Annotated in this window: 59 protein-coding genes and 1 tRNA gene (2 of these 60 only partly in view); 43 read left to right on the top strand and 17 right to left on the bottom strand. The window is 48.5% G+C overall.

Translation table 11 applies throughout. The features are described 5' to 3' along the window. Both ACBZ72_11860 and guaA read right to left on the bottom strand, forming a co-directional pair. On the bottom strand, positions 1-340 hold the 5' end (the start) of the coding sequence (locus ACBZ72_11860) for a sugar phosphate nucleotidyltransferase (GenBank protein XES76854.1). 719 nt of this gene lie to the left of the window's left edge; only the first 340 of its 1,059 coding nucleotides appear in the window; the start codon lies at positions 338-340; its stop codon lies off the left edge, out of view. Positions 341-409: 69 nt separating this feature from the next. Further along, positions 410-1,960 (bottom strand): glutamine-hydrolyzing GMP synthase, encoded by a 1,551-nt coding sequence (gene guaA / locus ACBZ72_11865; GenBank protein XES76855.1) that lies wholly within the window; start codon positions 1,958-1,960, stop codon positions 410-412. 208 nt (positions 1,961-2,168) lie between these two features. Between guaA and ACBZ72_11870 the strand changes: the two genes are divergently transcribed. Beyond that, positions 2,169-2,612 carry an Lrp/AsnC family transcriptional regulator gene (locus ACBZ72_11870; protein ID XES76856.1) on the top strand — a complete coding sequence of 148 codons (444 nt, stop codon included), beginning with the start codon at positions 2,169-2,171 and terminating at the stop codon, positions 2,610-2,612. Between the two features lie 8 nt (positions 2,613-2,620). On the opposite strand, the gene epsC is transcribed toward ACBZ72_11870, so the two are convergent. Continuing rightward, positions 2,621-3,676, bottom strand: coding sequence for a serine O-acetyltransferase EpsC (epsC, locus tag ACBZ72_11875; protein XES76857.1), 1,056 nt, complete (start codon positions 3,674-3,676; stop codon positions 2,621-2,623). A gap of 213 nt (positions 3,677-3,889) precedes the next feature. Here epsC and ACBZ72_11880 point away from each other — a divergent pair. Next, a tRNA-Leu gene (locus tag ACBZ72_11880) sits at positions 3,890-3,977 on the top strand. Positions 3,978-4,005: 28 nt separating this feature from the next. Here the strand turns inward: ACBZ72_11880 and ACBZ72_11885 are convergent. Continuing rightward, positions 4,006-4,848, bottom strand: coding sequence for a class I SAM-dependent methyltransferase (locus ACBZ72_11885; GenBank protein XES76858.1), 843 nt, complete (start codon positions 4,846-4,848; stop codon positions 4,006-4,008). A 155-nt stretch (positions 4,849-5,003) separates the two neighbouring features. On the opposite strand from ACBZ72_11885, the gene ACBZ72_11890 reads away from it, so the two are divergent. The 17 genes from ACBZ72_11890 to ACBZ72_11970 all read left to right on the top strand — a co-directional run bounded on the left by ACBZ72_11890 (position 5,004) and on the right by ACBZ72_11970 (position 19,103). Then, positions 5,004-6,740 carry an ABC transporter substrate-binding protein gene (locus ACBZ72_11890; protein XES76859.1) on the top strand — a complete coding sequence of 579 codons (1,737 nt, stop codon included), beginning with the start codon at positions 5,004-5,006 and terminating at the stop codon, positions 6,738-6,740. 34 nt (positions 6,741-6,774) lie between these two features. Further along, positions 6,775-7,812 carry a FecCD family ABC transporter permease gene (locus ACBZ72_11895; protein ID XES76860.1) on the top strand — a complete coding sequence of 346 codons (1,038 nt, stop codon included), beginning with the start codon at positions 6,775-6,777 and terminating at the stop codon, positions 7,810-7,812. Continuing rightward, positions 7,803-8,639 (top strand): ABC transporter ATP-binding protein, encoded by an 837-nt coding sequence (locus tag ACBZ72_11900; GenBank protein XES76861.1) that lies wholly within the window; start codon positions 7,803-7,805, stop codon positions 8,637-8,639. The genes ACBZ72_11895 and ACBZ72_11900 overlap by 10 nt, the downstream gene beginning before the upstream one ends. A 293-nt stretch (positions 8,640-8,932) precedes the next feature. Next, the gene (locus ACBZ72_11905; GenBank protein ID XES76862.1) at positions 8,933-10,057 is read left to right on the top strand and encodes a putative sulfate/molybdate transporter; all 1,125 of its coding nucleotides are present in this window, start codon (positions 8,933-8,935) and stop codon (positions 10,055-10,057) included. A 140-nt stretch (positions 10,058-10,197) separates the two neighbouring features. Beyond that, entirely contained in the window at positions 10,198-10,431 is a 234-nt protein-coding gene (locus ACBZ72_11910; GenBank protein XES76863.1) for a ferrous iron transport protein A, read from the top strand. Position 10,432: 1 nt separating this feature from the next. Further along, positions 10,433-10,660 (top strand): ferrous iron transport protein A, encoded by a 228-nt coding sequence (locus ACBZ72_11915; GenBank protein ID XES76864.1) that lies wholly within the window; start codon positions 10,433-10,435, stop codon positions 10,658-10,660. A gap of 1 nt (position 10,661) precedes the next feature. Beyond that, positions 10,662-11,366: a FeoB small GTPase domain-containing protein gene (locus ACBZ72_11920; GenBank protein ID XES76865.1), complete on the top strand. Its 705-nt coding sequence runs from the start codon at positions 10,662-10,664 to the stop codon at positions 11,364-11,366. Continuing rightward, positions 11,363-12,652, top strand: coding sequence for a ferrous iron transport protein B (feoB, locus tag ACBZ72_11925; GenBank protein ID XES76866.1), 1,290 nt, complete (start codon positions 11,363-11,365; stop codon positions 12,650-12,652). Before ACBZ72_11920 ends, feoB begins: the two co-directional genes overlap by 4 nt. 10 nt (positions 12,653-12,662) lie before the next feature. Then, positions 12,663-13,154 (top strand): hypothetical protein, encoded by a 492-nt coding sequence (locus tag ACBZ72_11930; GenBank protein ID XES76867.1) that lies wholly within the window; start codon positions 12,663-12,665, stop codon positions 13,152-13,154. Position 13,155: 1 nt separating this feature from the next. Then, positions 13,156-13,452 (top strand): FeoC-like transcriptional regulator, encoded by a 297-nt coding sequence (locus ACBZ72_11935; GenBank protein XES76868.1) that lies wholly within the window; start codon positions 13,156-13,158, stop codon positions 13,450-13,452. A 121-nt stretch (positions 13,453-13,573) separates the two neighbouring features. Beyond that, a complete protein-coding gene (locus tag ACBZ72_11940) occupies positions 13,574-14,317 on the top strand; it encodes a ZIP family metal transporter (protein XES76869.1) in 744 nt (247 codons plus the stop codon). A gap of 116 nt (positions 14,318-14,433) precedes the next feature. Then, on the top strand, positions 14,434-14,940 hold the full coding sequence (locus ACBZ72_11945; GenBank protein ID XES76870.1) for a metal-dependent transcriptional regulator: 507 nt from the start codon (positions 14,434-14,436) through the stop codon (positions 14,938-14,940). Between the two features lie 78 nt (positions 14,941-15,018). Next, a complete protein-coding gene (locus tag ACBZ72_11950; protein ID XES76871.1) occupies positions 15,019-15,219 on the top strand; it encodes a hypothetical protein in 201 nt (66 codons plus the stop codon). A gap of 213 nt (positions 15,220-15,432) precedes the next feature. Then, entirely contained in the window at positions 15,433-16,455 is a 1,023-nt protein-coding gene (locus ACBZ72_11955) for an ABC transporter substrate-binding protein (protein XES76872.1), read from the top strand. A 52-nt stretch (positions 16,456-16,507) separates the two neighbouring features. Further along, positions 16,508-17,299 (top strand): class I SAM-dependent methyltransferase, encoded by a 792-nt coding sequence (locus ACBZ72_11960; protein ID XES76873.1) that lies wholly within the window; start codon positions 16,508-16,510, stop codon positions 17,297-17,299. After that, positions 17,287-18,312, top strand: a complete 1,026-nt coding sequence (locus ACBZ72_11965) for a FecCD family ABC transporter permease (GenBank protein ID XES76874.1) — start codon at positions 17,287-17,289, stop codon at positions 18,310-18,312. Before ACBZ72_11960 ends, ACBZ72_11965 begins: the two co-directional genes overlap by 13 nt. Then, the gene (locus ACBZ72_11970) at positions 18,312-19,103 is read left to right on the top strand and encodes an ABC transporter ATP-binding protein (protein XES76875.1); all 792 of its coding nucleotides are present in this window, start codon (positions 18,312-18,314) and stop codon (positions 19,101-19,103) included. Before ACBZ72_11965 ends, ACBZ72_11970 begins: the two co-directional genes overlap by 1 nt. A gap of 157 nt (positions 19,104-19,260) precedes the next feature. Here the strand turns inward: ACBZ72_11970 and ACBZ72_11975 are convergent, their stop codons facing one another. Then, positions 19,261-20,580 carry a helix-turn-helix domain-containing protein gene (locus ACBZ72_11975; GenBank protein XES76876.1) on the bottom strand — a complete coding sequence of 440 codons (1,320 nt, stop codon included), beginning with the start codon at positions 20,578-20,580 and terminating at the stop codon, positions 19,261-19,263. Positions 20,581-20,762: 182 nt separating this feature from the next. Between ACBZ72_11975 and ACBZ72_11980 the strand changes: the two genes are divergently transcribed. From ACBZ72_11980 to ACBZ72_12025, 10 genes are all read left to right on the top strand, one after another. Next, positions 20,763-21,134 (top strand): hypothetical protein, encoded by a 372-nt coding sequence (locus tag ACBZ72_11980; protein XES76877.1) that lies wholly within the window; start codon positions 20,763-20,765, stop codon positions 21,132-21,134. 92 nt (positions 21,135-21,226) lie between these two features. Beyond that, positions 21,227-22,279, top strand: a complete 1,053-nt coding sequence (locus ACBZ72_11985) for a radical SAM protein (GenBank protein ID XES76878.1) — start codon at positions 21,227-21,229, stop codon at positions 22,277-22,279. 212 nt (positions 22,280-22,491) lie between these two features. Beyond that, positions 22,492-23,361: an ABC transporter ATP-binding protein gene (locus tag ACBZ72_11990; GenBank protein ID XES76879.1), complete on the top strand. Its 870-nt coding sequence runs from the start codon at positions 22,492-22,494 to the stop codon at positions 23,359-23,361. A 26-nt stretch (positions 23,362-23,387) separates the two neighbouring features. Next, entirely contained in the window at positions 23,388-24,104 is a 717-nt protein-coding gene (locus ACBZ72_11995) for an ABC transporter permease (GenBank protein XES76880.1), read from the top strand. Between the two features lie 81 nt (positions 24,105-24,185). Continuing rightward, a complete protein-coding gene (locus tag ACBZ72_12000) occupies positions 24,186-24,587 on the top strand; it encodes a hypothetical protein (protein XES76881.1) in 402 nt (133 codons plus the stop codon). A 294-nt stretch (positions 24,588-24,881) separates the two neighbouring features. Next, the gene (locus ACBZ72_12005) at positions 24,882-25,370 is read left to right on the top strand and encodes an NAD(P)H-dependent oxidoreductase subunit E (GenBank protein ID XES76882.1); all 489 of its coding nucleotides are present in this window, start codon (positions 24,882-24,884) and stop codon (positions 25,368-25,370) included. Further along, the gene (locus ACBZ72_12010; protein XES76883.1) at positions 25,367-27,025 is read left to right on the top strand and encodes an NADH-ubiquinone oxidoreductase-F iron-sulfur binding region domain-containing protein; all 1,659 of its coding nucleotides are present in this window, start codon (positions 25,367-25,369) and stop codon (positions 27,023-27,025) included. The genes ACBZ72_12005 and ACBZ72_12010 overlap by 4 nt, the downstream gene beginning before the upstream one ends. Further along, positions 27,022-27,729: a 2Fe-2S iron-sulfur cluster-binding protein gene (locus tag ACBZ72_12015; protein ID XES76884.1), complete on the top strand. Its 708-nt coding sequence runs from the start codon at positions 27,022-27,024 to the stop codon at positions 27,727-27,729. Before ACBZ72_12010 ends, ACBZ72_12015 begins: the two co-directional genes overlap by 4 nt. Next, positions 27,726-28,268, top strand: coding sequence for an oxidoreductase (locus tag ACBZ72_12020; protein ID XES76885.1), 543 nt, complete (start codon positions 27,726-27,728; stop codon positions 28,266-28,268). The genes ACBZ72_12015 and ACBZ72_12020 overlap by 4 nt, the downstream gene beginning before the upstream one ends. Before the next feature lie 15 nt (positions 28,269-28,283). After that, a complete protein-coding gene (locus tag ACBZ72_12025) occupies positions 28,284-29,717 on the top strand; it encodes a Ni/Fe hydrogenase subunit alpha (GenBank protein XES76886.1) in 1,434 nt (477 codons plus the stop codon). 76 nt (positions 29,718-29,793) lie between these two features. On the opposite strand, the gene ACBZ72_12030 is transcribed toward ACBZ72_12025, so the two are convergent. Next, a complete protein-coding gene (locus ACBZ72_12030; GenBank protein ID XES76887.1) occupies positions 29,794-31,737 on the bottom strand; it encodes an arginine--tRNA ligase in 1,944 nt (647 codons plus the stop codon). A 92-nt stretch (positions 31,738-31,829) separates the two neighbouring features. On the opposite strand from ACBZ72_12030, the gene ACBZ72_12035 reads away from it, so the two are divergent. Beyond that, complete coding sequence (locus tag ACBZ72_12035) at positions 31,830-32,696, top strand: histone deacetylase (protein ID XES76888.1); 867 nt, start codon at positions 31,830-31,832, stop codon at positions 32,694-32,696. 64 nt (positions 32,697-32,760) lie between these two features. Here ACBZ72_12035 and ACBZ72_12040 read toward each other — a convergent pair whose 3' ends face one another. The 3 genes from ACBZ72_12040 to ACBZ72_12050 form a co-directional block, all read right to left on the bottom strand. Then, on the bottom strand, positions 32,761-33,369 hold the full coding sequence (locus tag ACBZ72_12040) for a 4Fe-4S dicluster domain-containing protein (GenBank protein XES76889.1): 609 nt from the start codon (positions 33,367-33,369) through the stop codon (positions 32,761-32,763). Between the two features lie 230 nt (positions 33,370-33,599). Beyond that, positions 33,600-34,649: a hypothetical protein gene (locus ACBZ72_12045; protein XES76890.1), complete on the bottom strand. Its 1,050-nt coding sequence runs from the start codon at positions 34,647-34,649 to the stop codon at positions 33,600-33,602. 78 nt (positions 34,650-34,727) lie between these two features. Further along, entirely contained in the window at positions 34,728-35,033 is a 306-nt protein-coding gene (locus tag ACBZ72_12050) for an Hsp20/alpha crystallin family protein (protein ID XES76891.1), read from the bottom strand. 243 nt (positions 35,034-35,276) lie between these two features. Here ACBZ72_12050 and ACBZ72_12055 point away from each other — a divergent pair, with 243 nt between their 5' ends. Together ACBZ72_12055 and ACBZ72_12060 are read left to right on the top strand one after the other, a co-directional pair. Continuing rightward, positions 35,277-35,813, top strand: a complete 537-nt coding sequence (locus ACBZ72_12055) for a hypothetical protein (GenBank protein XES76892.1) — start codon at positions 35,277-35,279, stop codon at positions 35,811-35,813. A gap of 96 nt (positions 35,814-35,909) precedes the next feature. Further along, positions 35,910-36,974 carry a deoxyhypusine synthase gene (locus tag ACBZ72_12060; GenBank protein ID XES76893.1) on the top strand — a complete coding sequence of 355 codons (1,065 nt, stop codon included), beginning with the start codon at positions 35,910-35,912 and terminating at the stop codon, positions 36,972-36,974. A gap of 14 nt (positions 36,975-36,988) precedes the next feature. Here the strand turns inward: ACBZ72_12060 and ACBZ72_12065 are convergent, their stop codons facing one another. The 4 genes from ACBZ72_12065 to ACBZ72_12080 all read right to left on the bottom strand — a co-directional run bounded on the left by ACBZ72_12065 (position 36,989) and on the right by ACBZ72_12080 (position 40,218). Continuing rightward, on the bottom strand, positions 36,989-37,549 hold the full coding sequence (locus tag ACBZ72_12065) for a winged helix-turn-helix domain-containing protein (protein ID XES76894.1): 561 nt from the start codon (positions 37,547-37,549) through the stop codon (positions 36,989-36,991). 76 nt (positions 37,550-37,625) lie between these two features. Next, positions 37,626-38,576, bottom strand: a complete 951-nt coding sequence (locus tag ACBZ72_12070) for a deoxyhypusine synthase (GenBank protein XES76895.1) — start codon at positions 38,574-38,576, stop codon at positions 37,626-37,628. A gap of 78 nt (positions 38,577-38,654) precedes the next feature. After that, a complete protein-coding gene (locus tag ACBZ72_12075) occupies positions 38,655-39,533 on the bottom strand; it encodes a RimK family alpha-L-glutamate ligase (protein XES76896.1) in 879 nt (292 codons plus the stop codon). Then, on the bottom strand, positions 39,526-40,218 hold the full coding sequence (locus tag ACBZ72_12080; GenBank protein ID XES76897.1) for a RimK-like ATPgrasp N-terminal domain-containing protein: 693 nt from the start codon (positions 40,216-40,218) through the stop codon (positions 39,526-39,528). The genes ACBZ72_12075 and ACBZ72_12080 overlap by 8 nt, the downstream gene beginning before the upstream one ends. Positions 40,219-40,447: 229 nt before the next feature. Here ACBZ72_12080 and ACBZ72_12085 point away from each other — a divergent pair, with 229 nt between their 5' ends. From ACBZ72_12085 to ACBZ72_12095, 3 genes are all read left to right on the top strand, one after another. Continuing rightward, positions 40,448-41,617, top strand: a complete 1,170-nt coding sequence (locus ACBZ72_12085) for a glutamate-cysteine ligase family protein (protein ID XES76898.1) — start codon at positions 40,448-40,450, stop codon at positions 41,615-41,617. A 17-nt stretch (positions 41,618-41,634) separates the two neighbouring features. Further along, positions 41,635-42,183 (top strand): YkgJ family cysteine cluster protein, encoded by a 549-nt coding sequence (locus tag ACBZ72_12090; protein XES76899.1) that lies wholly within the window; start codon positions 41,635-41,637, stop codon positions 42,181-42,183. A gap of 63 nt (positions 42,184-42,246) precedes the next feature. After that, positions 42,247-42,792, top strand: coding sequence for an Lrp/AsnC family transcriptional regulator (locus ACBZ72_12095; protein ID XES76900.1), 546 nt, complete (start codon positions 42,247-42,249; stop codon positions 42,790-42,792). 15 nt (positions 42,793-42,807) lie between these two features. Here ACBZ72_12095 and ACBZ72_12100 read toward each other — a convergent pair whose 3' ends face one another. The 4 genes from ACBZ72_12100 to ACBZ72_12115 all read right to left on the bottom strand — a co-directional run bounded on the left by ACBZ72_12100 (position 42,808) and on the right by ACBZ72_12115 (position 45,864). Beyond that, positions 42,808-43,137: an SCP2 sterol-binding domain-containing protein gene (locus ACBZ72_12100; protein ID XES76901.1), complete on the bottom strand. Its 330-nt coding sequence runs from the start codon at positions 43,135-43,137 to the stop codon at positions 42,808-42,810. A gap of 12 nt (positions 43,138-43,149) precedes the next feature. Further along, a complete protein-coding gene (cofE, locus tag ACBZ72_12105; GenBank protein ID XES76902.1) occupies positions 43,150-43,908 on the bottom strand; it encodes a coenzyme F420-0:L-glutamate ligase in 759 nt (252 codons plus the stop codon). A gap of 198 nt (positions 43,909-44,106) precedes the next feature. Next, complete coding sequence (locus tag ACBZ72_12110; protein XES76903.1) at positions 44,107-44,832, bottom strand: hypothetical protein; 726 nt, start codon at positions 44,830-44,832, stop codon at positions 44,107-44,109. Positions 44,833-45,003: 171 nt separating this feature from the next. Continuing rightward, entirely contained in the window at positions 45,004-45,864 is an 861-nt protein-coding gene (locus ACBZ72_12115; protein XES76904.1) for a Coenzyme F420 hydrogenase/dehydrogenase, beta subunit C-terminal domain, read from the bottom strand. Positions 45,865-46,095: 231 nt separating this feature from the next. On the opposite strand from ACBZ72_12115, the gene ACBZ72_12120 reads away from it, so the two are divergent. From ACBZ72_12120 to cdhD, 8 genes are all read left to right on the top strand, one after another. After that, positions 46,096-46,875, top strand: coding sequence for an AAA family ATPase (locus tag ACBZ72_12120; protein XES76905.1), 780 nt, complete (start codon positions 46,096-46,098; stop codon positions 46,873-46,875). Between the two features lie 16 nt (positions 46,876-46,891). Further along, the gene (locus tag ACBZ72_12125; protein ID XES76906.1) at positions 46,892-47,662 is read left to right on the top strand and encodes an AAA family ATPase; all 771 of its coding nucleotides are present in this window, start codon (positions 46,892-46,894) and stop codon (positions 47,660-47,662) included. Between the two features lie 159 nt (positions 47,663-47,821). Next, entirely contained in the window at positions 47,822-50,149 is a 2,328-nt protein-coding gene (gene cdhA, locus ACBZ72_12130) for a CO dehydrogenase/acetyl-CoA synthase complex subunit alpha (protein ID XES78688.1), read from the top strand. A gap of 10 nt (positions 50,150-50,159) precedes the next feature. Continuing rightward, complete coding sequence (locus ACBZ72_12135; GenBank protein ID XES76907.1) at positions 50,160-51,581, top strand: Coenzyme F420 hydrogenase/dehydrogenase, beta subunit C-terminal domain; 1,422 nt, start codon at positions 50,160-50,162, stop codon at positions 51,579-51,581. Next, on the top strand, positions 51,582-52,052 hold the full coding sequence (gene nuoE / locus ACBZ72_12140) for an NADH-quinone oxidoreductase subunit NuoE (GenBank protein ID XES76908.1): 471 nt from the start codon (positions 51,582-51,584) through the stop codon (positions 52,050-52,052). Positions 52,053-52,054: 2 nt separating this feature from the next. Further along, positions 52,055-54,502 carry a CO dehydrogenase/acetyl-CoA synthase complex subunit epsilon gene (gene cdhB, locus ACBZ72_12145; protein ID XES76909.1) on the top strand — a complete coding sequence of 816 codons (2,448 nt, stop codon included), beginning with the start codon at positions 52,055-52,057 and terminating at the stop codon, positions 54,500-54,502. A 10-nt stretch (positions 54,503-54,512) separates the two neighbouring features. Next, complete coding sequence (gene cdhC / locus ACBZ72_12150) at positions 54,513-55,907, top strand: CO dehydrogenase/CO-methylating acetyl-CoA synthase complex subunit beta (GenBank protein ID XES78689.1); 1,395 nt, start codon at positions 54,513-54,515, stop codon at positions 55,905-55,907. A 12-nt stretch (positions 55,908-55,919) separates the two neighbouring features. Then, a protein-coding gene (cdhD, locus tag ACBZ72_12155; GenBank protein XES76910.1) for a CO dehydrogenase/acetyl-CoA synthase subunit delta crosses the window boundary here: on the top strand, positions 55,920-56,765 show its 5' portion. The gene runs 390 nt beyond the window's last position; 846 of the gene's 1,236 nt are visible here — the first part of the coding sequence; its start codon is at positions 55,920-55,922; its stop codon lies beyond the right edge, outside the window.

Here is a 56,765-nt window from a genome sequence, read left to right on the forward strand (position 1 = left end):
TTTCCGTTATCAAGTCACCGTTTAAAACCAGAAAAGGGTCCTCATGTCCAATGAGTTTCTCGGCTTTTTTTATGGGCCCTGCGGTGCCCAGCGGCATCTTTGGGGGGTCATGAGAGTATTTGACTTTTAAGCCGCATTTGGAGAGGTGTTGTTGTTTTATGTGAAATTCCGTTAATCTGTTAACTGCCAGTATGGCTTCGTCAACGCCGTTTTCGGCAAGTTTTTCAAAAGTCCACTGCAGAAGTGGCTTGTTAACTATAGGAAAAAGGGCTTTTGGTCTTGTACATGTCAGGGGTCTAAGTCTAGTGCCAAACCCGCCAATTAGAATCAATGCTTTCACTCAAATCACTCCTAAAGAGTACCCTAACTCATCGCGGATTTGGATATAAACGATGCGAACAAAACCTCCTTATTCCCACTCTATTGTAGCTGGCGGCTTATGCGTTATATCGTACACTACATGAGTAACCTGAGGAATCTCGTTAGTTATCCTTGTTGAAATCTTTTCCAAAACCGCGTAAGGAATCCGCGCAAAATTTGCAGTCATGGCTTCGCGGCTCTCCATTGCCCTCACTGCAACTACGTATCCGTAAGCTCGAGAATCTCCTTTAACCCCCGTCGCCAAAGTGTCGGTCAAAACCGCAAAATACTGCCACAGGTTCTCCGCAGCGCAGCTTTTCTCGATTTCCTGACGCACAATAGCATCCGCCTTTTTGGTTATTTCGACTTTCTCCTCCGTCAATTCGCCGATGATTCTAACAGCTAATCCAGGTCCAGGAAATGGTTGCCTGTTCACGAGTTCTCTAGGCAGGTTAAGCATGACTGCGACCTTGCGTACTTCATCCTTATACAAGTCCCGCAGAGGCTCCACAATCTTTTTGAAATCAATCTTAGAAGGCAAGCCTGCGACGTTATGGTGGGACTTAATAACATCCGAATTTTTCCTAAAACCCGATTCGATTCGGTCTGGGTAAATGGTTCCCTGCAGCAAATATTGGGCACCTGACTCTTTAGCAATATCCTCAAATACTCGGATGAATTCTTCGCCGATGACTTTACGTTTCTTTTCTGGCTCAGAAACGCCCTCAAGTTTTTTCATGAACCGCTGCTGAGCTTTCACCATCACGAAGTTTATGTTAAAATTGTCAAAGGTTTCTTTGATGGCTTCTGGTTCACCTTCCCGCATGAAACCATGATCCACAAAAACCGCAGTTAACTTCTCTCCTAATGCTTCTGCAGCCAAAGCTGTGGCGACGCTGCTGTCGATTCCGCCGCTTAACCCAATTATGGCTTTAGACTCGCCAACATCAGCCTTTATTTCCTCAACCATTTTCTGGATTACGTCTTCTACTTTCCAGTTTGCTTCGCAGATACAAACTTTGAAGATGAAGTTACGCAGCATTAGCGCGCCTTTTTTTGTGTGGATAACCTCGGGGTGCCATTGCAAGCCGTAGATTTTTTTCTGCTGGTTGCCGTACGCGGCTACAGGGCAGCTTTCAGTGTGCGCCAAAATTTCAAAGTCTGGTGGCAAAGAGAGAACTGTGTCGCCGTGACTCATCCAAACCGTTTCTTTCGAGTTTAAACCATCTAAAACGCCTGTGGTTTTGTCGATGTCCACTTCGGCTATGCCGTATTCTCGGCAAGAGGCCCGAGAAACCTTGCCCTGCACTATCTGAGCAATCAGCTGATGCCCGTAGCATAGACCTAAAACTGGCAGGTTCAGTTCCAAAATTTGGGGGTCAATTTGAGGGGCGTTTTCTTCGTAGACGCTTGAGGGTCCACCTGAAAGAATTAGCCCTTTAATGTTGATTTTCTCGTTTAATGCTTGGATTTCTGTGGGGGTTATGTTGTGGGGAACGATTTCTGAATAGACGCCATTTTCTCTTATTCTTCTACCTATAAGGTGGCAGTATTGTCCACCAAAGTCCAAAACCAGAATGGTGTCATAGTGCGTTTGCATTTTTTCTGAACCAGCTATTAATGGGGCTTGCTCCATAATTTAAGATTGCCCTGCCCCTTCTTTTTTTATAGCGAAACCATTATGTCCTTGGCTCTCTTGTTTTCTTTTCAAGAGAAGCTAAACTTTTATAAATATAACTGTTTTTTTATTAAAAGAACGTTAAAAAATCATATCGTCCATTGGAAAAACGTGCAAGGAGTAACATGCCATGGAGTTAAATGAAATTGACACAAAAATCTTGAAGGCTCTTCTGGAAGACGCAAGATTTTCAAGCCGACAAATAGCCAAAAATGTGGGTGTATCCGTCGGTACTGTTCTTTCAAGAATTAAAAAGATGGAAGATGAAGCATTAATCAAAGGCTACTCCGTCATTTTGGACCATGAAAGACTCGGTTATCAGCTAACGGTCGTCACCGAAATTACTGTCGCAAAAGGCAGATTGGTTGAAACCGAAGCAGAAATCGCTAAAATTCCTAATGTTTGCAGCGTCTACGACGTAACAGGACTAACCGACGCAGTGATTGTGGCAAAATTCAAAAGTCGTGAAGATTTAGGTGAATTCACAAAGCACTTGCTTACGTTACCCTATGTGGAGCGAACCAACACCCATGTCGTTTTAACTACGGTGAAAGAAAACTTCCGCCTCATCTGAAGAGGCTCTCAAGGTTTACTTTCTTCTGTTTTTCCCCTTTTAATTTTCTGCTCGGGCGGCGCTATAGTTATCGTGGAGCCTGAAGGTACAGGTGACGTTATCCAGACATTCCCCCCAATAACAACATTGTCGCCTATAATGGCGTCTGGCCCCAGCAGCGTAGCACCAGAGTAAATAACTACATTGTTTCCTATGGTTGGGTGCCTTTTTCTGCCTTTGATTATCTGTCCCTTTTCATCTTTGGGAAAACTTAACGCGCCTAACGTGACCCCCTGATACATCTTGACATGGTCGCCAATTACCGTTGTTTCCCCGATGACGACGCCTGTGCCATGGTCAATGAAGAAGTTTCTGCCGATGCGCGCCCCTGGATGAATGTCTATGCCCGTCAGTGAATGCACATGTTCACTCATAATTCGAGGAATCAAAGGTACCCCCCGCGCATAGAGTTCATGGGCTATCCGGTAGGTGCTTATAGCTAAGACGCAGGGGTAGCTTATGATAACTTCCTCGTTGCTCACCGCTGCGGGGTCTCCAACGTAAGCCGCTTCAATGTCTCCACTTAAAAGCTGTCGTATTTCGGGAATTTTCTCCAAAAGCTCCTTGGCAATGATTTGTGCTTGTGCGTGGCAGACATCTTGAGGGCATTCTTTGACTTTTCTACAAATATGCTTTAGGCTTTTCTCTATCTCAACTGTTAGTCGAGTATAGAGGGAGGTTAACATGTTGCCGACTACGTATTTGACGTTGGATTTGGTTATTTCGGTTTTACCTAAATATCCTGGGAAGAAAACTGTAAGCAGGTCTTCGAGGATTTCGATGACGACTCTTTTTGAAGGCAGGTCTTTTCCTTCAAGGTGGTCCATGCCTCCAAAAACGTCATAATTCTTAATCAGGTCATCAACCAGTGCAGGTAACCCCTCATTTACCCAGTTGTCTTCAGCTTTAACGTTGCAGGCCATAAGTTTTTGAAGCATCTTTTCAGGGTCAATTGTGTAGGTTTCTTGCTTGTCGGTTGGGTTGGCAGGTTTTTTTGGGTTGGTTTGGTTGGGGTTTGAAGACATTAGGTTTACCTTCCTGTGTATTTGGAAAAGCAGAGATATAAGAGAAGCGTCAGCTTGAACCTTAACGAGCGCTTTCGAAGCAGACCTGCCCCTTTGTGCGGTCATAATATGCAGCTTTTTTGTTTATGCACGGCAAATGGTGCCACCTAGAGCCTTTGTTGGACGTAAAGTCTTTTAATACCTAGTTTGTTTCTATATTTGCCACCTAAATGTGCGGGGGTCGCCCAGCATGGCCAAAGGCGTAGGCCTGAGGCGCCTATCCTGCAGAGGTTCGTGGGTTCAAATCCCACCTCCCGCACCAATCCAAATTGTCTCACTTTTGTTTTTCTCTATTTTTCCCACCAAATTACTGCTTCGCGTGCTGGTTTTTTGTCAACGAATCTGACTGTTCCGTCGCTTGCTTTTTTGAGGTTTTCGGTGAGGAATTTTTTGAGTTTCTTTTCTTCTTCTTTGGTTAATTCCTCGTTGTTTCCTCTTCTTGCAAAGCGTTTCTGGAACGATGTGAAAGCGTCTTCTATGCTGTTGTGTGACATGTTTTTTGCTTTGTAGTCGAACATGTCAATGTTTGCGCGGATACCCATTTGGTAGAGCAGATTGTAGATTACTATGTACATTCGGGTTTCGCCGTATGGTCTGCCTATTGCGTTGTACATGGCTATGTCAAATGTTCTTTCTCTTGCTCCCCAGATTATGTATGCTCGCCGTTTTGCTGCTTCATCCATGTTCTTGAGGAATTTTTCGAGGTTGCGTTCCCACCCCATTGACCTAGAAGCAACAACAATGTCGTGTTGCTCTATGTCTTTGCCAATGACAACGGTTTCAAAAGCCTTATTTGTGGTGGTTATGTTGTGGACTTTTTCTTTTTTGGCGTTCTGTGCTAAAAACTTGAGCATTTCGCTGGAAATGTCTAATCCTGTGACTTGTTTGCATTTTTTTGCCAAAGGCACTGCCAGTAACCCCGCGCCGCAACCGACATCTAAAACCGTCCAGCTGGGTTTAATTTTGATTCTCTGTAGGACTTTTTTTCCATAGTCATCTTTGTGCTGAATTTGGTTCCAACGCGGGGCAATGCCATTCCAGCTTTCCTCTTTGTCTGCTTCCCCCGCGAAGAAAAGGATACCCTCACGCCAAATGGTGCTCCAGTCGATTTTGTTAAAGTCGTTAAAGTCCATAAACTCCTTTCTCCCCTGCACGCTTGATTCTGATTAAAAATCTGTTTTCATTACCTGCTAACCAGTTGGGTAATATGCTTTTCACGTTACAAGTTTGGGCAACGTATTTAAACAGGCTGCGATATGTTTGTTGAAACATAACGATGTGTTAATTAATGTCAAATAAAAGTGTTTATCTACTAATCGGCATAATTGTGGTCATTGCCGTCGGGGCATTTGCCTACCTTCAGTATTCCTCACCAGAAAACACAGCTGCTTCGGCTTCGCCCTCTCCGACGGTTTCTCCTACGCCAACGTTTACCCCAACTATGACGCCTTCTGCAACTTCTCCTTCTACTCCCTCAACAGTGCCAAGCCCAACCACAACTTCGCCATCGCCTACACAGTCAAGTTCCCCCTCATCTGCGCCTCCAAGTCCTTCCTCTTCTGAAACGGTTTCTGTAACAATCACCTCCACGTCAGCGAGTCCTGACAGCGTTAGAGTGGACGGAACAGTTGTTTCTTTACCAGCCGTTTTCCAGTGGCAGGTAGGTGCTACTCACTCTCTCCAAGCCATCTCTCCTGTCGCTGGAGCGGCTGGAAACCAATATATGTGGACAGGTTGGAGTGACAACGGGGCTCAAACACACACCTACACAGTTCCCAGCTCAGACACAACAGTAACAGCCAACTACAAAACACAATATCAAGTAACCTTCACTCAGTCAGGATTGGACAGTTCAGCTGACGAAACCGTGGTCACTACAAACATGGGAAGCGCCAGCTACGCTGACATGCCTTTCAAAGTTTGGGCTGATTCTGGGGCTCAAATAACCTACACTTTCGAAGCAAACGAATCAACAACTTGTCCCCGCGGATTCTTCATGCTTGCAGACTCCGCAAACTCACACACAATCACTGTGAACGAGCCAACAACGGTATCCGCAACGTACACGCGAGCAATCATCGACGCCAACGGCAAAGTCATACAAGTCCCTGACCCTTCTAAAATCAACCGAATTGCTGATTCTTGGCCAGCACACAACACAATCGTTGTGATGGTGGGTGCAAAAGAAAAACTCGTAGCCACCGCAACAACAAACACCGTAAACCCAATGTTCCAAAAAATTCTGCCCGCAATAGAAACAATGCTAACTCCCTTCAACTCGGACGGGACAGTGAACATTGAAGCCCTCATGGCAGAAGACCCCGACATCGTTTTCGTTTCTGCAAGTGGCGAAGCTGCAGCTGCTGCAATGGAAAACAGTGGATTGCTAGTTGTTCGGTTGCAGTTCTTTGACTTTGCCGACATGGTCAGCACAGTACACCTAACTGGTTGGATACTTGGGGAAGATGCCTTAGCTAAAGCAGTAACATACATTGATTACTTCAACGGTGTTCAAGATGAAATCACTTCAGTAACCTCACAGATACCAACTCAAGACCGACCTAAAGTTTTACACATCACTGGCACAGGGACATCACCCCTAAGCATTGACGCTGGCGAAGGACTCATAAACACATGGATTAACCTCTGCGGCGGAGATAATGCAGCAGCAGAAGTTCCTGGCAACATGCAAACCGTCTCCTTCGAACAAATCCTCTCCTGGAACCCTGAAATAATCCTGATCGGTTCAGCCAACGCGAATACAATGAAAACTCAGCTTCTTAACGATCCCCTGTGGAACGAAATCACTGCTGTCAAGAACGGCGACGTAATTGCTAACCCGATGGGTGTATTCGACTGGGCGCGATACAGTGTTGAAGAAGCCTTGAACATCCAATGGGTATCGCAGACGTTCCATCCTGACCTGTTCTCCGACATCGACATCAGAGCGGAAACTCAATGGTTCTATCACAACTTCTACGAATACGACCTTTCAGAAGCCGAAATCGATGCCATACTGCGATAGACCCACTGAATCAAAGATATGACAGGTGTTAGGGATGCAAAAAACGGCTAAAAGCAGCAGCAGATGGAATAACTCGAAAATAACCGTTTTGCTTCTGCTTTTAGCCCCCTTAACCATTTTTTTGTTTTCATTATGCGTTGGCAGATATTCTATTCCTGTAGATACAGTAATTAAAATCTTGGCTTCACCCGTTGTTCCAATGGAGCACACTTGGCCCTCCATCATGGGAACCGTCATCTTCAATGTGCGGCTCCCTCGCCTGATAATGGTGTCCTTAGTCGGTGCCAGCCTAGCTATTTCTGGCGCCTCCTTCCAAGGCATCTTGAAAAATCCTCTCGTTTCCTCTGACATACTTGGAGTAGCCTACGGTGCAGGTTTTGGTGCTGCCTTAGCCATCCTGTTTTTCCCTGACCCTGCGACCATTCAGCTTTTCGCTTTGGGTTTCGGTATGCTTGCAGTAGGTTTAGCGTATGGGATAAATAGTTTTTACAAACGATCCTCCACTCTTATCCTTGTTTTATCTGGAATTATTGTTGGTGCCTTTTTCTCCTCCTTGATTTCTTTAGCCAAATACACCGCTGACCCTGAAACCAAACTGCCCGAAATTGTGTTTTGGCTTTTAGGGAGCTTTGCTTCAGTTACCATTAGTGATGTGATTCAATATGCGTTCCCCATGGTGTTAGGCATAGTCGTCTTGCTGTTGTTGAGGTGGAGAATTAACGTTCTTTCGCTTGATGATATGCAGGCAAAATCATTAGGTCTGAACATTAAGAGATACCAAGGCATAATTGTTTTCTTTGCCACCCTAATCACAGCTGCCGCTGTATGTGTCAGCGGAATCATCAGTTGGGTCGGGCTTATCGTACCTCATATCGCCCGCATGATAGTTGGACCAAACAATAGCAAAGTTTTGCCCGCATCAATCGTGATAGGCATGTCTTATCTTCTGATAATCGATGATGTTGCTCGATGCGTTGTATCCAATGAAGTGCCCATCGGGGTCTTGACTGGGCTAATTGGCGCGCCTTTCTTTGGTTACTTATTACTAAGACAAAGGGTTGGATGGTCTTGAGACTCGACGTAGAAAAAGTATCTTTTTCGTACAAGCAAGGAACTCCAGTTTTTAGAGACATCTCTTTCTCTATCACGAAGGGGGATGTCTTCTGCATTTTAGGTCAAAACGGCGCGGGAAAATCAACTCTGTTAAGTTGCATAGGTAACCTGTTTAGTTTAGATGAAGGCACCATACGATTGGACGGGGAAGATATCTCAAAAATGTCCCGCATGGAGTTAGCTCGAAAAATAGGCTATATCCCCCAATTCCATAATCCCGTTTTTCCCTATTCTGTTTTCGATTTTGTGTTAATGGGGCGAACTCCGCATTTGGGCGCTTTTTCTGCCCCGAAAAAACGGGACATAAACATAGCTAAAAAAGCAATAGAGGCTGCTGGCATTTCTTACCTGATTGACAAACCTTACAGCGAAATCAGCGGAGGTGAGCGCCAGCTTGTGATGTTCGCTAAGGTTTTAACTCAGGAGCCCGAGATAATTCTTCTTGACGAGCCCACATCTCATTTGGATTTTGGAAATCAATTCAAGATTCTTAACTTAATCGACGCTTTGTCAAAAAGCGGGTTTTCCGTCATAATGACGTCTCACTTTCCAGACCATGCTTTTCTTGTTTCTACTAAAGTTGGCATAATGAAGGGGCATTCATTCATAGACTTGGGAGCCGCTAACGATGTGGTGACTGAAGAAAATATGCGGGAAGCTTACGGGTTGGATGTTAAGATTGCTTTTATTGATAAAGCTGAGCGGAAAGTTTGTGTGCCTCTTAAGATGCCTCAATCAAGCGCGATTTTTGGTTTTTCTGCCCTTAAAGGCGACCATGAACAATAGTTAATGGTAAACCGTCTTCTCTGTTTTTTTGCATTTTTTCTGTTAGTCCCTATTCGCAGTCGAGGCTTGTTTTTGCAAGATTACCTGCCTTTGTTATGATTGGGCACTATTGTGGTGCTTATTTGTTTTGTTTGAAATGTTTTCGTTGTTACAATTGTATAACGTCGCTGGTTTATATACGCGTATATATTAAGCAATGCAGTCAAAAACCGCACCCTCTGCTAAAAAACTGGGGCAAACTTCGGCAGAGCAGCCCTTCAGTCTAACCTCAACTAAAAGCAAGTGAAGAGCAAATGGTAAAAATCGGCGCTTACGAATTCAGCCTACGAGAGTTTGCAGGTGCACTAGGTGATTTTGGTCCCCTTAACCCGTTTATCCTCGGCTACATCGCCGTTTTGGGTTTGGACCCTGCAGGAATCTTTCTCGCAATGGGCATCACCAACATCATCATCGGCTTAGTCTACAAACTGCCCTTGCCTGTGGAGCCCCAAAAAGCCATCGGAGCCGCCGCCCTAACCCAACATTGGCTTCCCGGACAGATCTATATAAGTGGGCTGGCATCGGGGCTTATCTGGCTGCTTTTGAGTTTCTCAGGGCTGGTTAAAAAATTCGCTAAGGTAACTCCCACCGTAGTCATACGCGGCATCCAAGTCGGCTTAATGTTCATCCTGCTTTGGGAGGCAATCCAGCTTGTTCAGTCAAATCTCCTTTTAGCGCTTGCCTCCGTAGGCATAATCCTTGTTTTGATGAAGAATCGTTACTTGCCCGCCGCAATTGCACTTTTTGTCATAGGTTTAGTGATTGTTTTTGTGTCTAATCCGAACCTAAGTTTAGGGGTGAATTTTGCAGTTCCCGCTCTTTGGCTGCCTTCAATCGAAAGCCTAACTGTAGGTGTCCTAACGGTAATTCTTGCCCAGCTAGTGCTCACCTATTCAAACGCCATCCTTGCCACCACCTTGGCAGTGAAAGAACGTTTCCCAAAAACCAACCTAGAAGAAGCAAACCTTTCCGCAAACATGGGCTTCATGAACACCTTTCTCTCCTTCATACGAGGCGTACCAATGTGCCACGGCGCAGGGGGCTTTGCATCGCAATACTTTTTTGGAGCCCGAACAGGCGGCGCCATGATCATGGAGGGGGCAATTGAGGTGGTTTTGGCTTTCTTTTTTGCGGCATCAATCGCCAACATATTTGCCGTTTTCCCCGTCGCTATAATCGGAGGCATGTTGCTGTTTGCCAGTTTTGAGTTGGGTCGGGCGGCTTTTAAGCTGCGGGGAACTGATTTGGCTTTGGTGCTGTTGATGGGGGTTGTTTCTTTTGTTTCGAATCTGGCTGTGGGTTTTGTTGTTGGGTTGGTTCTGTTTTACGTTTTAAAATGGGTGAAGCGTTATCGTAAACGCCCGGGGGCTGTGAATTAGTAAGTGAAGAACTGCTATCTTTTATCATTTTTTTCTTGGGTTTGTTTTTTGTTTCTTGTTGGGCGAAATGTTTATAGCGAAGTTTTTTAGTATAAGCTACTGAATATAGGTGAACCTAACTTTAGTATGGTGAACTAACTTTGCGTCTAAGTGAACTAAAACCCGGACAAGAAGCAACAGTAATCAAAATCCAAGAAACAGGCGCAGTACGACGCCGAATCATGGACATGGGCCTCATCCGAGGCTCCAAAGTCAAAGTCGTCTGCCGCGCACCCCTAGGTGACCCCTTGGAACTCGAAATCCGCGACTACAAACTGACTCTGCGACGAAAAGAAGCCGAAAACATCCTTGTCTCCACAGACGGAGGACTCTAAAATGTCACTGTGCAGTTTACCCGTCGGCACCGAAGCCAAAATCACAAAAATCTACGGCGAAACAAGCGTCATCAAACGCCTAAACGAACTCGGCTTCACCACAGGAACCACAATCAAAATCATCCGCGGCGAAGACCTCAAAGGCCCCGTGCTTGTGGAAGTCCGCGACTCACGCATAATGCTTGGAAACGACGTAGCCACCAAAATAACCGTTGACGAGGTCAAATAACATGCCCTACACCGTTGCACTCATCGGCAACCCCAACGTCGGCAAAAGCGTCATATTCAACAGCCTTGTGCCCGGCGCCCGCCAACACGTCGGCAACTGGCCCGGCAAAACCGTTGAGAAAAAAGAAGGCGGCTTCATTCACAAAAATGTCCAAATGAAGCTCGTCGACCTGCCCGGAACCTACAGCCTCACCGCCGCAGCCGAAGACGAACTGGTCTCACGCAAATTCATAGTCGACGAAAAACCCGACCTAGTAATCGATGTTGTGGACGCTTCTAACTTGGAGCGGAACCTTTACCTGACTTTTCTTCTGCTGGAGCTGGAGGCAAACGTGCTTTTAGTTTTGAACATGGTGGACATAGCGGAGGGCAAAGGCTACAAAATCAACACCAACCGACTCTCCGACCAGCTGGGTATCCCCGTGGTTCCCACCGTCGCCACCAAAGGCAAAGGACTTGCTGAACTAAACGATGCCCTCCTTAAAGCGGTCAAGAAAACCCCGCCGGTCACCCCAAAGGTGACTTACGGCGAGAAAATCGAAACCGTCATTGGCGATGTTGTCTTGTTGCTCAAAAAAGACCCCACGTTACAGCAAAAGTATCCGTTGCGGTGGTTAGCAATCAAACTTCTCGAAAAAGACCAACAAGCCCTAGACATAATCAAGCACAGTCAAAACTCACATGAACTGCTGGAGGTTGTTGCATGAAAGCCAAAGAATGCCTTGGCGACGACCCTGAACTTGTCTTAGCCGACGCCCGATACGACGGTATCAGCAAAATCCTAAGCGACTCCCTTATCAAAGGGGAACGCAAATGGAGCATCTCCGACCTTCTTGACAAGGTTTTCCTCAACAAATACATAGGCATCCCCGCCTTCTTCGCGTTGTTGTGGGCAGTGTTTCAGTTCACGTTCGAAGCTTCCGCGCCCTTCATGAGCTTAATCGAGATGTTTTTTGCTTATCTCTCCAGCTTAGCGGCGCAGATACCCAACCCCGTTGTTGCTTCACTTCTGGCTGACGGCATTTTCAGCGGGTTAGGTTTCATTCTGACCTTCACAGCGCCAATATTCTTCCTGTTCTTCGCTCTCTCCCTTTTAGAAGACAGCGGATATTTGGCGCGCGTAGCCTTCGTGTTTGACAAGTTAATGTTCAAACTCGGGCTACACGGCAGATCCTTCATACCAATGCTGCTGGGGTTCGGATGTAACCTGCCCGCAATCATGGCGGCACGTAGCGTTGAAGGCAAAAAAGACCGCCTCATAACAATACTGACCGTGCCCTTCATGTCCTGCGCTGCACGGTTGCCCGTGTATGTGCTGATTGCAGGCGCCTTCTTTGCCGCAAACGCCGCCACAGCTGTTTGGTCAATGTACATCATCGGCATATTCGTGGCGATCCTGTTTGCTCTGCTGCTACGCAAAACCATCCTAAAAGGTGACCCTGCACCATTCATCATCGAGTTGCCAACCTACAAGATGCCCACGCTGGGCGGCTCAGTGCTGCACATGTGGGAAAGAGGCGTCTCGTTCCTAAAGAAAGCAGGCACGTATCTGCTGTTGGGTGCAATCATCATTTGGGCGCTTTCCGTGTTGCCTTGGGGTGTGGAGCCTGGCGGCGGCGAGTCCCTGATAGGGTTGATAGGTCAAGGGTTGCAGCCAATCTTTGCTCCGTTAGGTTTCAGCTGGCAGATTGTCTCCTCACTGGTCTTTGCTTTCCTAGCCAAAGAGTTAGTGGTGGAATCTTTGGGCGTAATCTACGGTGTAGGCGGCGAAGCCAGCATACAAGCTGCTTTGGTTGCTTCGATAACTCCTGTTAGCGCTTTTGCGTTGATGGTGTTTACCCTGCTGTACGTTCCCTGCTTAGCCACGGTTGGCGTCATAAAGAAGGAAACTGGCTCATGGAAGTGGACCCTGTTTGCAGTTATATCTGAAATGGTCATCGCATACCTCGCAGCACTGGTAATTGTTGGAGTTGGAGGGCTATTCTTAGGTTAGGTGATGCAAAATGGAAATGAACACAAAACTCGGAAAAGAACTATCCATCTACTCGCTTGGCATAGGCTTAGTTTACATCGTCTTAGGGTTGCTTGAACTCCTCCGCGGACTCAGCGAAGCCTTCGGTCTTGAATGGGCCCTCATGCAAATCAGCACTGTCCTTGTCTACCCTGACATATTCAGCGGCATCACGCTTTCCATAATTGGTTTTGTTTTCCTGTTCGGAGTCATGCCGCAATGGAAAGCCAGCAAAGACGCTACTTCATACCTCGTAGTGGGAACCCTCCTGTCGGCGGTGTTCTTCGGGGTGTACTTGGCGATTATGGGAGCCCATGCCCTTGGGTCGGGCGTTTACCTAATTGCCCCCGAAGCGTACGCCGACATCTTTGCTGACTGGGCTGAATGGAGTTGGCTGGGCGATATGCGAGCAGGAATTTGGCTATTTGCCTTTGTGCTTCCCGGGCTTTACTTAACGTTGAAGCTTTGGAGGGTGAAAAAGTAGCATGTTGCAAGATGTACTGCGGTTAATCAGCGAATCTGGTATGGTTAGCATGTCTGAGCTTGCTGAGAAAACAGACACTACTGAAGCAATGGTTGAACAAATGATCTCTCTGCTGGTCTCCAAAGGATACTTGGCTCTCATAAACATGGACCACAACTGCAGCGAATCTCACTGTAGTGGCTGCCACATCCACTGTAAAGCTGGCTCTAAAAACGCCGAGAAAACGTACTTCATAACTGAGAAAGGACGCAAATACCTTGGACTGCCTGATGCTGAACCAAACGTACACCAACCTTGACTGGCTCGTCAAGGGTACCGTGTCGCCTTTTCCCTTTTTCTTAACTGAAGAGGACGCTACAACAAGCTTCTCTCTTTTGTGCTGAAATAACAAGTTAACTGTTTATTGAGGTGATTTTGTTATGGATTTGATTTGGGTTGGGTTTCTTGCTAGTTTGCTGGCTGGACTGGCAACTGGTGCAGGAGCATTGCCCGTGTTATTCACCAAAGGGGTCTCGGACAAACTACTGGATGTTCTGCTTGGCTTCTCAGCAGGGGTTATGCTTGCGGCTACCTGCTTTAGCCTCATAGTGCCCTCCTTAGACTTGGGTGGTCCACTGATTGTAGTCATCGGCATAATTCTTGGAGCTCTGACACTTCACTTGGTGGACCGTTTCGTGCCCCATTTTCATCCCATCGCGGGACCCGAAGGTCCATCCTCCCACCTGTCCAAAGTCTGGCTATTCGCGCTTGCAATGACCATCCACAACTTTCCCGAGGGCCTGGCAGTGGGCGTGAGTTTTGGCAGCGGTGATGCGGCTGCCGGGCTCGTGGTGGCTATGGCGATTGGGCTGCAGAATATGCCTGAAGGGCTCGCTGTTGCTTTGCCTTTAGTTCGGGAAGGTTACAGCCGCCGCAAATCCCTATGGTACGGAACCTTGACTGGTCTTGTTGAGCCTTTGGGAGGGTTGCTTGGGCTTGCACTGATTTCGGTTTTCCTGCCGATTCTGCCTTGGGGGCTCGCTTTTGCGGCTGGTGCGATGCTGTTTGTGGTGAGTGATGAGATGATTCCTGAAAGCCACCGAAAAGGCTTCGAAAGAGAAGCCACGTTTGGGTTAATCGCAGGGTTTGTTCTTATGATGTTTTTGGACTGCGCCCTGTCTTAACCCCCTTAATGTTTTGCTGCAAACTAGTGTGCCTTGCTCTGAATTGTTGTTTTAGACGGGGTGAGAGGAGCACATGTTTTATAACCGCTAAAAAGCAGAGTATCTTGGGATACATAGTGACCGAGAAAGAACACGTGGCAAGGCTCAACACTACCGAGGAAACATACGTCGAAACCATTGATTTTCTTCTTAGAAAACTGGGCTACGCTGTGGTAACCGACATCGCCAAAGAACTTGATGTTAAATCCCCAAGCGTAACAAGTATGTTAAAAAAACTTGACTCGTTGGGTTTTGTGAAGTATACTCCTTACCGTAATGTCATTCTTACCAAGAAGGGTAAAGACCTTGCTTCCTTCCTCAAGAAGAGGCAAACCTCACTGCAAGCTTTTCTAAATCTGCTTGGCGTTGATGAAAAAATTGCTGAAGAAGACGCCTGCGCCGTGGAGCACATCGTTCACAGTCTAACTTTGGAGAAACTCTCAAAGTTTGTGGAGTTTGTGCAGAATACTCCTCAAGGCAATAACTGGCTTTCCTGTTTTAAGAACTACGAAAAAGTTGGAAGTTGCCCTTTTGAGAAGTGTCTCTTCCTTCAAAGTAAAGAGGTGTCTGACGCTTCCACTTGATTGTTTCCTGTTTGCGGTTGCTCCTCAAGATAGATTAGCCTCCAAGTGCTTTCTACTATCCTCTCATGGTGAGTAAGTATGGAGATATCTAAAAAACTTGAAGATGCCTATATTCAACGTATGCCTGAGGATTTGAAAGCAAAATTTTGCGCCCTCTCCGCAGAAGAGCGTGCAGCAATTTTACGAGCGCTGGTGCGGTTTCATCAGGTTATTGAAGAAGAAACCTTCCAGCTGGTTTCGGGGCTAGTTAACGTTTACTCAAGCTGCAAAAAGGAGTAACTTGCAAGAATAATTCGGCGGTTCTGCACTAAATCAAGCTTGCAGCGCCATAGAACTGTTTCTTTTTTCGTCCATTTTTGTCTTTTTTGCTTGATTTTTTATGTTTTTGTGTTCTTCAGTTTGCTTTTTATACATTTGTTCTGTTTTTGATGGGCGATAATTATATATTCACTAAATAGGCGTTATGAATCTAACGTCATAACGGTGGCTTAAATGAACACTAAAATAATCTTTGGCATAGCTCTAATAGCAATAATTGCGGTCGGTTCGGGATGGTACCTCTACAGTGCAGATTCCCCAATCGACGAGACCCCAAAAACCAAAACTGTTGTTGACTCAAGAGGGCAAAGCGTCACAATTCCTGCTGACGTGCAGCGTGTAATCGCCCTCCGTTCAGGAATCATCGAAACCATGTTTGCTTTAGGTGCACAGGACAAAATTGTCGGCATCGATGAGTCAACAAAAACAGGCGAAGGCTACGGCGAATTCCCCGCTAGACTTCAACCTAGCATAGTGGATTTGCCTTGTCCAGTGAACCAAGATCCTAACATCGAAGAAATAATTGCGCTCAACCCCGACGTTATCTTAATTGGCGGATACGGCAGACTGCGCTGGGTTAGCCAACTTGAAGACTACAACCTAACCGTTGTGGTGACACACTTTGAGGAAATTGGCAACTTCACCCGAGACCTAAAGATAGTGGGCGAAGTCGTTAACGAGCAGCAAAAAGCTGATGAACTTGCCTCATATGTTGACAGCTACCTAGCTGATCTGGAGTCCAAAGTGGCAGCTGTTACCCCTGAACAAGTTGTTCACGCCTACTTCGTAGGACATGATGTCTATCACGTCTATGGCTCCACAACTTTTGAGCATTCGCAGATTGTGACGGCAGGCGGCGTAAACGTAGCTGAAGGCATAACCACTTGGCTTCCTCAAGTCTCTCCTGAGCAATTAATTGCTTGGAACCCAGACATAATTTTCACTTTGAACGGCGTAGATACAGCAGCAATTCTTAACGACGAACAAATACAAGTTGTTTCAGCAATCAAAGACGGTCGCGTGTATGCGTTGCCTGAGAGCGGCATGGACTACGGAACTTTCAGGGCAATCTTTGCAATCGAATGGATCGCGTCAAAGCAGTATCCTGACCTATATGCAGGCGTAAACCTAACTGACGAGGCAAATAGTTTCTACCAAACGTTCTGGGGAATCAACTACGGCGGGCCAGCTCTCTAAGACAACCGCCAACCGCAACCTTATCGATTGGCATGAAACTTGGAAAGACACGATGACCCGCTGCAACCTGTTCGCTTTGGATAGAGAGGGGCATCCAAAACAGTGGACGGCAGCTGAAGCTGAGCGGTTCATCAAAAAAGCAAACCCCCAATACACCCTTTTTTTGTTAAACCAACTTAACATCACTGCCTCCGATAACGTGCTTGAATTAGGCTGCGGACCAGGAACCCTGACGATTCCTGTGGCGAAAAAAGCCAAACAAGTCACGGCGGTGGACTCCTCCGCTGGCATGTTTGAAGTCCTCAAAGAGTCTGCTGAAGCGGAGGGGCTGCAAAACATTGTTTATGTGAATAAAATTTGGCGCGAAGTAGATTTACAGTCGGATTTGTCGGCGCCGTTTGATGTAGCTTTTGCTTCTAACGCGATTAATCTAATGGGGTTAAAAGAGCTTCAAGACGGCAAGGGCGCTCCAGTTTTGGACTGGGACTTGGAGGACGCAGTGCTTAGGCTTAACTCCGTGGCTAAACGGGTTTATTTGACCATGCCTTTGATGCGGCATAATGTTCCTGAAGCCTTCAAAGTTGTTGGGCACCCCTGTTACTCCTTTCCCAGTTACATACTGGTGTATAATGTGCTTAGCCAGCTGGGCTTAGACGTTGCGATTCAATACTTTGTGGTCCACGAGCAGGTTAATCACGAGTCTACCCGAATGCTGGAGCGGATTGAGTGGATTTTGAATTTAGACCATGATGAAGTGCTTAAGTTCAAGGACAAAATCTTGGGCAGCCTGGACGACTCTGAGAAAGGGCTTCAGGTTTGGGCGCTTATGTGGTGGAAAAACTAGGAGATTCGATTGCCCTGCGAAAAGCAACTTTTGCCCAAGTCATGTTTATTCTCATAGGCATAACCATCATCTTATTCTTCTTCTCGCTGGGCATTGGTAGATACTCGATTTCCTTAGATACAACCGTGCGTTGTTTACTGATGCAGGGCAACGTTGACCCCACCGTCAAAACCGTCATCTTTCAAATCAGAGTTCCACGAGTCCTAGCGGCTTTGCTTGTTGGGGCGGTTTTGTCCTCTTCCGGTTCTGCTTTTCAAGGCGTGTTTAAAAACCCGCTTGTGTCCGCCCAGCTATTAGGCGTCTCCGCAGGCGCTGGTTTTGGGGCAGCCATGGCGATAATAATGAACTGGGGCATCTCGGCAATTCAGCTTTGCGCTTTCGTCTTCGGGGTAATTGCAGTTGTCGCCACTTACAGTCTTAGCCGCGTGTACAAAAGCTCTTCTACGTTGGGGCTGGTGCTTTCAGGAATAATCATCGGCAGTTTCTTCTCTGCCTTGGTTTCCCTTATCCAGTATCAGGCTGACCCGCGGGGAACTTTGTCGGGAATCGTTTTTTGGCTTATGGGTTCGCTGGCGACAATAAAGGGCAGTACTCTGCTGCAGGTGGCGCCGGTGATGTTGGCGGGGCTTGTGGGACTTTTGCTGATTCGGTGGCGCATTAACATCTTAGCCATGGGCGAAGAGGAAGCGCAGTCTCTTGGAACTGACTTGAGGAAAACACGGGGCTTAGTGATTTTGTTCAGCACGTTGGCGACCGCGGCTGCGGTTTCTGTAAGTGGCGTAATCGGCTGGATTGGCTTAGTCATACCCCACATTAGCCGAATGATTGTAGGTCCCGACTACAAGAAGCTTCTTCCTGTAACCATGCTGCTGGGCGCCATTTACCTGCTGATAATCGATAACATTGCACGGACAATGACTGAAGGCGAAATCCCCATAGGCATATTAACGGCGCTTATTGGAACTCCGTTCTTTGCGTATGTGCTTTGGAAAACAAAGGTAGGTGGAGCTTAATGCTGCGAGTGGAAAACGCCTCTTTTTCCTATGACAAAGAAAAAACCATTTTCGAAAATGTTTCCTTCTCGGTGGGTAAAGGCGAGGTTTTTGGGGTCTTGGGACCTAACGGTTCAGGCAAAACCACCCTGCTCAAATGCATCGCAAACATCTTGCCGCTCAAAGCAGGCGCAGTATTGTTTGATGGGAAAGACTTGCGGACGTTCAGTCGCCAAAGCCTTTCTAAGCATATTGGGTTTCTGCCGCAGATGCATGTTTCCAGTTATCCTTTTTCAGTGCTGGATGTGGCGGTTATGGGTCGCGCGCCTCATTTGAGTTTGGTTTCTTCCCCCTCAGAAAAAGACTATCGCGCCGCTGAAGCTAACCTCAAATCTCTTGGAATTCTCGAATTGGCTGACCGACCTTACACCAAACTCAGCGGCGGACAACGGCAGCTGGTGCTTATCGCGATGGTTTTGACGCAGGAGCCTGCTTTGCTTCTTTTGGATGAACCCACTTCGCATTTGGATTTTGGCAACCAAGTGCACATAGTTGAGACGATGCAGACGCTTTCCAAGCGTGGGTTATCCGTGATTTTCACCACCCACTTCCCAAACCACGTTTTCCAGTTATCCTGCAAAAGCGCCCTTATGAATCAAGGCAAACTTATCACGGTGGGTCAAGCCGATGAAGTGGTAACTGAAGAGCGCCTCAAAGAAATCTATGGCGTAGACGTAAAGATATTCTACGCCGAGAACGTTGCCCAAAAAGTCTGCATCCCCGTAAAGATGAGCTCTTCTGGTTCGCTATAACCAAATGCGCTCTTTTTTCTGTGGCAAAGGCTGGTTTGGGTTGCTTTTTTGTTTCAAGACCTTATTTTGGTTTTTCTTGCGTCCAGAAAAGTCACAAAAAGGTTAGGTAAGGCGGGGATTGGCTTAATTTGTTGGGGCTTTATTGTGAGACTTTTAGTTATCCGCCGCTTAATGCTTGAATGTTCGCCACTTCACCGTTGTCTGCCCACACTCCCACTGCAATGACGGTGAAGCCTCCAGGGTAGGTTTTGTCTAGATGCAACGTAACATACCAGTACGGGTACAGGGTCAAGGAAACGTCGGGGCGGGTGTGCGGATAGAACTCTGCTGAAGCGGGTGAATCAAGGATTTCAAAGTCTGAAATCATGGTTCCGCTTGCGTTTATCGTGTAGCTTCTCGCGGCGTTCTTGGCGATTTGTATCGCTTGTTCCTGGTTTACGTTAACGTGTAAGTCTCCGATTTCGTAAAGGAACCAGTCATCACTTAACTCAACTATAACGTTGTTTAGGAAAGAAACGTGGATTCTTTTTCCTGCAAAGTCATTGCCGTTATCCGTGAAGAGCAGGTTGATTTGTGCGTTAGGTCCATAATTTGGGATGTCCAGTTTTGTGTTTCCCAAGGTTTCGCCACTGCTGCTTGCCCCGTTTGCTGTCGCTAAAAGCTCCGTCATTTCGCCAACATAAGTGGCGTTCATGATGACTTGGTATCGGTCGAGAAGTCCCTTGGTTGCCTCAAGCGTGTCGGTGGGTTGCGAACGAGAATAAATAAGCGGATAATTAGGATAGCCCTCACGCTGAGTCAGTTGAAAAAGCGAGAAGTGTCCATTTCTAAATATTATGGTCAACTCAAACCTGCTTGCGGTGTTTACAAATGAATATTGGATAACTTCTTCAATTATGTTCCCTAAATCCGCGCGGTCTTCCACAGTGTTGCTTTCTAGTGTCGTTTGGTATTTGGATAGGTCTATTTGCATTACGTCGCGGATAATCGTCATGGCTTGGGTGGCTGATGTGCTCCAGGACGATAATTGTTGAATCTGCTGCTGTGCCTTGTCGTAGTCGCTTTTCAAAGTGTCATACTGACTATTCAGTGAGCTGATGGCGTTGTTTTGAACAAACGACATGCTTGCCAAAACTATGATGGCTATCAATAAGATGGCGTACAAGGATTTCCATCTCAAGGGCAACGCCGAGAACCGTTTAGCTTGAATGTCGGGAACTTCTTCAGCGCCCTTCATCATGGACACAGATGCCTTGCCAAAACTGGACAGCTTATATTTTCCGTCGTCGTCCTTGATTACTAATTCACCCAAGTTCTCAAGGTGATATGTCAGGTGTGAACTGGGGATTGCAAGTTCTTCAAGCATCTGCGAGAATGTCATTTTCCTTTCTGAGAGCAGCCGAAGAATTTTGCGGCGCGCCGGATGCCTCAGGGAACTGAACATGATTGAGTAGGTCTCTTCCTCGGAACCTGACATTCCAAATCCCTCTACAAATATTGCACGTAACTGCTTTAGAACTTATCTCCCAAGTCAGATTTGTTTTGGTAAAGAAATCTGAGCAGATTCTTGTTTAGTAGGTTTTTCTTTACACAAGAAATCTTTACAAAAACCGTTTTATCCAAAAAACGACCCAATGGTACCTGTCTGAGGCTTAGGAAATGAAGAAAGTGGCTACCCGACAAAAATGCGAACTCATGCAGCCCTCGACGTTGGCTGTTGATTCTAAAATCAAATACGTCTCGATGATGATGTTTGAGGAAGCAGGAAAAACAATCCTGCAGCCACTTGTAACTAACCAAGAAGCCCAGAGAATCAAGAAGTTGCTTCATCACAAAACCCTCGAAGTCTGGCTTCCAAACGGTCAATCTGACCCCGAACAATTCGACGTGAACATCCTCAAATACAAACAACAGATGCAGCCGCTTACCCTGTGTAGTAAAGCGAAACATCGCGTCTGCCTCAAAAACCACTTCGACACAATCGTTTCATGTGAACAGTGTCCTCTTAACACTTACGGAGTTGACAAGTAGTATGGCCAAGGACACTAGCCCAGCTTCCCAGCTTTCCTCTCCGGCTGTGGAGGCTGGGCTAGGTTTAGCGTTTTTGGTTCGGGGGGTTGTTGGTGAATAAGGCCCCTTTGTATATGGTTACTTGGCGTTGTACCCGGCGATGTGTAGGTAACTGTTTGTATTGTAGTTATACGCCCCCTGTTAAGCCTGAAGAGGCTGAGGTTAACACAAAGCTTGGCTACAAAATTGTGGACGAGGTTTATGATTTTGGTTCTCCGTGGTTTGGCATAAGCGGCGGGGAGCCTCTTGTTCGTGAAGATATCTTTGACATTATTGAGTATGCCCGACGAATTGGGTTTGAAATCAGTCTGATAACCAGCGGGTTTGCTTTTGACGAAAAACGGCTGAATCGCCTCATCAAAAACGAGGTGCACACTGCTGTGAGTATCGACGGGACCCCCGAGTCAAATGACATCATCAGAGGCAAAGGCAGCTACGATAAGGCTCTTTTTGCAATGAAGAAACTCTCAGAGAACGGTCTGCTGGATTGCGTCGTCACAACCATGACAAAATACAACATCAACGACATGGCGCACCCCGCCAAAGTCGCTGCTGAGCTCGGTGCACGCATGATTGTTTACCACAACTTGGTGCCCGTAGGACGCGCCGGAACAAACATGCCTGACTTGGCGCCCACCGCCGACCAATACGAAGAAGCCTTCAACGAAATTTATGACTTGCAAGTCAAATACGCTGGTAAACTCAAGGTTAATGTTTACTCTCCTTTCTACGCCCGAATCGTTAGGCAAAAGAACCCCGTAGACTTTTGGGATTGGTTCCGTAACGGCTACTTGGGCAAATGTAGTATAGGCGGCAACTATGTGAGTGTGACCGAAAACGGCGACTACAGGGCATGTGGTTTCCATGAAGGATACCGCGTAGGAAACGTAAAACATAAGTCCTTAACTTCAGCTTGGAACGACCTGCAACACAACGAGCTATATCTGAAGCTGCGTGACAAAAGCAACATCAAAGGCAAATGCGGAGTTTGCGAGTACAGAGAGATCTGCGGCGGATGCAGAACACGCGCCGAATACTACACTGGCGACATCTTCGAATCCGACCCAGCTTGCAACTATATACCAAAAGTACTGCGAGGGGAATAGCCCGGTTACATCATCTTTCTCTCTCCTATGTTTCCGTGTCGTGGGGCCAGTTCCCACCCCCTTGCACCACTAACTCCCTTTACATTTTACCTTTCTTTTCGAGTTTTTGACCAACCTTTATAGGAACCGCAAGATAATGGCAACCTGCAGAACGCTCAAGGAAAACTGGGCATGACGGCATCCGTTACATGTTTACGATGGGGAGTCAGGTGTTGGCAGAGGTCATTTTAACCCAGAACCTGACAAAAAAATACAGAAACGTCTGTGCAGTGGAAGACCTAAACCTGCGAGTACATTCGGGGGAAATCTTTGGTTTTTTAGGTCCCAACGGGGCAGGTAAAACCACCACAATTCGTGTGTTCACCACTTTGTCTAAACCGACCTTGGGCGAGGTCAGCGTGGCGGGGTTTGATGTTGTCAAGGAGCCTGACAAAGTTAAGAAAGTTATCGGCGTGGTTCAGCAGCATTTAACTTTGGATTTGGATTTGACGGTCAAAGAGAACATGGAGCTGCATGCACGTCTACACCACATCGGTGGCTCGGAGCGTCGGCAACGCATCAATGAACTTCTGGACTACGTCGGGTTAACCCAGCAGAGTAACCGCATGGTGCCTGAGCTTTCGGGAGGCATGAAGAAAGCCGCTATGATTGCCCGCGCCCTTATTCATCATCCGAAAGTGTTGTTTTTGGATGAACCCACGGTGGGGCTGGATGTGCAGATGCGTCGGCGTATGTGGGATTTGATTCGCAACCTCAACAGCATGGGCACCACCATTTTCCTAACGACGCACTACATTGAGGAAGCAGAAGCCCTTTGTCACCGCGTCGGGATAGTCAATCAAGGGCACCTTATTGCTTTGGGTAAACCCGTGGAGCTTCGGCAAAAAGTCGGTTTGGTCGCAGTGGAGACCTTAGAGGAGGGTAAGCCCACCTGTTACCAGTACTTCCCCGACCGAGAAGCCGCCACCCAGTATGTGCAGACGGTTCCAGCTGAGGCTAAGACCATAATTATTCGGGACTCAAACTTGGAGGATGTTTTTGTGGAGTTAACCGGCAAAAAAGTAGGTGACAACCAACGTTAGACACCCTGCGGGATGTGTATTCGATTTTGTGGGTGGACCTACGTTTTCTAAGCCGTAACTGGCTAAAAACCCTTGTCACCACGCTGATTACGCCGGTGTTGTACCTTTTGGCTTTCGGCTACGGCTTAGGGCAAGGCATCACCGTTGAGGGCTACAGCTACCTTCAATTTGTCATCCCCGGCATTGCCGCGCTTACTGCCATGACAACCAGCTTCAACGCGGCAGGCATGAAGCTGCATGTGGATCGCCTCTTCTACCGATGCTTTGACGAAACCCTCATGTCGCCGGTGAGCTTCTTCTCCATAATCTTAGGTAAAACCCTCATAGGCGTGGTTCGCGGCTTAATGAGCACCGTCGCCCTGTTGGTGGCGTGTTTTGTCTTTTCGCCTTTAACCTCAGTTGGGGTGCTCTTCTGGTTAACTCTGGTCTCTACTTGTTTTGTGTTCTCCTTTCTAGGCGTGCTGGTTGCGTTGATAGCCAAAAGCCATCAGGATATGAATGTGTTTATGAGTCTGGTCATTTTGCCCATGTCTTTTTTAAGCGGCACCTTTTTTTCCCTAAGCCAAGTGCCCGAAGCGTTGCGGGTGGTTCTTTCTCTCTCGCCGCTGACCCATGCAAGCTTTTGCCTTCGTGCTTCCGCCTTGGGGCAGCCCTACCCTTGGCTGTCTTTAGGTGTGCTCCTCGGTTTTGGCGTGGGCTTTTTTGCGTTGTGTTTTGCTGCGTTGCGACGGCGTAACCTGTAGCTCCATTGAGAAAAAATAAAAAGCCACCTCCTCCTTTTTGACATGAGAACCTGTTGGAAACTGCCTTTTAGGAGGTTGCATATGGCTGGCTTGGATTTGAGTAACGTTCTGGAGGCTTCTTGTGCTTCAACCCGAAAGGAGTGCCTAAACTGTCAAAAGCGTTTCATGGCGCTGCGTCCATTGCTTTCTGCTGTTGTGGTCACGGAGCGTTTTTTGAGGGACTTTAAAGATGACCCAACTGCCAAAGCAGTCGTGTCCGAGGTGCTTGCCTGCTCCACTGTGGGGTATTCTGAGCTGCACCAGTTCGAGGGGACAGCGGATGGTGTCTTGGTTTTTCGCGCCAAGAAGGCGGGGGTGCACTCGGTTTACGTGGTGGACAAGAAGCTGCGGGTGATTTTTCTGCGGGCGTTTCGGAATTTTGGTGAGTACGGCAGGTTTTTGGCGGACAAAAAGGCGCTTAAGAAAATGCTTTTGCATGTTTAGCTGTTTGCGCGGGCAGGTGGAGTTGAGTGTTTGGTGGCTTGAACGGTTCTGTTTTGTTTACGTATGCTGGATGTTTTTCTGTTGGAAACGTCTATGTATAGACTGAACATTTGCCTTCTGTTTTTTCCGTTAAAATAATTGTTTTCCGCCTCAAGTTATTGTTTTGTTAAGCTTGTAAATATGTCTCGGGGGTAGGTTGTTTTTTCCATTTACTCTTATATACTAAGAACACCATTGTTTTTCTGCCGCAAGAACCTCTTGCCTTGTTAAACTTGGTACACGGAGAATGCAAGCATGTTAAAAGATGATAACCGCAAAATGATGCTTGACAAAGTGATAAAAAAATTTGATTATGAAGCCAGTTCCCTGCTGGAAATCCTTCATAAAGCCCAAGAATTTTACGGCTATCTTGACAAGAACCTGATGACCTACATCGCCAACGCGTTGCGTTTGCCGCCCAGCCACGTAGTCGGCGTCGCAACCTTCTACAGCTTCTTCAAACTTAAAGCCCCTGGCGAGCATGTGGTCACAGGCTGCTTAGGCACCGCCTGCTACGTGAAAGCGGTGGACGAAATCATGACAGCCATCGAACAAGAATTCCACTTAAAACGGGGCGGCTCCACGTCTGACGGCAAGCTCTCCCTGTTTACGACGCGGTGCATAGGGGCATGTGCCATGGCACCCAACATAATCGTTGATGATGAAGTCATAGGCAAAGCCACAAAAGAAGTCGTGCTTGAACGTGTACGCCTTACCTTAGCTGGCGGAGGGCGAAGAAGTTGAAGCTGGACGACCTGCAAAAAATCGCCGAACACGAAGTTGACTTCCAAAGAGCCTACAAACACCGCATCAACGTTTGCTGCTCCAGCGGCTGTGTCCCCTTCGGCGCCCTAAAAGTTCTCAAAGCCTTCCAAGAAGCAGTACGCGAATTCGGCGTGGAAAAAGAATGCAAAGTCGCCCGCACAGGATGCGTCGGAACCTGCTCCGTGGGTCCCGCCGTAATCATAGACCCCGGCGACTACCTTTACCAAAGCGTCACCCCCGAAAAAGTCCGCGAAATCGTCCGCGACCACATCGTTTTGGGGCTCCCCGTCAAAGACATGCTTTACCACGGAGAGGCATTCTTCAAAAAACAACGCCGTCTGGTCTTGCGTAACGCGGGAAAAATTGACCCCTCCCGAATTGAAGATTACATCGCCATGGGCGGGTACTCCGCTATCGGCAAATGCTTGGCCACCATGACCCCTCAAGGGGTAATCTACGAAGTCAGCCGCAGTGGCCTGCGAGGCAGAGGTGGGGCAGGGTTCCCCACGGGGCAAAAATGGAGCCTTGTAGCCCGAACCCATACAACCCCAAAATACATAGTCGCCAACTTGGATGAAGGCGACCCCGGCGTCTTCGCTAACCGTACCTTGGCAGAAGCTGACCCGCACGCCATCATCGAAGGTATGCTCATAGCAGCGTATGCCGTGGGCGCCGAGAAAGGCTACATCTACATCCGCGCCGAATACCCCCTTGCCATCCAGACACTGCAAAAAGCCATAGCACAAGCAAAAGGCATGTCTCTGCTTGGCGACAACGTGCTTGAGACGGGCTTCAAGTTTGACTTGGAGCTGCGTTTTGGTGCAGGCGCGTTTGTTGCAGGAGAGGAAACCGCGATTCTTGCATCGGTTGAAGGACGCAGAGCCATGCCTCGCCCCCGCCCGCCTTACCCCGCTAACTCTGGGCTGTGGGGCAAACCAACGCTGATTCAAAACGTGGAAACCTTAGCAAACATACCCGTAATCATACAGAACGGCGGCGAATGGTTCTCCAAAGTGGGCACCGCAAAATGTTCAGGCACCAAATGCTTCTCGCTAACTGGGCAAATCAACAATCCCGGCTTAATCGAGGTTCCCATGGGCATCACCCTGCGCGAGGTCGTTTATGACATAGGCGGCGGCATGCAGGACAATCGTCCCTTCAAAGCCGTTTTGGTGGGTGGACCCTCAGGTGGCTGCTTGCCAGAAGCCCTTCTGGACTTGCCAATCGACTACGACTCCTTAACCAAAGTTGGCGCCATCATGGGCAGCGGCGGCATCGTCGTCATCGATGACCAATCCTGCATGGTGGACACAGCCAAGTTCTTCACCGACTTCTGTGTTGAAGAATCCTGCGGCAAATGTGTTCCTTGCCGAGCGGGGTTGGTGAAGATAAAGGAAACTTTTGAGAACATCACGCAGGGAACGGGCAAACTGGACGACATTGCAGCTTTGGATAAAGCTGGTCAATACATCAAGGAGGCAAGCCTTTGTGGATTGGGGCAGACCGCTCCTAATCCTGTGTTGACTACGTTGCGGTACTTCCGCGACGAGTACGTGGAGCATATTGTGGAGAAGAAGTGCCGTGCGGGTAAGTGTTTTAGGAACCTGAAAAAAGAGGAGGATGATGCACAATGACCGTTGGGACAGTTAAACTGAAAATTGACAACGTTGAAGTGGCGGTGCCCGAAGGCACAACCATCCTGGAAGCCGCAAAAAGCAACGGCATAGACATCCCCACCCTGTGCAATTTGGAAGGTTTAAGCGGTTATGGCGGCTGCCGCTTGTGCATGGTGGAAATTCATGGTTCACCTAAACTGTTTGCTGCCTGCGTTACCCCCGTGGGCATGGGCATGGAGGTCATTACTCAATCCGACAAACTCAGAGAATACCGCAAAATGGCAATTCAGTTTATCCTCTCTGAGCGAACCCACATATGTGCCGTGTGCGTTGCCAACAACGCTTGCGAGCTGCAAAAGCTCGCCAACGACTTAGGCGTGGACCACGTGATGTTTGAACGTGAATGGACCCGCCTGCCTGTGGACAGCACCCACGACTTTCTGGTGCTGGACCGTAACCGATGCATACTCTGCACTCGATGCCTACGCGTCTGCGACGAAATCGAAGGTGTCCACACTTTGGACCTGAAGATGCGCGGCAAAGACGCTCAAGTCATAATTGACCTTGACGAAGACTGGGCCAACTCGTCTTCCTGCACTTCCTGTCGTAAATGCGCGAAAGTCTGTCCGGTGGGCGCGATTTATGTGGAAAGTGTCGCTTTGGAAGAGACCAAGGACAAGGGTATAGCTGAATTCGTATTATCCCGGAGGAATCGCAAATGACATCAACAAGTAAAGTTCGTGTTGCCACCGTCTGGCTCAGTGGCTGCTCAGGATGCCACATGTCTTTCCTAGACCAAGACGAAGCCCTGATAGACTTAGCTCAACAAATACAGTTGGTCTACAGCCCCATAATGGACGTGAAGGTATTCCCCGAAAACGTCGACGTAACCCTGATTGAAGGCGCCGTGGCAAACGAAGACCAAGAAGAACTTCTCAAATTCGCCCGCGAACGAACCAAAATCCTAATCTCTCTAGGTGACTGCGCCGTCACAGGCAACGTGCCAGGGCTCCGAAACGGCATAACCAACAGCGCCGACGCCGTGCTCAAACGCGCCTTCGTGGAGACCGCAGACATGAACCCCCAGATTCCAACCGACGTACCCACGTTGCTGCCCAAAGCGCTTCCACTGCATGAAGTGGTTAAAGTGGACTTTTACATCCCCGGTTGCCCGCCGCCAGCCGACCTCATCAACTGGGTTATCTCGCGACTCATGCGTGGGTTACCCGTCAACATGGAAGGGAGATCCAAATTCGGATAATATGGAGGCATGAAAATGAAGGAAATCGTAATCAACCCAATTACGCGAATTGAAGGACACGCAAAAGTCGTCATACACCTCAACGATGATGCATCCGTCAGAGACGCAAGGTTCCAAGTTACCGATTTTCGGGGTTTTGAGAAATTCTGCGAAGGCAGACCCTACTACGAGATGCCCAGCATAACCTCCCGCTCCTGCGGAATTTGCCCCGTCAGTCACCTGCTTGCCTCAGTTAAAGCCTGCGACCAAATCGTAGCCGTAAACGTGCCCACAACCGCAGTACTTCTTCGCCGCCTCATGCATATGGGTCAGATAATTCAGTCACATGCCCTAAACTTCTTTCACCTGTCTGCCCCAGACTTCCTTTTGGGCATGGACGCCGACCCCGCCACCAGAAACATCTTTGGTTTAATTGCCAAAGAACCCGAGATTGCCCGCCAAGGAATCAGACTGCGTAAGTTTGGACAGGAAATCATCGAAAATGTTGCAGGTAAAAAGATTCATAGTAGCGAGTGGGTGGTTCCAGGAGGCGCCAAGTGGCCCCTAACTAAGCAACGCGCCGACTACTTGTTGTCAAATTTGCCTGAAGCCTTAACCATAACCCTCAAAACCATCGCCATGTTCAAGGAGTGGCTTTCTAGCTGCACTGAAGAAGTGGAAACCTACGGAGACTTCCCCTCCCTCTACATGGGGCTAGTGACCGCAGACGGCGGATTGGAACTGTACGATGGCAACCTGCGCATCGTTGACAACGACGGCAAAACCGCTGTTGACCACGTTAACCCCGACAAATACTACGACGACATCGGCGAAGCGGTTGAACCCTACAGCTACATGAAGTTCCCCTACTACAAACCGCTGGGGTACCCAGACGGCATGTACCGCGTTGGGCCTCTGGCTAGACTAAACGTGTGCAGCCACTGCGACACACCTTTAGCCGACCAAGAACTGAAGGAGTTTAAGAAGCTGGGCAAAAACGGCATCGTCCAAAGCACCTTCCACTACCACTACGCTCGACTAATTGAAGCCTTGTTCTGCGTAGAGAAAACCAAAGAGTTGCTTAGCGACCCCGAGATTTTGTCGGAGCGGGTCTGCCGCAGAGTCTACGTCAACAACTATGAAGGCGTAGGCATCGCAGAAGCCCCCCGAGGCACCCTGATTCACCACTACAAAGTTGACCCGCAGGGTATGATACAGAAAGTCAACATGATAATCGCCACGGAACACAACAACCTCGCTTACAACAAAGCCGTCACGCAAGTCGCCCAGAAATACGTCAAAGCCGAAAGCCTCCAAGAAGGCATGCTAAACCGCGTCGAAGCCGTCATACGCTCCTTTGACCCCTGCTTAAGCTGTGCTACGCATGCTGTTGGGCAGATGCCGCTGGAAGTGCAGTTGATTGATAGCCACGGGAAACTGTTGGACCGCAAAATCCGCTCTCCCCTCTAACCTCCCTTTCTTCCTTTGTTCCTAAGAGAATCCGCTTTTACGAATTTGAACTCAAACAAATCTTTAGGGTATTCCCCTACATTTTTTGTGGCGCTGTAATCCCAATCAGGTTCAAAGCGTTACTCAGCACGATGCGTATGGCGTCAGTTAAGGCAAGGCGCGCGTCGGTGAGCTCCTGCGATTCCGCCTTAATCACAGGCAAAGCGTTGTAGAAGGTGTTGAATTTGTCTGTCAACGCATTGGAGTAGTCGGCAATCATGTTGGGTTTAAGGTACTCGGCGCATTCGATGAATACGTCGGGGAAGCTGGCGACTGCTAAAACCAACTCATGCTCCAAACTCTCGCTAAGCAGGTTGTAGGCGGGTTTCTCGGGTTCTTTAGCGGCTTTGCGTAGGATGCTACACGCTCTGGCGTGTGTGTATTGCACGTATGGGGCGCTGTTGGTTTCGAAGTTCAAGACGCGGTCCCACGTGAAAACCACCGGTTTGCCTGGGTCAACGTCTACCAGTGCGTAGCGGACGGCGCCGATGCCTACAAAGCTGGCGATGTCGTGTTTCTCCTCTTCGGTCAGTTGGGGGGAGCGCTTCGAGACTTCTTCGAATGCCCGTTGAACCGCTTCGTCCAAAACTTGGTCGAACGTGATGTAGTGTCCTCGGCGGCTGCTCATTTTGTACCCTGGCAATGTTACCAGGTTGTAGGCGAAGTGCACAAACTGTTGTGCTTGCTGCTCAAAACCCAAAGCGTACAGTGCAATTTTTAGCTGCAGCTGCGCCAAGGATTGCTCCATGCCAATCACGTTTATGACGCGTTGGGCGTTGGTGAATTTCCAAAGTGTGTAAGCTACATCTCGTGTGGTGTAAAGGGTGGTGCCGTCGGCTCGAACCAACGTCAGGGGCGGAACCTCCTGCTCTTTGCGTAGCCCCAGCTTTACCCGCAGGTCTTGGGTGTCGACGACTTTTTTTGCGTCAAACTCCAGCACGCCGCCTTCGCTGAAAACGTAGCCTGACTCCTGCAGCTGCTGCATGACCTTGCTGACTTGGCTGCTCCATACAAAGTCGCTTTCCCAATCCCAAGAATCATACAAAACCTGAACCCGCGCTTGGGTTTGGCGGAAACCTTCAAGGCATAGGTCGCTGACTTCGCGGATGAGTTGCTTGGCGTTGGGTTCGCCGTCTTCGTAGGCGCGGTTTAGGCGGCTGATTTCCTCTTCAGGGTTGGCGTCTTGGCTGATTTTCTCTGAAAGCGCCGCAAAAAGGTCGGGGTGTTTTTGTTCTAGTTCCGCAGCGATGGTTACCCACTCCTCAAGGTCCTTACCGATTTTTGCGGCGTCCTCGCTTGCGGCTGCTTTTGCTTGTTCAAGTTGCCGTTTAAGGCGGTTAATCTCCACCAAGCATGCGGTTATGGTGTATATTTTGCCCACGAAAAGGTCGGCTTTTTCGGTAGGTGCAGGTTTGCCCAGTTTATCGTATCCGTAGGCGACTACGCTGCTTTGGCGTCCCACATCGTCAATGTAGTAGTGTCTCGAAACCTCATGCCCCCTCTGCGCGAGCAGCCGCGCCAATGCATCGCCCAGCATGGGGTTGCGGGCTTGCCCAATATGAATCGGATGCAGTGGGTTGACGCTGGTGTGCTCCACGATGATTTTGGTTGGCGTGTCGGTTTTGATAAATCCATATTCGCCGCCAAGCTGCCGTATCGACTCCAAGGTCAACGCTGAAAACTTGGCAAAGTCCACATAAAAGTTCACGTAGCCACCTGCGGGCTCCACCTTCGCAACCAACGTGAACATGGTTTTGTCTGTGGCTTGGGCGACTTTTGCGGCGAGGTCAGCGGGTTTCTGCTTGTGTTTCTTGGCAAGTTCGAAGCAGACGGAGGATGCCAGTTGTCCAAAGTTGGGGTTCGAGGGCTTATTCATGGGTAGTGTTTCAAAGGTGGCCTGAGGAAACTCCTTTTTTAAAGCGTGAGCTAAGATGGTTTGGCATTCTTGTCGAAAGTCGGCAAAGGGGTTTAGGCAGACCATGCGTTTTCCTCAGGGAATTTACTTTAAGCTTTTATTTGGATGCGGTATTTTTAACTTAAACCTCACTTATCTACGTATGGATGCACCTCGCCATGAAAACCCCCATTGTCTACTCCGAGAATTGCCTGGGCTACGGCACTTGGCACATTGAAGGGCCTCAACGCATCAAAACCGCCCAAGAAATCCTCCAAGCCAAAGACTACACGTTTTTGGAGCCCCAACCTATACCCGAGGATGACCTGTTTGAAGTGCACGACGCTGACTATCTCTGGAACCTAAAAAAAGGCTTAGTTGACGACCCCGACACCCCCGCATACGCAAACATCTACGAGTTTGCCCGCTTAAGCGCAGGCGGCGCATGTTTAGCCGCTAAGGTGGGCGGTTTTTCGCTTATGCGTCCCCCTGGGCATCATGCGGGAAGAAATGGTCCTGCTTTAGGCGCCATGACCCGTGGGTTCTGCTACCTAAACAACATCGCCCTTGCCGTGAAGTCTCTTGGCAAACCCACGCTGATTTTGGATGTGGATGGGCATCACGGTAACGGGACTCAGGAAATTTTCTTGGGGAACTCTGATGTGTGGTATGTTTCTGTTCATCGGCATCCTCATTTTCCAGGCACAGGTATGTTCACCGAAGGCAACTGCATCAACTTTTCCCTAAAAGCAGACTGTGGAGAACGGGTGTACTTGGAGGCGCTGGACCAAGCTTTGGGCAAAATGGATTTAGCAAGATTTGAGGCGGTGGCGGTTTCAGTTGGGTTTGACACTCACCTGGGAGACTTGGCGTCGCTGGGCTTAACTGAAAGCTCCTACAGGCAGATAGGGCGACGAATCGGCGCTTTAGGTAAGCCGACGTTTTTTGTCATGGAGGGCGGCTACCGCGGCGAAAACAACGGCGCCGACATTGACCAGCTTCTGTCGGGCTTTGAAGAACAAAACAGCCTTCTAAAAACACCTTAAACCTTCAGGGTATAAACTAGTGGGAAGAGGCAAAAGCCCCTGAAATTCTGAATTTTCGACTCCGCTACTTTATCTTTTTATCTTTAGATTTCTTGTTGAGCGCTTCGAGTTTCTCGGCGACTTTGAGGCTTCGCTGCTCTGCTTCAGCAAGCAGGGGCTTCCAGTTTTTGTCCCTGACGGTGTTGGATAACTCTTCGCATTGAGCAGGCATCTTTTCAACTGCAGCATTGAATCGTCCTTCCGCTTCCTCGTCAGTGGAAACCAACTCTAAGGCATCTTCGGGGCAGAACTCAACACATTGAGGTTCACCGCCGCAGAGGTCACAGACTATGGCCAAACCTGATTCGGAGCTAATGGTGACTCCACCGTATTCGCAGGCTTGAACACACCAGTCGCATCCTTTGCATTTATTTTCATTAACCATGATTAGACCAGTGTCTTCAGCTTGGCTAAGGGCTTTTTCAGGGCAGGAAGTTACGCATTTGGGGTCTTCGCAGCTTCGACATGCTAAGGCAAAATTGAACAGGGGCTTCATGCGGACAACGCGGATTCTTGCCTGCAACGGGGTGGATTGACCTTTTTCTATGCTGCAGGCGTACTCGCAGATTCCGCAACCGGTGCATTTGGAGGGGTCAACGGAGACGAATTTTCTTTGAGTGAACTTGGGTGGCATTTCTGTAATCAGATTAATTTGCGCTATCTAAATATTTCGTTAAAAACCCCGCTAAACAAACGTCTAACCACCTCGTGTTTTTCGAATCACAAGTGTGTTATGCCCTCGTAGAGCACTTTTATGCTGAACGCTTTCTGCAGCGGCAGATGCGAGTGCACCGGTTTCTCAACTTTACTGCATCACACGCCGTCCGCTCATCGTTGTCTGCCGCTGGAGCTGGGGGAGCGTTTCTATTTTTCATTGAAGAATTGTCTTGCTCGGCTCGCCAACTCTTCGGGTTGCTCCACTGCTTCGCCGTCCCAAAGCAGGTATGGGGCTGCCCACGCGTCGGTGTAGTTCCATTGCTGAATTCCGGGGCGGCTGATGATTCGCAAATTCACGTCAAAATAGTCCAGATGCTCATCCATCGGTCCTGAGGCAATGATGATGTTAAAGCAGCCGTAGCCCTGTGCATGGTAAAACTGCAGCACCTGCGAGATGCCCTCTGCCAACCCCCGCCACTCCGCTTCGCCAAGCTCCATGAAATTGGCTTTTTTGGGCACAACCGCCTGTACTTCATTCATGCCTCGCAGCGGCGCAAACGGCACCAACCACTCCACGCCTTCCCTGCTGAACAGGTAGCGTTCGCCGTCTTTCTCTGCCGCCAAAAGGTCACTCCAAAAACTGTGCCCTCTATACTCAAAGTATGTTTTGCTTTTCTGCAGCATCAGGTCAACGAGGTAGAAGGGGCGGTCGCGGGCAAGAATTTGCATGTGGGGATGGAAGATACTGGAGCCTGCAGGAGGCAAAAAGTTAAACGCAAAGGCTGGGAACCGCGCGGAGGGGTCAACTTCGCTTAGCCGCTTTAGGTACTGCATGGCGCCCAAGAAGCCGTCAAAGAGCAGTTGGGGCGTGAACTCGTCTAGCCGCAGGCTGTGGCTTTGGGACAGAATTGCCAGAATGCTTTGTTCTGCGTGTCCCAGCAGGTTAGGAATTATTGTGGCTTGTCCGCTGACGATTCTGCCCTCCGGAAGAAAATCCTGCGTAAACATTGGGGTTTTGGAACGCACGCTTTGGGGGCAGAAGGGACAAGTGGCTTTGGTTTTCTCCACAAGCGCCTCCAGCAGCTGGGGCTCAGAGGGCTGGAATTTGCTGACGTAGTTGAGCATACCCGCAATGACGGTGGTGTTTCTGCCCGTCAACGGGTCAGTGCGGTACTCAAAAGTGATGGTTTCTTCCTCAAAATTCTTCAAGGGACTGCGAATCTTGGATTGTTTAACGACTTTTTGGAACTCAATCAAGGCGGAACCCCGATTGCTATGCTGTCAGCTAAGGCTTAATGCTTTTCTCTTCTAACCAGCGGAGTGGCTGCTGCGTGGTTATTCGATGGTGATTTTTTGCTCTTTCTGGTCTTTTTTAAGCGGAATTTCTATGCTTAGCAAGCCGTTGTCAAATTTGGCTTTGGTCACGTCGGTGTCGGCAGGGTGCGCCAGCAGGTAGCAGCCCAGAAATTCGATGTCGCCTCGGGGCGCGCGCACACAGAAGCTCTGGTCAGAAACCGACAAATCCACATCCTCCTTCTTGACGCCGGGCAGCTCAACCTGGATGTAGTAGAATTTTTTGTCGTGGTCCATAAACGCGTTGGGCGTAAGAGTGGGCTTCTTTTCTCTCTTGGGTTTGGACATAACAAAATTAGCCTCACAAAAATATACTGAATATATCAATGGAGATACTGCCTTTTAAATTCCTTTTGATCTTACTTATGTTTTTTTGGAGACTCCCTTTCCACCTGATGTTTTGTCGCTGAGTGCTAGTCTAAACAGTACGATGTCATTGTGAGATCGATGAATCCCAAAATTTAAAAGTTAGAAATTGTGAAAACTTCTACAGGGCTCTTGGGAAAAATATCGACTGATAGGTGTGATAGAATGGGGATATTTTATGAAAATCTCGACGAACGAACGCGTGAATTTATGGTTAAGGAAGTAGAGACTGACGTTTCAAATGGGGACTTGTACCTAAGTTCTCGTCTTACTTCTGAAGGGCAATTGAATTGGGCAACTCTTCTGAAAGAAGCAATCTGCAATTATGATGATGATTGGCTTGCAAATGAACTTCTTAACCGAGGGTATATTCGGAGTCATGAATCCCGAAGGACGCGTTCTGGAGGTACAAGTCTCGTTAAAGTCCCCGTAACTGCCCATGAAACGCTTGCTGAAGGTGAATTCAATCGCTATTATGCTAGAGGCCTCTGTGCAAGGGCACTTGCTGACGGAATGTTTGATGTGGAAGTATGTAGAGGCAAGGTTGTCCAAACTCCGAGACCGGAATCGCAAGCAAAAATTGGCAGAAAAATTAACGCCAAAACTTTGAGAGAAGATTTGAGCCACTCGATTGGTGTGGAACCGGCGCTCGGGATTCCGCCAGGACCTAATTCTGGACTTACAATTCGCCTGCCAAAATAGCTCTTTATATTTTTCTTTCTTTGAAGCTCCTTTTTTGCGGGATAACAAATTTCAAATATTACCCCCTTTATCACTTCTAAGAAAAGGTGCACATTAATGAGTGACTCATACTTCCAAAAGAAGCTTCAACCCATCCACGTGAAGCCCAAAACCGTCAACGAGCTCCTCACTGAGATGGCAAAAACCGCCTACCAAGGCAGAAAGCTGGGCGAAGCTGTGGACATCTGGGAAAAGATGGTCAAAGACGAAAACCTCACCATCGTGATGGGGTACGCGGGCAGCATGGGCACCGCAGGGCAATGGACCATCGTGAACTGGCTTATCGAAAACCGCTTCATAGACGTGCTGGTCAGCACCGGCGCAAACGTGAGTGAAGACATCGTGGACGCCATGGGCTTGGGGTACTGGCAGGGCAACCACATGGTCAATGACCAGGAACTTCTGGAAGCCGACGTGAACCGCTACTACGACGTGTTTGGCAAAGAAACCGACTACCGCAAAATGGAGGAGTTAGTCACCGACTTTGTTATGACCCTCAAAACCGATTACCCCTACAGCAGTGCCGAATTCTTTTACCTGCTGGGCAAGTACCTGAGCGAAAAGAACATCCCCGCCATAGCCGCCAAAGCCTACGAAAACGGCGTCCCCATTTTCAGCCCCGCGTTTTTGGATAGCGCCTACGGCGAGACCATTCTTATGGCAAAAAACAACGGGCACCCAATCGTTGTGGATTCCGCCAAAGAGTTTGAGCAGTTTGTCACCATCGGAACCAAAACCAAAGACGTAGCCGTAGTGTACATCGGCGGAGGCGTCCCCAAAGACCTCACCCAACTCATCGCAATTTCGGTTTCTCCCATGACTAAAGACCAAGGCGTGGACGGCAGAAAAGGCGGCCTGCGCAAAAGCCTACAGGAATACTACTACCCGCACAAGTACGCCATCCAAATCACCACCGATGCACCACAGTGGGGAGGCTTAAGCGGCTGCACCCTAGAAGAAGCCATCAGCTGGGGCAAAATCAACAACCAAGACAACACCCGCGCCGTCTGCTACAGCGACGCCACCATCGCACTGCCCCTGATAACCCACGCACTCTGCGAACGGGTACAGACAAAACGGAAAGGCCCCGACTTTAGCTGGATTTTCCAAGGCGTCCAATAACGCCTCTTTTCCTTTCATGTTGCTTGAAAGAATCTGCTTTCTATTCGCCGCAGCCAAGCAGGTGCTTTTCGAAGGGAATAGATAAGGGTTGCCAACACGGCTATTTCTATTGCTAACCCGAAGGGCAAAAACCAAACCATAACGGCAGGAACACCCCCTTGAATCAAAGCCATGGCAAGCAAACTGCATAATGCGCCCGTAACAGCAATAGAAACCACTATTCCAATGATTATGAAGGCTTTAACTGTGGGCTCCAGTGAAGTTTTTTGTTTGTGCTTTGCTATGGTTGCGTATTTTTTGTCTTCTTCGGTGACTTCCAACTCTAAACGCCCTATTTGGCGAAATGCCTTTTTCCCTAAGGAGGTCAAAACGTAGTGGCGGTCTCCGTTTTTCTCTATTAACCCCTCTAACTGTTCGAGGTGGTAGTTCATTTTGCCTGTTGAAAGCCCAAGCTGGTTAATCAACTCTGTATAAGAAACGCCGTTATTGTCTTCTAAAATCTTGATTATTCTGCGTCTCATCGGATTTGAGAGTGCTTGAAACACAACTGATTCAATTTCGTCGTGTTCTTTCATTTTAACCCCGCTGTTTGTTAGGGGGGGTTTGGGGTTAAATCATTTTTTGACAAGTTTTCCTTGACAAATAATTCTGTCAAGGCAGGGTTTGTTTCTGGCCAAGTCGACTCAGCAGCGAACCCAACATTAGAGGCATTACCATGGTGATGTCGCCCTCTATCATTGTGCGTTTGGCTTTTTCGCTGATTTTTCCCCATGAAACCGCTTCCCGCGGTCTGGCGCCACTGAGGCTGCCGTCCCACTCGTCCGCCGTGCTCACGTAAACCACGTAGTCTAAGCCGTCCTTGAACTGGTTCCACCAAATCGTGTGATGCTTGCTGATGCCTCCGCCCAAAATTAGGGCACCCGTTTTCTCTGCATCAAAAATGGTGTTGCTCAGGTCGCCTTCGTCTTTGAGCAGGTTGATGCGGAAGTCTTTGTGGTCCTGGCTGAAGAACCAGAGTTGGTAGCCGACTGCGCCGTCGGTTATGCCCGGCACGTAGACGGGGATGTTGTTTTTGGCTGCCCAGTAAAGAATGGAGGTTTCGTCACAGCAGCGTAACCCGATTTCGCGGCAAAGCTCAGCCGTTGAAAGTTCACGTTTGCCTTCCTTGTAAAGCTCAGCGAGCATGGCTTGAATTTTCTGTTCCAGAATTATGCCGTAGCTGTCGTTGGGAACCAAAACGTTGCCCAGACGGTTGACGCCTTCACGGTGCAGTTTGGAGTCGCGCATCATGAAGCTGCCTTTGTAGTAGTCTTTCCAGCAGCGTGCCACGTCATGGTCCAGAGTGCCGCAGGTGGTGATTACGATGTCAACAAGTTTGCGTTTAACCAGTTCTTTGATGACGCCGCGGGTGCCTGTGGCGATTATGTCTGCGGGGAAGGAGAGGAACTTGACACAGCCCTTCTCTTTAATCATGTCCTCCAAAATGCTTACGCCAGTTGCGAGCTTGCCCGCCGTGAAACCCCACGCAGCCTCCATTTGGTTGACAAGCTCGTCTACGCTCATGTTTTCGGTGATTTGGTAATCTTTAACAGCTTCCTTCATGAAACATCAACCTTCGCTGATGGTATTGCAGTGTCTGAGTTAGGATAAATACGTGTCGAAAACGAAAAGGAAGCTGGGTTATTGGGTGAGGTAGTTGATTATGCGGCTGTAGAGGTCTTTTTCCCGCGCATCTTCGTATCCTGCGTATATGCTGGGATTGTCGTTAATTTCCACGGCAACAAAGTCGCCGTCTACCTCTTTTAGGTCCACCCCATAAAGCCCTTTGCCCACCACGCTGCATGCCTTCAAAGCCACTTCCCGCAGCCGCGGCGGGATGGTTTCTTTCTTGAGCGCAACCGTTCTGCCCCACGTGAACGTCGGCTTGCCGCGTAATTTGGCGCCATGTTTCCATCTGCCTTTAGGAATCATGTACTTGCACACATACAAGACATCATCATTAAGTACGCCTACTCGCCAATCAAACGCTGTCGGCGTAAACTTTTGCACTGCCAACACGTCGCTTTTCTTAAAGAACCGCTTAGCCACCGTGCGGAAGCTGGTTTCACAGGCAGCTTTCTCCACGTACTTGCTAAAACTTGTATAGGGCGCTTTGATGACTACGGGTTTTCCGAGTTCCGCGAAGATACTGTTGATTCTTTTATGATGCAGCTCGTCTCGGCTTAGAAAAACGGTGGGTATGTGGGGCACATTAAACCTTTCGAAAAGCGCGTACTGGTGAATTTTGTTGCCGCAGATGGTTATCGATTCAGGGTCATCAATGACTCTTAAGCCCAGCTCCCACGCGGTTTTAGAAACCACATACGCTGCGTTAAGCGGGTCAGTTGTCGCCCGAATAAAGACCGCGTCAAACTTGGACACGTCCGAGATGTTATTTCGAAACAGGAACTGAAATTCTTGCCCCTGCTTTTCAGCTGTGGCTTTAAAGTTTTCCAGCGCAGTTTTCTCTCGCGGATCAGAGAAGTTATATTTTTCTACAAAACAGGCAATCTTAGACACCGAAGGGTTCACCTTGCTCCAAAAGGAGCGAGACCTCTTTGGATATTCTTTCTATATCTTGTTTTGAAAGCTCCTCTTTATCAAGAGCTTGGAGTCCACACAGGTAAGTGTTGTCGGGGGTTTTCTGAACATGCAGTTTACAGAGCGGAATCTTGAATAAGTCGTAAACTTGCTGGCTTATGCGTTGGGTCTGCTGGTCCTGGTCGGGGCATTTGCCAAAAAAGCTTTTGATAGTTACGATTTGACCTTTAAGAGGTTGAGCGCAGACTGCGAACTTGTAGTTCATGCCCAAGCTTTTCACAGCTCGGTAAAGAGCGCTTTTGTTGTTAGCAGTTTTGTAGCCTTCGTGGATGAAGGGGTTGACCGCGAAGAGCACCAGCGGGAAGCCAAGTTCAGCGGCGATTTTTGTAACCAAATCCGTCACGATGAAGGGTAGCGTTGGAATCCCTGCTTTTGAGGCTCTTAGAAGCAGCAGCGGAGTGCGGTTTGAATCAAGAATGTTTTCACAAGATGGAATCACTCTGTTTCCTAAAACTTCAGCGTGAAGCGAAACATAGTATCCTGTTTTTAGGTAGCGGTAGTCGTTGTTTAAGTTAAGGACTGGTTCTTTTGTATCTGCACTTAGAAATATCGCGGGCTTCATTATTTGCGAATCCGCTGTTAGGTCGATGTTAGAGACGACCAACACTCATGTGACACCAGATAATCAAGTGGTCGATACTCGCAAGGTATATTTAAAATTAACTGTGCACTTTGATGCAGCCAACATCACAACCTCTTCCAATGCTCTGATGAAACCCACATCGCGATTAAACTCGCAACCCTAACCAACCCGTTTTGATTTACTCTTTATATACCTGACAATTAGTGTCTAATATCAAAGAGGAACTGCCACGTACAAAACGCTCGAAGTCATGGGGCCCGAACATGAATTCTCCATAGTAAACGGCGACCTCAAAGCCTTACCCATAACGGACCAAATTATCAAACGCTACTGCGGTAAACTCCTCAACTTTGTTGAGTTGCCTAACTTCACGTTTGGCAAAGAAATGCAGCTGCACGTTATGGAGCTGAAAGCAAACAAGCCTTTTCCATCGTCCCAGCTTTTTGAAGAAACCATGCAAACCGCCGTAACCACCCTTTCTGGTTTTCTGGAAAAACAGTTCAGTGCGCATCTTCTTGGCACGGGTATGCATCCCTTACTGAACCTTGACGGAACTGGCATATGGCCTCATAGGCACCGAAAAATCTACGAGGCATACGGCAAAGTCTTTAACCTGAAACAGCATGGCTGGCTTAACATCCAAAGTTTCCACCTCAACTTACCCTACCAGAAACAACCCGATGGCGTTCTTTTGCATAACTTGCTCGCAAACATGTGTCCGTATTTACCGGCGGTTTCGGCGTCTTCCCCCATCTACGAGGGGGTTTTACGGGAGAAGGTAGACAACCGGTTGACGTTTTACAAAGCAAACCAGCATGAGGTCGCGGCGGTTTCTGGAGATGTGGTTCCCGAGTACGTTTCATCGTTTAACATGTACCGCACCGACGTGATTGGTCGTTACTCGCGGGATTTAGCTAACGCGGGCGCCCCTGCAACGTTGCTGTATAAGGAGTGGGTTAACTCGCGGGGTGTGATTTTCCGTTTTGACCGCTGCGCCCTTGAAGTGCGGGTGATGGATGAGCAGGAATGCATAAAATCTGATGTTGCTCTAAGCTGCTTTGTCCGCGCTGCCCTGCGGGGAATGCTTTTGGAGTCACCCCAGTTTTTGCCCCATGACCTTCTGGTTGAGGACTTTAACTTGGTTCTTGCTGAGGGTTTGAATGCTCAGGTTCGGCATCCACGGGGTCCAACTGCCCGTAGTGTCTGTCAACACCTGTACACTGTTGCATGGGCTAATGCAACTGCTGAAGAGAAAACCTATCTGCCCCTTGTCAAAAAACGTATTGAGCAGGGTAACTTATCAGATGTCATCAGAAAAGATGTGTTGAAACGTGCTCAACACACGGATTTCATGGACGCAATAATAACCGTATATTCAAAGCTTATAAGATGCCTTGCAACTAACCAACCCTACTTCTAACCTCAGGAGAAAAAACAATGTCGGAAGACCAAAACGGGAAAACCTATTCTTTCGATGTATGCTCTCAGTGCAGCATGATTTGCTGCCAAGACGCTAATCCCCCCCTAACTTCTAACCGCAGAAAAATCTTGACTGAATACGTAAAAGCACAAAATCTTTCAGTCACCGAACTCTTTGCGGGAACAGACTATTCTCATCCCGCAACTGATTCGGATGGTGTCTGCGTGTTTTACAACAAGAAAACTCGAAGGTGCATGGTGCATCCGGTTAAGCCTGAAACCTGTCGCGCGGGCCCTATAACTTTTGACATAAACCTGCAAACACGCAAAGTTGAATTTTACCTGAAGGAGGGTAAAATTTGTGCTTTTGCGCAGTTTTTGTTTGAGAATGAGGAAAATCTTAAGCAACATTTAGAAGGGGCTAAGCCAGAGATTATGAGGTTAATTTGTGAATTGGATGTTGATGAATTGAAAGCCATTTTAATGATTCCTGAGCCTGAAACTTTCAAGGTTGACGAGAATGAATTGCCCAAAGAAGTTGCAGAGAAACTTGGAATCGAGCATTAAACGTGGGCTGTTTTGCATCAAGTTAATAAGTATAGGCGTGGTTAAAACAACGGAGAGAGAAAAATGGTCCTAAAAGATGTAGAGCGCAAAATGCTCTCAGAACTGATTAAAAATTCGAGACGAAGCGACCGAGAATTAGCGAAAGCCATTGGAATTTCACAACCCACCGCTACCCGAATCCGAACAAAACTAGAAAAGGAAGGCTACATTAAAGAGTACACCACAATCCCCAACCTGAGTAAAACCGGTTTCGGATTACTTGCTCTAACCTTCCTCAAACTGGACGTCAAACACACTTTGCAATCAAGGGAGATTGGCGATTTCAAGCGAGTACATTATGAGGCCGTATCAAAAACTCCAAGCGCATTGATGTTTATCAAGCGCGGCATGGGTTTAGGGTATGACGCTGTGATTATGTCTCTTCATCAAGATTACCCTTCATGCGATAAATTCCGAACCTTCGTGAGACAAAGCATGATGGAGCGGATAATAAGCATGGACACTTTTTTGGTAAATCTTGAAGAGGAGCAAAACAGCCTCCCCTTTAGTTTTAACCTGTTAGCCAGCCAAATGTTAGCTTCGGTGGATAAAAAAAGTGCCGAGCAATAACCCGGGGCTCCTTTTTCAGAGAAACCCTGCTTCCTTAAGCTTTAGTGCCAAGGCGATGTTGCCCTTAAACTGCACCTTCCCCGTGAAAAACGCTTTCTCAGCGCTAATTCTGTCGTTCACTAAATCCAAGTAATCCTTCTCCGCCATCCTCAACGACAAGTTAGGCGAAGGATGAACGCCTTCTTTGATGTCTATTTTTTGGTCTTTGATGACGACAATCCAGTCTCCTCCGTTCTCGCCCTTGATGCTTACCTGAACGACAACGTCTACCCCGGCAGCTTTGCTTGCGTCAAATCTTTCGGGTAGGGTTTTTTCAAAAAACTCTCTTGCTGTATTTACTTGCATTTTAAATCTCCATTACCTGAACATGTCTTTTTCTTTGGGGCGAGTCAAATTTTGCACAGAAACATCCTCAGCGGCCTGATACCTGTATCCTCTGATTATAGCCACGGGGATTCCCTCGTTTGCTTGTCCCATGACCAACTCTGCTGCCGAGGCAAGCTCGTCCGCTATGCATGTTTGCTTCACATTAAGAACGTAGCCAAAGAGGTCTTTTTCGCCTCTGCGGTCACGGATGGGCTTAATCCCTGCTACGCCTATAGCAACGTTGATTTCCCCCATACGCAAAGGGCGCCCATGGGTATCTGAAATAATCACTGCAACACTGCAGCCCGTAATCCTCTTTATTTCATGCCTTATGTTTCGCGCTGACGCATCAGGGTCAACAGGAAGCAAAGCCACGCTTCGGTCGCCATTCACGTTAGACCGGTCTAATCCCGCGTTCGCTGAGATAATGCCGCTTTTTGTCTCCGTTATCAGGCTGTTGGGGCCCATGCGCACAATTTCTTTGGTTTCCCGAAGAATAACCTCCACCATAGCTGGCTCCTTGCCGACTTTTGCTGCAATCTCCACGGCGCGTTCTGAGGGCACAACCTCATCAAGGTTAACGATGCTTCCTTCGGCTTTAGAAACCGCAACATGCGTCACGACCACCACATCGCCTTCTTGGATTGGAGTGCCCTGTTTTTCTGCAGCTTCAACGATAAACTGTCCTATGTTGTCACCTTTTTGAAACAGCGGCAATTTTTCGACGGCAACAATTCTTACAGTATCCACTTAGTGGGTTCCCTTCAATGAATGCAATTGACTAGCTACCACAAGAACGCATTAAAGCTTATCTGAAGTAGCAAAAACGTGTATTCATGCCACAACCGCCCAGAAAAAACAAACCGTCCCCTGCCCAAGATTTCCTGCTACAAAAAGGTGAAAAATTTTGGGTGAGACGACGCTGCGTCTCAGTTTTTTTAGCTCTTATTAGGTTCGGAATTTCTGCAGCTTCTGCAGCATTTCTTTGTCGCCTTCAGCGTCACCAGCGCATGTGGCGATAATACCGTCGACTAAACCTTCCAGCCTTGCTGCTTTCTCTTCAACTGTGTCCATGGTTGCGGCAACTGGCCAGCCAATCATCTTGACTGTTTCCACGTTCTTTGGTGTGCCCACAAGGAAGTATGCGTAGATGGGTTTGTTCATTTTCTTGCATTCTTTGGCGACCTGTTCTAGGACTGGGAAGGATTGGTCTTCAAGCCTCATGAAGTAGATAAAGTCCCAGTCGCCCTTGGCGCGTTCGATGGTTTCTTCGACGGAGCGGCGTGCGGTCAGCAAGCAGCCAAGCTTTAGGTTCTTCAGCTTCACGTTTGCTTTCAGGAAGTCTCTTGCCGCTTCAGAGGAAGGCAGCATCTTTATGGGTTCGCCAAAGTGGGGTTTGTCGCCCATGGTGACTGCTAAGCCGTCAAGACCGATGATGTCAGAGGCTAAAGCTAAACCGCCAACTTCCACTGGACCCTTATAGTGTAGAATAAAGATGGGGCAGACATACTTGTCTGGGTACTTGTTTTTGAGGATGCAGCTTACAACGACGCCGCTGGGAGCTGGAAAACCGGCAGCGCTGTCGGTTACGTTCCATCCGTCAACTAAGTCTTTGATTTCATCTGCGAGCTTGAGGAATTTACGTGTTGGTACAAACTCGTTTAGTATTTTCATAGAGGCATCATCTTGGCTAAACGTAGATGGGTTTGGCTTAAAAAGGCTTTTGTAGCCGATAAACAAGGCGTTCTAGCGCTGCCGACAACAAATCTGCTTAAAATGTGGTTAACTGGGTAAGACAAGCTTTTTTCGGCTCTGATTTTTCCTTTTGTTTTCGTGATTGTTTGTCTAAACGTCGGTTTTCTGTGGTTGGGTTGGCGTCTTGTTGATACGGCTCAAGTTTTTGTTGGAATGCGCTTTTTTTAGCTTGCATAATTTTGTGATTTCCTCTTTATTTGCCTCTGCTCTGCATATGCCCAAGTTTTCTATCAGCTTTTTACCTGCGTCTGTTCGAACAATAACCGTTGAGTACCCGCTTGGGCTGCCCACTGAACCCGCCGAGACATCTGCGTGCCACGCCGGAAAATCGTCGCAGAACCTGCATCCCCCCGCAACTGCCCCCTCAAGGTCTCCCACCCTGCAGCTGTACTCTCGCTGGTCGAGGTAAGCGGTGAATTTGCCTTGCCGTATCTGGGTCTTTTGGGCTTCATCGATGTTCATGCCCAGAAGCTTCTGCGTCTGCGTTTTAAGTTTGGCGTAGTTGAATGCTTCAAAACAAAACAACCCAACTATTGTGATTTCTGCGTCGGGCACTTGCTGCTTTAGGTTTTTTTGGATTGCTCTGGCGGCTTTAGCTTGACAAGGCGTGCCAACCACCGCGATTCTCTTTCTCCCCTTAGCAACAAGCTCCCTCAGCTTAGGCGCAGTCAGTACCCTGAGGTATTTGGTTCCCTTTGCCGCCTCCACTTCCGCCACGTTCTCGGCAGCTACCGCCTCCGCTCGGTAGCCTTCTTTGCGTGCAACAACCACCGCCACATCAAACAAGCCCCTCTGCAAGCCCTCCACCAGCAGCGCAGAAACCACCCCGCCATCTTGACCTTCAATGCTGCTTTTGGCTGAAAACAGTTCATTGTAACTGCCCAAGTTTCCGTCTTCTATCTGCGTACCAGTTTGGGTTTTGTCTGCCCCTTTTTCCGCGGTGTTTGCCATTTTGACCGTGCCTTTATTGAGTAGTGTTTTTTCTTCAGATAAGTTTTCGCCAACCTATTTGGATGCTAATATTGATTCGATGCAGAACCTATAGAGGGGTCTACCCGCTAAGTTATTGTCAAGACCCTGTTGTGACTGCGTTGTTTGCCCACATGCATATTCCTTCGCTCCTTTTTTTTAGGAAACGTAAATTAATCCTTCAACGCGAAAAGTTATGGTTGTGGTGAAATTATGAAGGTTGCAGTTTCTGGAAAAGGTGGCGTAGGCAAAACCCTCATTGCAGGTGGCTTAGCCAAAGGGTTTGCTGACCGCGGCTTTAAATCAATGGCTATAGATGCTGACTCCTCCCCAAACCTTGCTTTGACGTTGGGGTTGACGGCGGAGCAAGCTCGAAAAATTTTGCCTTTGACCGAGAACAAGGAGCTTGTGGACTCCAAAACAAGCACTGGTTACTCGGGCGTCTACAACCTGAACTTTAAGGTAGATGATATAATTCGGGATTATGCCATGAAGACCCCGCTTGGCGTTGAACTCATTGTTATGGGCACCGTGAAAGCAATGGGTTCTGGCTGCATGTGCGCCCCCAATGCCATCGTGCGGGCAATGCTGCGGCATCTGATGGTGGAACGCAACGAAGCCGTCGTTTTAGACCTCGAAGCGGGCGTGGAACACATTGGCAGAGGAACAGCAAAAGCCGTAGACGTGTTGCTTATTGTGGCAGATTCTAATTTGAAGTCGCTGGAAATTGCCAAACACATTCACGACATGACTGCAGCAGCTGAAATGAAGCATGTTTACTTGGTTGGCAACCGCGTGATGAATCCAGCTCAGGAAGAAGCCATCAAAAGTTTCGCAAAGGAAAACCGTTTGGAGATTCTGGCGTTGGTGCCGTTTGACCAAAAAGTCATCGAAGCCGACATGCTTGGACAAACCCCGCTGAAAAATAAGGAAATGGCGGCAGTGCAGACCATAGACAATATATGCGACACGCTGCTTAAGAAAACCAATTAGTTTTGGGGTGAATTGTTTGAAAACCATTGTTACCATAGGGCGCGGCGGAACAGGCAAATCCAGCTTCACCGCCATGATGACAAAAGCGTTTGTGGAAGCAGGCAACACGCCGTTGCTGCTAGTGGACGCCGACCCCGACCAGAACCTCGCCGAAATGCTCGGCGTTGACCTTAAAGAGGCTGGCAAATCCACGTTGGCTGACCTTATTGTGGACACGTTCATCCAGAAGGGTGGAACCACGGTGGGGGTTTCGCCGACAGACCGCATTGAAAGCAGCATTTGGGCAAGGGGGCTTTACGAAAGCGACACTTTCGACTTTATATCTGTAGGCACCAAGTGGGTTGAAGGCTGCTATTGCATGCCTAACTCTGCGTTGAAAGCGGCGTTGGAGCATTTAACCAAGACCTACGAGTACGTGATTATTGATTCGCCTGCGGGGCTGGAGCACTTGAACCGACGTATAGCCTCCAAAGTCACCGACATCTTTGAAATGTTGGATCACTCCAAGAAGAGTGTGGACCACGCGAAACGTGCTTTCCGTATTGCTAAAGAAGTGAACATGCAGTTTGACAACTTTTACTTGGTGGGTGGCTACCGTTTTCCCGCTGAACGCGGCAAAATAGCGGAGCAGGAGTTAAACTTTAAGTACTTAGGCAAAATCCTTGCCGATGAGCAGGTAGATGATTACGTTCTTACTGGAAAGTCGCTTTTAGAGTTACCTTCTGACAACGCTGCGTTCGCTTCTGTAAAGGCAATTATGAAGGAAACAGGTTACATACAGCAATAACCCCCCACATTTTTGTCCAAAAAACGCCTTTTCACGCTTACATTCATTCGCCGCAACATTACTTTTCAGGGTGAACGCTGGAAAGGTTTAAAACAGGGCGTTTGAAGGTATATTCAAAACCTTTACTGAGGTTTGAACTTGACCACCAAAAACGTGCGCATGAAAATTGGCGAATTAAAGACCAATAATGGTCTAATTAAAAACCTCGACTTATCCATAGGGAAAATTGTTGATGATTCATGGGCTGAACCCATGGGGCCTACACCTTTTCCATCCATTGCATCCCTGAGAGACTGGGACCTGAAGCTTCTCAACAGATACAAGCCCTTTTATATGCCTGCTTGTGACCTCTGTTGCCTTTGCACTTATGGAAAATGTGACCTAACCGCAGGCAAACGCGGCGCTTGCGGCCTTGACATGGCGGCTCAGTCATCACGTATTGTGCTTCTGTCTTGCTGTATTGGCGCAGCAACCCACACTGCACACGCCCGACACGTAGTTCACCATTTAATCGAAACATACGGGCGCAGATACCCGCTTGACGTCGGCGGCTTAAACATCAAAGTAGAAGCCCCAATCACAAGACTTGTCTGCGGCATTAAACCCGAAACCATCGGCGACTTGGAAGAAGCCCTAGACTACGCAGAAGAACAAGTCACCCAATGTCTAGCATCCGTCCACACAGGACAAGAAGGCAACAACCTTGACTTCGAATCCAAAGCCTTCCACGTCGGCATGATTGACCACCTCGGCATGGAAATCGCCGATATCGCCCAAATTTCCGTTTACGATTTTCCTAAAGCCAACCCTGAAGCACCCCTAATTCAGATGGGCATCGGAACAGTTGACCAAACTAAACCCGTAATCATGTGCATCGGACACAACGTCGTTCCATCCGTAGGCATCATCGACTACATGCAAGACACTGGCGTAGCCGAAAACATCGAAGTCGTCGGCTTATGCTGCACCGCAATCGACAACACACGATACTACGACCGAGGCAAAATCGTCGGGCCTATCTCATGGCAACTCCGCTTCATACGTAGCGGCTTTGCCGACGTCGTCGTCTTAGACGAACAATGTGTCCGAACCGACGCTTACCTCGAAGCACAAGCCGTCAAAGCCCCAGTAATTGCGGCTTCCGAAAAGAACTGCTTGGGCTTTAAGAATCGAACAAACGACCCAGCAGACGAAATCGTCGCTGACCTCGTAAACGCCAAAGTCCCTGGTGTCCTAATTCTTGACCCTGAAAAAGTCGGCGAAGTCGCAGTGAAAACTGCACAAAAAGTTGCACCCCTACGAAAGAAGTTCAAGATTCTACCCTCCAACGAAGAAATCGTCCAGTTATCTTCCACTTGCCGCCAATGCAGCCTCTGCCAACGCTCCTGCCCTCAAAACCTCAAAATCCCTGAAGCTCTCAAAGCGGCATCTGAAGGCGACCTCTCCCTGCTAACTGAAATCTACGAAGCATGCATCGGATGCGGAAGATGCGAAGAAGTCTGCCCCGTTAAACTCCCAATTCACAGCTTCATCGTGAAATCTGCTGAACGCGAAATGTTTGAAGAGAAAAACTATTGCCGCTCTGGCCGAGGCGCAGTTCAAGACGTTGAAATCCGAAGTGTCGGTGGACCCCTCGTTTTGGGTGAAATCCCAGGCATTCTTGCCGTAGTCGGATGCGCTAACTATCCACGCGGCGGCAAAGACGTCTATGACATCTGCAGAGAATTCGCAAGCAGACGCTTCATCGTTGTCACCACTGGTTGCTCCGCTATGTCCGCTGGCTCCTACAAGAACGAAGACGGCCTGACCCTCTACGAAGAGTTCCCAGGCGACTTCGCAGCAGGCGGCGTAGTCAACATCGGCTCATGCGTTGCAAACTCCCACATATCTGGTGCAGCCATCAAAGTTGCAAACATCTTCGCTAAACGACCCCTACGCGGCAACTACGAAGAAATCGCAGATTACATCTACAACCGTGTAGGCGCAGTTGGTTTGGCCTGGGGCGCCTTCTCACAGAAAGCCTCCTCCATCGCAGCTGGCTTTTGGCGGTTAGGTGTTCCAGTGCTTGTTGGTCCACACGGAAACAAATACCGACGTATGCTCCTAGGCAGAAGCGATAAACCCGAAGATTGGTACACAATTGACGCCCGTACCGGCGAACAAGTCTACACTGGACCCGCGCCCGAACATCTGTTTCAATCGGTCGAAACCAAAGAAGAAGCCATGGTTGCTATCGCAAAATTGACGCTTAGACCAAACGACACTTGGAAGGGACGCTCAGGAAAACTATCCCACTACATAGACCTGCACAAACGCCACTACGGCTCAATGCCCCAAGACCTACACCTGTACATTCGCACGTTGGCTGATGTTCCAATCACCATGAAAGACGAAATCCTCAAGGTATTGAAGGAGAAAGACTGGAAAGAAAATCAAATCCCCGACCCCACAATTCTTCCAAGAATGGTCAGAACAATGAAACAGTAGGTGGAACATGATGTTGAAACAAACAACCCAAGAAGTAACCCTAACAATTGATGGGCAAGAAGTAAAAGCCCCCGAAGGCGCAACACTCCTTAACGTCGCAAGACAAATCGGCATTGACATCCCAACCCTATGCTACCACGCCGAAGTTTCTCCCTTCGGCGCCTGCCGTCTCTGCTCCGTGGAAGTAACCAAAAACGGTCGAACCAAAGTCGTAACCTCCTGTAACTACCCTATCGAAGAAGGCATAGTTGTCCAGACAAACTCCGAAAAAATCCAGAAAGTTCGCAAAGGCATCTTAGCACTTTTGATGGCGCGGTGCCCCAAGTCCGTCAAACTGAAAAACTTAGGCAAAGCCTACGGCTTAGAGGAACACGGGCTGTGGGAATCAGACCCTGAGGAAGACTGTATCCTCTGCGGTTTATGTGTGCGTGTTTGTAAAGAATTAGTTGGTGTTTCTGCCATAAACTTTGCTCAACGCGGTGTTGAACGCGAAGTAACCGCTCCCTACCACAAATTCTCTGACGACTGCATCGGATGCGGTGCATGTGCCCTGGTTTGCCCCACTGGCTCAAAGAAAATCCGAACCTACACCTACGCAACCATGGCTCCCCTGAAAGGAACCCGCGACGACATCTTTGGCGTCCACACCGAAATGTTCTCAGCCAAAGCTGCTGACGCAGAAGGTAACTTGGTGAAAGCACTGCTGACTGCCGGCTTTAGAAGTGGCTTATTTGACACTGCAGTTTTTGCACAACGCAAAGAAGGCAGCGAATATGCCGCCGAAGCAGTTATTGTTGAAAACGCTGGCGACGCTGCGAAGGCAAAAGAGGCTCCTCTGCTGAGAGTTAAAACAATGTCTACCTTGCTGGACGCAGTTGAAATGGGTAAACGCAAGATTGCCTTTGTCGGCTTACCCTGCCAAGTGCGTGCAGTGCGCAAAATGCAAACAAGCATGCAGCAGGAGATGCCTGATTTGGACATAACCTCCATAGGCTTATTCTGTAGACAATCTTTTGACCCTAAGAAACTCAAAGAAGAAGTCAAGAAACTCTTCAATGTTGACTTGGGTCAAGCTGAGAGCGTTCAGATAAGCGGAGACAAATTCGTGATGAAAGCGAATGGTCAAGAATACTCCTGTGACCTAACTCAACTTGACAACGCTATAGAAGTAGGCTGCACCTACTGCAACGACTTCCCCGCGATGTTTGCTGACTTGGCGGTTGGCGCTGCAGGAAGCCGCGCAGAATGCCCCACAGTGATTGTGCGAACTGAGAAAGGCAAAGCATTACTGGACACCACAAACCTAACCAAAGGCGACGTTAAGAAAGACGAAATTGCGGCGTTGTCGGAATCCAAGAAGAACCGTGCAAAAGAGCACACAGCACCTATCCTTAAGGAGATACTTGCACAACGTGCAAAGAAGGTGGAGTAAATGGCAACAAACGTAACAAACGAGCAATTAGACAAAATAATAGACAAATACGAGGGTAAAGAAGGCGTCCTAATTCAGCTCCTCTTGGACATCCAACGCGCCGTAAACTGGATACCCAAAGAAGCCATCACCCGAATAAACGAGCGTCTGGGCATACCTGTAAGCGAAATCTACCGCGTTGCAAGCTTCTACACCGCCATCAGCCTCAAACCCCGCGGCAAACACCTAGTGCGCGTCTGCGCTGGAACTGCCTGCTACGTTCGCGGCGGACAAAGAATCTTGGACGCTGCCGAACAAGCCATCGGAATAAAAGCAGGTGAAACTTCAAGCGACCTGAAATTCACGCTTGAAACAGTGAACTGCTTAGGCTGCTGTGCATTGGGACCAGTTGTAGAAATCAACGGAAAATACTACGGAACCACCACCCCCAAACAGATTAAAAAAATTATTGAAAACAAACGGAGTGCCTAACCATGACACACCTTAACTCTCCAGCTGAACTGGAACAACTTCAAAAACAAATTCTTGCAAGCAAAGACCCCAATCAGGTAATCGTTTCGATTTGCACAAGCACCGGCTGTGAAGCTTTAGGCGCACAAGACGTCCTTGAAACCCTAAAGGCTGAACTCAAAAAACACGGCTTGGAAGGCAAAGTTAAGATTCGCGAAACTGGCTGTTTGGGCTTCTGTGAGCAAGGTCCAAGACTTGTCATTTACCCACAAGGCGTCTACTACTTCAAAGTGCAAGCTTCTGATGTGCCTGACATAGTCGAAAAAACCCTCCTCAAAAATGAAGTCGTAAAACGCATCCTCTACAAAGACAACGTCACCGAAAGAATCACTGAGAAACTCTCTGATGTGCCCTTCTACAAGTACCAAAACCGGCTGCTGCTGGAAAACAACGCCAAAGTTGACCCTAAGAAAATTGACGACTACATCGCCTTAGGCGGCTACTCTGCATTAGCTAAATCCATCTCCAAGATGACTCCCGAAGGCGTGCTTGAAGAAATCAAGAAATCCAAGCTTCGAGGTCGCGGAGGCGGCGGTTTCCCCACTGGACGCAAATGGGAATCAACCCGCAAAGCCGAAGGTGAACCCAAATACGTCATTGTAAACTGTGACGAGGGCGACCCAGGCGCTTTCATGAACCGCGCGTTGATGGAAGGCAACCCCCACAGCATCCTTGAAGGATTAATCATCGCTGCATACGCGGTTGGCGCAAGCGAAGGCTTCCTTTACGTCCGTCAAGAGTACCCTCTGGCAGTAGAAAACATGCAGCTGGCCATCGAAGAAGCAGAGAAACACGGCTTGCTCGGCAGCAACATTCTGGGCTCCACCTTTAACTTCAAAGTATCCATCCACAGAGGCGCAGGCGCCTTCGTTTCAGGCGAATCCACTGCACTCATGAACGCCATTGAAGGCAAAGTGGGTGAACCAAGACCAAAATACGTGCACACCTCCGACAAGGGTCTCTACGACAAACCAAGCGTCCTCAACAACGTAGAAACCTACGCTAACGTTCCCATGATCATAAACAACGGCGCGGAATGGTTCCAGAAAATCGGCACCGAAGGTAGCAAAGGCACCAAGATATTTGCCCTTGCAGGCAAAGTCAACAACACAGGCTTGGTTGAAGTTCCCTTCGGCGTGACCCTGCGAGACATCATCTTCAAGATCGGCGGCGGTATCCGCAACAACAAGAAATTCAAAGCTGTCCAGACTGGTGGTCCTTCCGGCGGAGTTATCCCCAAACAGTACTTGGATTACCCAGTTGACTTTGATGAGCTCTCTAAGCTTGGCTCCATGATGGGTTCAGGCGGCATGATTGTGCTGGACTCAGACACCTGCATGGTTGACGTAGCTCGATACTTCATCAACTTCCTCTGCGACGAATCTTGTGGTCAATGTGTCCCCTGCCGTGAAGGTCTAAAGCAAGCCCGTAAAATCCTTGATGACATCGTAACTGGCAACGGTAAACCCGGCGACTTTGAGAAACTGCAGCAGATTGCTGAAACCATGAGTGTTGCATCGCTTTGTGCGTTGGGTCAAACTGCAGCAAACCCCATGCTAACAACGCTTCGCCACTTCAAAAAAGAATACCTTGCCCACCTCGAAGAGAAACGTTGCCCCGCCTTGGTCTGCAAGCCGCTGCTTACCTTCTACATTGACCCCGAGAAATGCACTGGCTGCCAATACTGCGCTATGAGCTGCCCTGAACACGCAATTGAAGGTGCAATGGATAAAATCCACGTGATTAACCAAGACAAATGCACCAAATGTGGAACCTGCTTTGACATGTGTCCACCTGAATACTCTTCAGTAAAGAAGCTCTCTGGAGAACCCGCGCCTTCACCGATTCCTGAAGACCACCGTTGGATTAAACGACCTTGGGCTCTTGCTGAGGTTTCAGGAACCAAGAAAGCTCACATAATCTCCAACGCCAAAGTTGCAGCTGAACTTGTCTCGAAGGCTACCCACCCGCTTCTCATCGTGGGCTCTAACGCCGTTGAGAACGAGTACGAAGGCAAGAACCTGATTGATTACATGATAGAGTTTGCAAAGAAAGTCAACATGCCCGTTGTCGCTACAGCACAGACCGTCAATGAATTCCTAAAGCGAGGCTACACTCCTGCTGGCGCAATGTCTGCTACTGAAATCGGCTGCCGACTAGTTGACCCTGAATGGAACGGCATCGACTCTAAAGGTCCACATGACATGGCAATCTTCGTTGGCGTACCAATGGTGACTGCTGTTGAAGTCTTATCTGGGCTGAAGAACTTCGCTCCCAAGCTTAAGACTTTAAACTTGGACAACATGTATAATCAGCATGCAAGCTGGTCTTTGCCTAGCTCAACGGTGAAAGATTGGGTTGCTACCCTCACAGTCATGACTTCAAAATTAGAAGAAGATGGAGGAAACTGAGAAAATGTCAATGTTTGAAGATATACCCGTAGAAGTTGGCGTAATCTACGAAGGAGAACGCATACGCAAAAACGACATGCAAGTCGAACTCGGCGGACCCAAAGTCAAAGAAAAATTTGAACTCGCAAAAGTCAGGCCCATGGACCAAATCGAAGACGGAAAAATCACCATCATCGGACCCGACCTAAAAGACATAGCAGAAGGCAGCGCCGTCCCCTTCGGCATTCTTGTCGAAGCCGCAGGCGCAACCCTTGATGCAGGTCTTGAAGGTGTAATCGAGCGACGCATCCACGGCTACCTCAACTACATCGAAGGCTTCATGCACCTAAACCAGCGCTACGACATCTGGATGAGACTTGGCAAGAAATCCTTCCAAAAAGGCATGAACAGCTTCGAATACGCCGGTAAAGTTCTTTACCGCCTATTTAAAAGCGAGCTGTCTATCATCGAAAAACTACAGATAACCTTCGTTACGGACCCCAACAAAATCAGTGAAATGTACCCTGCAGCCGTTGCAGACTATGAAGCCCGCGACGCAAAAGCTCGGGGGCTTAAAGATGAGGAAGTTGACAAATTCTATGGCTGTGTTCTGTGCCAATCTTTCGCACCCAGCCACGTTTGTGTCATTACTCCTCAACGCTACAGCAACTGCGGTGCCATCAGCTGGTTTGACGGCAAAGCCTCAGCAAGCATCGACCCCAAGGGTCCAGTGTTTGCAATCGAACGCGGCGAACTTTTGAACGCTGAGAAAGGCGAATTTAGCGGTGTCAACGAAACCGTCAAGAAACGCACCATGGGCGATGTTAACCAAGTTTGGCTCTACACTGCCTTTGACCACCCACACACTTCCTGCGGATGCTTTGAAGCAGTCGCTTTCTACATCCCCGAAGTTGACGGGTTAGGCGTGGTTCATCGTAGCTTCAAAGGCGCAACCGTAAACGGCTTGCCTTTCAGCACCATCGCAGACTCTGCAGCAGGCGGACGACAAGTAGACGGCTTCCACGGCATGTCCATCGAATACATGCGTAGCAAGAAATTCTTCGCTGCTGACGGCGGATGGAACCGCATCGTTTGGCTGCCTAAAGAAATCAAGGAACGCGTAAAAGACTTCATCCCTGCAGACGTGATTGACAAAATCGCCACTGAAGAAAACGCAACCAACATCGACGACTTGAAGGCTTTCCTGAAAGAAAAGAACCATCCAGTGGTTGCACAGTGGGAAAAAGAAGAAACCGCAGTTGAAGAAGCACCCGCAGAAGAAGCAGTTGAAGGACAAATGATGCCAGTGATGACTGCATCCTCGCTACCTATAACGGCTGGCGGCTTTAAGATAATCCTTAAGGATGCAAAGATATACGCCAACAAAGTCATAATTAAAACGGTTAAGGACGAAAAAACCAAATAAGCGGTGACAAATTTGCCTCACCACGAAAGAAAAGACTACAAAAAAGAAGACAGTGGCTCAGGTTTGGGGCTAAGCCCCGAACTTCTTGACCTTCTGGCCAAGTTCCAAGAAATCGAACTTGAAGACTTCCAGATGGACGCCAGCGAGATAGAGTTGTCCTTCACGCCAGGTATGTTGGCTGGGCAAGCAATGCCTACGCTAAAGTTGCCTCCAGCTTTGAAGGCTAAACCTGTTTCGATGCTGCAGGCCGCATTTGTGCCTCCAGTCGAGACTTACCCCGGCAAAATTGCTGAGGTGAAATTGGGCGGCACTAAAGGCGAAGGTGGCACACGCGGCAAATCCATAACCATCGGTGGAGAAATCTCTCCAGCTTTCTACACCTTTGAGAAGCCCGTGGTTCACTCCCCCATCGTGACTTTGGACGTTTTTGACATGGCTGTTCCCCTGTCAAAAGCCGTAAAAATGCACGTGAAGGATGTTGTGGGTGACCCTGCGGCGTGGGCGAAACTTGCAGTGGACAAGTTCGGTGCAGACATGGTTACCGTACACCTCATTAGCATTGACCCCTTGCTCAAAGACGCCACTCCTAAAGATGCTGTGAAGACGGTTGAGAACATTTTGCAGGCTGTCGATGTTCCGCTGGTTATCGGCGGATGCGGTGACCCCGTGAAAGACGCAAATGTCTTTGCAGAAATAACTGAGACCTTCAAAGGTGAACGTTTCCTCATAAGCTCGCTGACACGCGACATGGACGTTGAACGATGCGCTAAATTCGTCAAGAACAATGGGCACGCCGCATTATCCTTCACTCCAATGGATCTTAACTTGGCACGTGAACTTAACCGCAGACTCTACGAC

The organism is Candidatus Bathyarchaeia archaeon (assembly GCA_041447175.1).
Classification (GTDB): domain Archaea; phylum Thermoproteota; class Bathyarchaeia; order Bathyarchaeales; family Bathycorpusculaceae; genus JADGNF01.

Coding starts and splice junctions, on each gene's coding strand:
- ACBZ72_11980 (XES76877.1), top strand. CDS start 20,763: ATGAAGAAAGTGGCTACCCGACAAAAATGCGAACTCATGCAGCCCTCG.
- ACBZ72_11930 (XES76867.1), top strand. CDS start 12,663: ATGGAAATGAACACAAAACTCGGAAAAGAACTATCCATCTACTCGCTT.
- ACBZ72_11915 (XES76864.1), top strand. CDS start 10,433: ATGTCACTGTGCAGTTTACCCGTCGGCACCGAAGCCAAAATCACAAAA.
- ACBZ72_12040 (XES76889.1), bottom strand. CDS start 33,369: ATGCCACCCAAGTTCACTCAAAGAAAATTCGTCTCCGTTGACCCCTCC.
- ACBZ72_12095 (XES76900.1), top strand. CDS start 42,247: ATGGTCCTAAAAGATGTAGAGCGCAAAATGCTCTCAGAACTGATTAAA.
- ACBZ72_12035 (XES76888.1), top strand. CDS start 31,830: ATGAAAACCCCCATTGTCTACTCCGAGAATTGCCTGGGCTACGGCACT.
- ACBZ72_11950 (XES76871.1), top strand. CDS start 15,019: ATGGAGATATCTAAAAAACTTGAAGATGCCTATATTCAACGTATGCCT.
- ACBZ72_12085 (XES76898.1), top strand. CDS start 40,448: ATGGGGCCCGAACATGAATTCTCCATAGTAAACGGCGACCTCAAAGCC.
- ACBZ72_11935 (XES76868.1), top strand. CDS start 13,156: ATGTTGCAAGATGTACTGCGGTTAATCAGCGAATCTGGTATGGTTAGC.
- ACBZ72_12115 (XES76904.1), bottom strand. CDS start 45,864: ATGGCAAACACCGCGGAAAAAGGGGCAGACAAAACCCAAACTGGTACG.
- ACBZ72_12090 (XES76899.1), top strand. CDS start 41,635: ATGTCGGAAGACCAAAACGGGAAAACCTATTCTTTCGATGTATGCTCT.
- nuoE (XES76908.1), top strand. CDS start 51,582: ATGGCAACAAACGTAACAAACGAGCAATTAGACAAAATAATAGACAAA.
- ACBZ72_11960 (XES76873.1), top strand. CDS start 16,508: ATGACCCGCTGCAACCTGTTCGCTTTGGATAGAGAGGGGCATCCAAAA.
- ACBZ72_12065 (XES76894.1), bottom strand. CDS start 37,549: ATGAAAGAACACGACGAAATTGAATCAGTTGTGTTTCAAGCACTCTCA.
- cdhC (XES78689.1), top strand. CDS start 54,513: ATGTTTGAAGATATACCCGTAGAAGTTGGCGTAATCTACGAAGGAGAA.
- cdhA (XES78688.1), top strand. CDS start 47,822: ATGAAAATTGGCGAATTAAAGACCAATAATGGTCTAATTAAAAACCTC.
- ACBZ72_11870 (XES76856.1), top strand. CDS start 2,169: ATGGAGTTAAATGAAATTGACACAAAAATCTTGAAGGCTCTTCTGGAA.
- cdhB (XES76909.1), top strand. CDS start 52,055: ATGACACACCTTAACTCTCCAGCTGAACTGGAACAACTTCAAAAACAA.
- feoB (XES76866.1), top strand. CDS start 11,363: ATGAAAGCCAAAGAATGCCTTGGCGACGACCCTGAACTTGTCTTAGCC.
- ACBZ72_12050 (XES76891.1), bottom strand. CDS start 35,033: ATGTCCAAACCCAAGAGAGAAAAGAAGCCCACTCTTACGCCCAACGCG.
- ACBZ72_11900 (XES76861.1), top strand. CDS start 7,803: ATGGTCTTGAGACTCGACGTAGAAAAAGTATCTTTTTCGTACAAGCAA.
- ACBZ72_12000 (XES76881.1), top strand. CDS start 24,186: ATGGCTGGCTTGGATTTGAGTAACGTTCTGGAGGCTTCTTGTGCTTCA.
- ACBZ72_11920 (XES76865.1), top strand. CDS start 10,662: ATGCCCTACACCGTTGCACTCATCGGCAACCCCAACGTCGGCAAAAGC.
- ACBZ72_12005 (XES76882.1), top strand. CDS start 24,882: ATGTTAAAAGATGATAACCGCAAAATGATGCTTGACAAAGTGATAAAA.
- ACBZ72_11955 (XES76872.1), top strand. CDS start 15,433: ATGAACACTAAAATAATCTTTGGCATAGCTCTAATAGCAATAATTGCG.
- ACBZ72_11885 (XES76858.1), bottom strand. CDS start 4,848: ATGGACTTTAACGACTTTAACAAAATCGACTGGAGCACCATTTGGCGT.
- ACBZ72_12120 (XES76905.1), top strand. CDS start 46,096: ATGAAGGTTGCAGTTTCTGGAAAAGGTGGCGTAGGCAAAACCCTCATT.
- ACBZ72_11975 (XES76876.1), bottom strand. CDS start 20,580: ATGTCAGGTTCCGAGGAAGAGACCTACTCAATCATGTTCAGTTCCCTG.
- ACBZ72_11895 (XES76860.1), top strand. CDS start 6,775: ATGCAAAAAACGGCTAAAAGCAGCAGCAGATGGAATAACTCGAAAATA.
- ACBZ72_11905 (XES76862.1), top strand. CDS start 8,933: ATGGTAAAAATCGGCGCTTACGAATTCAGCCTACGAGAGTTTGCAGGT.
- ACBZ72_12025 (XES76886.1), top strand. CDS start 28,284: ATGAAGGAAATCGTAATCAACCCAATTACGCGAATTGAAGGACACGCA.
- ACBZ72_12100 (XES76901.1), bottom strand. CDS start 43,137: ATGCAAGTAAATACAGCAAGAGAGTTTTTTGAAAAAACCCTACCCGAA.
- ACBZ72_12020 (XES76885.1), top strand. CDS start 27,726: ATGACATCAACAAGTAAAGTTCGTGTTGCCACCGTCTGGCTCAGTGGC.
- epsC (XES76857.1), bottom strand. CDS start 3,676: ATGTCTTCAAACCCCAACCAAACCAACCCAAAAAAACCTGCCAACCCA.
- ACBZ72_12030 (XES76887.1), bottom strand. CDS start 31,737: ATGGTCTGCCTAAACCCCTTTGCCGACTTTCGACAAGAATGCCAAACC.
- ACBZ72_11890 (XES76859.1), top strand. CDS start 5,004: ATGTCAAATAAAAGTGTTTATCTACTAATCGGCATAATTGTGGTCATT.
- ACBZ72_11940 (XES76869.1), top strand. CDS start 13,574: ATGGATTTGATTTGGGTTGGGTTTCTTGCTAGTTTGCTGGCTGGACTG.
- ACBZ72_11970 (XES76875.1), top strand. CDS start 18,312: ATGCTGCGAGTGGAAAACGCCTCTTTTTCCTATGACAAAGAAAAAACC.
- guaA (XES76855.1), bottom strand. CDS start 1,960: ATGCAAACGCACTATGACACCATTCTGGTTTTGGACTTTGGTGGACAA.
- ACBZ72_12060 (XES76893.1), top strand. CDS start 35,910: ATGAGTGACTCATACTTCCAAAAGAAGCTTCAACCCATCCACGTGAAG.
- ACBZ72_12070 (XES76895.1), bottom strand. CDS start 38,576: ATGAAGGAAGCTGTTAAAGATTACCAAATCACCGAAAACATGAGCGTA.
- ACBZ72_12135 (XES76907.1), top strand. CDS start 50,160: ATGTTGAAACAAACAACCCAAGAAGTAACCCTAACAATTGATGGGCAA.
- ACBZ72_12015 (XES76884.1), top strand. CDS start 27,022: ATGACCGTTGGGACAGTTAAACTGAAAATTGACAACGTTGAAGTGGCG.
- ACBZ72_12055 (XES76892.1), top strand. CDS start 35,277: ATGGGGATATTTTATGAAAATCTCGACGAACGAACGCGTGAATTTATG.
- ACBZ72_12110 (XES76903.1), bottom strand. CDS start 44,832: ATGAAAATACTAAACGAGTTTGTACCAACACGTAAATTCCTCAAGCTC.